Annotated in this window: 56 protein-coding genes (1 of these 56 cut by a window edge); 29 read left to right on the forward strand and 27 right to left on the reverse strand. The window is 62.3% G+C overall.

The genetic code is table 11. From position 1 onward, the window contains the following. Positions 1-175: 175 nt before the first annotated feature. The 4 genes from ACF8R3_RS18970 to dadA all read right to left on the reverse strand — a co-directional run bounded on the left by ACF8R3_RS18970 (position 176) and on the right by dadA (position 3,836). The gene (locus tag ACF8R3_RS18970) at positions 176-625 is read right to left on the reverse strand and encodes a cytochrome c5 family protein (RefSeq protein WP_228385158.1); all 450 of its coding nucleotides are present in this window, start codon (positions 623-625) and stop codon (positions 176-178) included. Positions 626-734: 109 nt separating this feature from the next. Next, entirely contained in the window at positions 735-1,283 is a 549-nt protein-coding gene (locus ACF8R3_RS18975; protein WP_023532512.1) for a cupin domain-containing protein, read from the reverse strand. Between the two features lie 94 nt (positions 1,284-1,377). Continuing rightward, positions 1,378-2,451, reverse strand: coding sequence for an alanine racemase (gene alr, locus ACF8R3_RS18980; RefSeq protein WP_392516012.1), 1,074 nt, complete (start codon positions 2,449-2,451; stop codon positions 1,378-1,380). An 80-nt stretch (positions 2,452-2,531) separates the two neighbouring features. Next, entirely contained in the window at positions 2,532-3,836 is a 1,305-nt protein-coding gene (dadA, locus tag ACF8R3_RS18985; protein ID WP_392516013.1) for a D-amino acid dehydrogenase, read from the reverse strand. 154 nt (positions 3,837-3,990) lie between these two features. Here dadA and dadR point away from each other — a divergent pair, with 154 nt between their 5' ends. Beyond that, a complete protein-coding gene (gene dadR, locus ACF8R3_RS18990; RefSeq protein WP_003258963.1) occupies positions 3,991-4,479 on the forward strand; it encodes a transcriptional regulator DadR in 489 nt (162 codons plus the stop codon). Positions 4,480-4,501: 22 nt separating this feature from the next. Here dadR and ACF8R3_RS18995 read toward each other — a convergent pair whose 3' ends face one another. Next, on the reverse strand, positions 4,502-4,855 hold the full coding sequence (locus ACF8R3_RS18995) for a YkgJ family cysteine cluster protein (protein ID WP_023532519.1): 354 nt from the start codon (positions 4,853-4,855) through the stop codon (positions 4,502-4,504). A gap of 102 nt (positions 4,856-4,957) precedes the next feature. Here ACF8R3_RS18995 and ACF8R3_RS19000 point away from each other — a divergent pair, with 102 nt between their 5' ends. Further along, positions 4,958-6,250, forward strand: a complete 1,293-nt coding sequence (locus tag ACF8R3_RS19000; protein ID WP_392516014.1) for an NAD(P)/FAD-dependent oxidoreductase — start codon at positions 4,958-4,960, stop codon at positions 6,248-6,250. Positions 6,251-6,256: 6 nt separating this feature from the next. On the opposite strand, the gene ACF8R3_RS19005 is transcribed toward ACF8R3_RS19000, so the two are convergent. Next, positions 6,257-6,487, reverse strand: a complete 231-nt coding sequence (locus ACF8R3_RS19005; protein ID WP_078479345.1) for a DUF1127 domain-containing protein — start codon at positions 6,485-6,487, stop codon at positions 6,257-6,259. Positions 6,488-6,663: 176 nt separating this feature from the next. Here ACF8R3_RS19005 and ACF8R3_RS19010 point away from each other — a divergent pair, with 176 nt between their 5' ends. Together ACF8R3_RS19010 and ACF8R3_RS19015 are read left to right on the forward strand one after the other, a co-directional pair. After that, positions 6,664-8,094, forward strand: a complete 1,431-nt coding sequence (locus ACF8R3_RS19010) for a PLP-dependent aminotransferase family protein (protein ID WP_392516015.1) — start codon at positions 6,664-6,666, stop codon at positions 8,092-8,094. A 58-nt stretch (positions 8,095-8,152) separates the two neighbouring features. Next, positions 8,153-9,706: a phospholipase D family protein gene (locus ACF8R3_RS19015; RefSeq protein ID WP_392516016.1), complete on the forward strand. Its 1,554-nt coding sequence runs from the start codon at positions 8,153-8,155 to the stop codon at positions 9,704-9,706. A 10-nt stretch (positions 9,707-9,716) separates the two neighbouring features. Here ACF8R3_RS19015 and ACF8R3_RS19020 read toward each other — a convergent pair whose 3' ends face one another. Then, entirely contained in the window at positions 9,717-10,856 is a 1,140-nt protein-coding gene (locus ACF8R3_RS19020; RefSeq protein ID WP_392516017.1) for an MFS transporter, read from the reverse strand. Positions 10,857-11,034: 178 nt separating this feature from the next. Further along, entirely contained in the window at positions 11,035-12,528 is a 1,494-nt protein-coding gene (locus ACF8R3_RS19025) for an aldehyde dehydrogenase (RefSeq protein WP_392516018.1), read from the reverse strand. A gap of 194 nt (positions 12,529-12,722) precedes the next feature. Between ACF8R3_RS19025 and ACF8R3_RS19030 the strand changes: the two genes are divergently transcribed. Further along, entirely contained in the window at positions 12,723-13,082 is a 360-nt protein-coding gene (locus ACF8R3_RS19030) for a cupin domain-containing protein (protein ID WP_058602778.1), read from the forward strand. An 83-nt stretch (positions 13,083-13,165) separates the two neighbouring features. Here the strand turns inward: ACF8R3_RS19030 and rpmG are convergent, their stop codons facing one another. Further along, a complete protein-coding gene (rpmG, locus tag ACF8R3_RS19035) occupies positions 13,166-13,321 on the reverse strand; it encodes a 50S ribosomal protein L33 (RefSeq protein WP_003253507.1) in 156 nt (51 codons plus the stop codon). A gap of 11 nt (positions 13,322-13,332) precedes the next feature. Beyond that, positions 13,333-13,569, reverse strand: a complete 237-nt coding sequence (gene rpmB, locus ACF8R3_RS19040) for a 50S ribosomal protein L28 (RefSeq protein WP_003253504.1) — start codon at positions 13,567-13,569, stop codon at positions 13,333-13,335. A gap of 361 nt (positions 13,570-13,930) precedes the next feature. Between rpmB and ACF8R3_RS19045 the strand changes: the two genes are divergently transcribed. Next, a complete protein-coding gene (locus ACF8R3_RS19045; RefSeq protein WP_058602777.1) occupies positions 13,931-15,520 on the forward strand; it encodes an ABC transporter substrate-binding protein in 1,590 nt (529 codons plus the stop codon). Between the two features lie 102 nt (positions 15,521-15,622). On the opposite strand, the gene radC is transcribed toward ACF8R3_RS19045, so the two are convergent. Further along, positions 15,623-16,303 (reverse strand): DNA repair protein RadC, encoded by a 681-nt coding sequence (gene radC / locus ACF8R3_RS19050; RefSeq protein ID WP_100852697.1) that lies wholly within the window; start codon positions 16,301-16,303, stop codon positions 15,623-15,625. Between the two features lie 123 nt (positions 16,304-16,426). On the opposite strand from radC, the gene coaBC reads away from it, so the two are divergent. From coaBC to argB, 4 genes are all read left to right on the forward strand, one after another. Beyond that, positions 16,427-17,638: a bifunctional phosphopantothenoylcysteine decarboxylase/phosphopantothenate--cysteine ligase CoaBC gene (gene coaBC, locus ACF8R3_RS19055; RefSeq protein WP_023532606.1), complete on the forward strand. Its 1,212-nt coding sequence runs from the start codon at positions 16,427-16,429 to the stop codon at positions 17,636-17,638. A gap of 5 nt (positions 17,639-17,643) precedes the next feature. Further along, positions 17,644-18,099 (forward strand): dUTP diphosphatase, encoded by a 456-nt coding sequence (dut, locus tag ACF8R3_RS19060; protein ID WP_058638836.1) that lies wholly within the window; start codon positions 17,644-17,646, stop codon positions 18,097-18,099. Between the two features lie 119 nt (positions 18,100-18,218). Beyond that, positions 18,219-19,610 carry a phosphomannomutase/phosphoglucomutase gene (locus tag ACF8R3_RS19065; RefSeq protein WP_375335508.1) on the forward strand — a complete coding sequence of 464 codons (1,392 nt, stop codon included), beginning with the start codon at positions 18,219-18,221 and terminating at the stop codon, positions 19,608-19,610. Positions 19,611-19,640: 30 nt separating this feature from the next. After that, the gene (gene argB / locus ACF8R3_RS19070; protein WP_023532327.1) at positions 19,641-20,549 is read left to right on the forward strand and encodes an acetylglutamate kinase; all 909 of its coding nucleotides are present in this window, start codon (positions 19,641-19,643) and stop codon (positions 20,547-20,549) included. Between the two features lie 102 nt (positions 20,550-20,651). Here argB and pyrE read toward each other — a convergent pair whose 3' ends face one another. Further along, on the reverse strand, positions 20,652-21,293 hold the full coding sequence (pyrE, locus tag ACF8R3_RS19075; RefSeq protein ID WP_058602773.1) for an orotate phosphoribosyltransferase: 642 nt from the start codon (positions 21,291-21,293) through the stop codon (positions 20,652-20,654). Positions 21,294-21,373: 80 nt separating this feature from the next. Between pyrE and ACF8R3_RS19080 the strand changes: the two genes are divergently transcribed. Then, positions 21,374-22,153, forward strand: a complete 780-nt coding sequence (locus ACF8R3_RS19080; protein ID WP_023532406.1) for an exodeoxyribonuclease III — start codon at positions 21,374-21,376, stop codon at positions 22,151-22,153. Positions 22,154-22,187: 34 nt separating this feature from the next. Here the strand turns inward: ACF8R3_RS19080 and ACF8R3_RS19085 are convergent, their stop codons facing one another. After that, complete coding sequence (locus tag ACF8R3_RS19085; RefSeq protein ID WP_023532399.1) at positions 22,188-22,556, reverse strand: DUF4870 domain-containing protein; 369 nt, start codon at positions 22,554-22,556, stop codon at positions 22,188-22,190. Positions 22,557-22,578: 22 nt separating this feature from the next. Continuing rightward, positions 22,579-23,301, reverse strand: coding sequence for a ribonuclease PH (gene rph, locus ACF8R3_RS19090; RefSeq protein ID WP_023532860.1), 723 nt, complete (start codon positions 23,299-23,301; stop codon positions 22,579-22,581). Between the two features lie 225 nt (positions 23,302-23,526). Between rph and ACF8R3_RS19095 the strand changes: the two genes are divergently transcribed. Together ACF8R3_RS19095 and gmk are read left to right on the forward strand one after the other, a co-directional pair. Further along, entirely contained in the window at positions 23,527-24,390 is an 864-nt protein-coding gene (locus ACF8R3_RS19095) for a YicC/YloC family endoribonuclease (protein ID WP_058638834.1), read from the forward strand. 13 nt (positions 24,391-24,403) lie between these two features. Next, positions 24,404-25,024, forward strand: coding sequence for a guanylate kinase (gmk, locus tag ACF8R3_RS19100; protein ID WP_058638833.1), 621 nt, complete (start codon positions 24,404-24,406; stop codon positions 25,022-25,024). 68 nt (positions 25,025-25,092) lie between these two features. On the opposite strand, the gene ACF8R3_RS19105 is transcribed toward gmk, so the two are convergent. Next, positions 25,093-26,634 carry an APC family permease gene (locus ACF8R3_RS19105; protein WP_392516019.1) on the reverse strand — a complete coding sequence of 514 codons (1,542 nt, stop codon included), beginning with the start codon at positions 26,632-26,634 and terminating at the stop codon, positions 25,093-25,095. A 110-nt stretch (positions 26,635-26,744) separates the two neighbouring features. Continuing rightward, positions 26,745-28,127: a glutamine synthetase family protein gene (locus ACF8R3_RS19110; RefSeq protein ID WP_392516020.1), complete on the reverse strand. Its 1,383-nt coding sequence runs from the start codon at positions 28,125-28,127 to the stop codon at positions 26,745-26,747. A gap of 206 nt (positions 28,128-28,333) precedes the next feature. Here ACF8R3_RS19110 and ACF8R3_RS19115 point away from each other — a divergent pair, with 206 nt between their 5' ends. The 5 genes from ACF8R3_RS19115 to ACF8R3_RS19135 all read left to right on the forward strand — a co-directional run bounded on the left by ACF8R3_RS19115 (position 28,334) and on the right by ACF8R3_RS19135 (position 33,069). After that, positions 28,334-29,206 carry a LysR family transcriptional regulator gene (locus ACF8R3_RS19115; RefSeq protein ID WP_058602769.1) on the forward strand — a complete coding sequence of 291 codons (873 nt, stop codon included), beginning with the start codon at positions 28,334-28,336 and terminating at the stop codon, positions 29,204-29,206. A 237-nt stretch (positions 29,207-29,443) separates the two neighbouring features. Continuing rightward, a complete protein-coding gene (gene rpoZ / locus ACF8R3_RS19120) occupies positions 29,444-29,707 on the forward strand; it encodes a DNA-directed RNA polymerase subunit omega (RefSeq protein ID WP_012312123.1) in 264 nt (87 codons plus the stop codon). 59 nt (positions 29,708-29,766) lie between these two features. After that, positions 29,767-31,875 carry a bifunctional GTP diphosphokinase/guanosine-3',5'-bis pyrophosphate 3'-pyrophosphohydrolase gene (gene spoT / locus ACF8R3_RS19125; protein WP_058638829.1) on the forward strand — a complete coding sequence of 703 codons (2,109 nt, stop codon included), beginning with the start codon at positions 29,767-29,769 and terminating at the stop codon, positions 31,873-31,875. A gap of 23 nt (positions 31,876-31,898) precedes the next feature. Continuing rightward, complete coding sequence (locus tag ACF8R3_RS19130) at positions 31,899-32,279, forward strand: RidA family protein (RefSeq protein WP_058638828.1); 381 nt, start codon at positions 31,899-31,901, stop codon at positions 32,277-32,279. A gap of 58 nt (positions 32,280-32,337) precedes the next feature. Then, positions 32,338-33,069, forward strand: coding sequence for a hypothetical protein (locus ACF8R3_RS19135; RefSeq protein ID WP_078479353.1), 732 nt, complete (start codon positions 32,338-32,340; stop codon positions 33,067-33,069). A gap of 55 nt (positions 33,070-33,124) precedes the next feature. Here ACF8R3_RS19135 and ACF8R3_RS19140 read toward each other — a convergent pair whose 3' ends face one another. After that, positions 33,125-33,976: an SDR family oxidoreductase gene (locus ACF8R3_RS19140; protein ID WP_078479354.1), complete on the reverse strand. Its 852-nt coding sequence runs from the start codon at positions 33,974-33,976 to the stop codon at positions 33,125-33,127. Positions 33,977-34,141: 165 nt separating this feature from the next. On the opposite strand from ACF8R3_RS19140, the gene exbB reads away from it, so the two are divergent. The 6 genes from exbB to ACF8R3_RS19170 all read left to right on the forward strand — a co-directional run bounded on the left by exbB (position 34,142) and on the right by ACF8R3_RS19170 (position 40,845). Beyond that, positions 34,142-35,104 (forward strand): tonB-system energizer ExbB, encoded by a 963-nt coding sequence (gene exbB, locus ACF8R3_RS19145; protein WP_058638825.1) that lies wholly within the window; start codon positions 34,142-34,144, stop codon positions 35,102-35,104. A gap of 3 nt (positions 35,105-35,107) precedes the next feature. Next, the gene (gene exbD / locus ACF8R3_RS19150) at positions 35,108-35,536 is read left to right on the forward strand and encodes a TonB system transport protein ExbD (RefSeq protein ID WP_058602766.1); all 429 of its coding nucleotides are present in this window, start codon (positions 35,108-35,110) and stop codon (positions 35,534-35,536) included. Then, the gene (locus ACF8R3_RS19155) at positions 35,533-36,264 is read left to right on the forward strand and encodes an energy transducer TonB (RefSeq protein ID WP_027913359.1); all 732 of its coding nucleotides are present in this window, start codon (positions 35,533-35,535) and stop codon (positions 36,262-36,264) included. The genes exbD and ACF8R3_RS19155 overlap by 4 nt, the downstream gene beginning before the upstream one ends. Before the next feature lie 93 nt (positions 36,265-36,357). Next, positions 36,358-37,284 (forward strand): hydrogen peroxide-inducible genes activator, encoded by a 927-nt coding sequence (locus ACF8R3_RS19160; RefSeq protein WP_023532770.1) that lies wholly within the window; start codon positions 36,358-36,360, stop codon positions 37,282-37,284. A 3-nt stretch (positions 37,285-37,287) separates the two neighbouring features. After that, complete coding sequence (recG, locus tag ACF8R3_RS19165) at positions 37,288-39,366, forward strand: ATP-dependent DNA helicase RecG (RefSeq protein ID WP_023532570.1); 2,079 nt, start codon at positions 37,288-37,290, stop codon at positions 39,364-39,366. 75 nt (positions 39,367-39,441) lie between these two features. Next, positions 39,442-40,845 (forward strand): HDOD domain-containing protein, encoded by a 1,404-nt coding sequence (locus ACF8R3_RS19170; protein ID WP_392516021.1) that lies wholly within the window; start codon positions 39,442-39,444, stop codon positions 40,843-40,845. 32 nt (positions 40,846-40,877) lie between these two features. Here ACF8R3_RS19170 and ACF8R3_RS19175 read toward each other — a convergent pair whose 3' ends face one another. The 4 genes from ACF8R3_RS19175 to ACF8R3_RS19190 all read right to left on the reverse strand — a co-directional run bounded on the left by ACF8R3_RS19175 (position 40,878) and on the right by ACF8R3_RS19190 (position 43,216). After that, positions 40,878-41,252, reverse strand: coding sequence for a helicase (locus ACF8R3_RS19175; RefSeq protein ID WP_078479356.1), 375 nt, complete (start codon positions 41,250-41,252; stop codon positions 40,878-40,880). Positions 41,253-41,397: 145 nt separating this feature from the next. Beyond that, positions 41,398-41,697, reverse strand: a complete 300-nt coding sequence (locus tag ACF8R3_RS19180) for an HU family DNA-binding protein (RefSeq protein ID WP_058602763.1) — start codon at positions 41,695-41,697, stop codon at positions 41,398-41,400. 189 nt (positions 41,698-41,886) lie between these two features. Continuing rightward, positions 41,887-43,035 (reverse strand): NAD(P)/FAD-dependent oxidoreductase, encoded by a 1,149-nt coding sequence (locus ACF8R3_RS19185; RefSeq protein ID WP_078479357.1) that lies wholly within the window; start codon positions 43,033-43,035, stop codon positions 41,887-41,889. Positions 43,036-43,048: 13 nt separating this feature from the next. Continuing rightward, positions 43,049-43,216 (reverse strand): rubredoxin, encoded by a 168-nt coding sequence (locus ACF8R3_RS19190; RefSeq protein WP_023532601.1) that lies wholly within the window; start codon positions 43,214-43,216, stop codon positions 43,049-43,051. Between the two features lie 167 nt (positions 43,217-43,383). Here ACF8R3_RS19190 and ACF8R3_RS19195 point away from each other — a divergent pair, with 167 nt between their 5' ends. The 5 genes from ACF8R3_RS19195 to ACF8R3_RS19215 all read left to right on the forward strand — a co-directional run bounded on the left by ACF8R3_RS19195 (position 43,384) and on the right by ACF8R3_RS19215 (position 48,654). After that, positions 43,384-43,941, forward strand: coding sequence for a chorismate lyase (locus ACF8R3_RS19195; protein ID WP_058638820.1), 558 nt, complete (start codon positions 43,384-43,386; stop codon positions 43,939-43,941). Next, positions 43,941-44,831, forward strand: a complete 891-nt coding sequence (gene ubiA / locus ACF8R3_RS19200; protein WP_058638819.1) for a 4-hydroxybenzoate octaprenyltransferase — start codon at positions 43,941-43,943, stop codon at positions 44,829-44,831. The genes ACF8R3_RS19195 and ubiA overlap by 1 nt, the downstream gene beginning before the upstream one ends. Before the next feature lie 231 nt (positions 44,832-45,062). After that, the gene (gene phoB, locus ACF8R3_RS19205; protein ID WP_023532543.1) at positions 45,063-45,752 is read left to right on the forward strand and encodes a phosphate regulon transcriptional regulator PhoB; all 690 of its coding nucleotides are present in this window, start codon (positions 45,063-45,065) and stop codon (positions 45,750-45,752) included. A 114-nt stretch (positions 45,753-45,866) separates the two neighbouring features. Beyond that, positions 45,867-47,174 (forward strand): phosphate regulon sensor histidine kinase PhoR, encoded by a 1,308-nt coding sequence (phoR, locus tag ACF8R3_RS19210; RefSeq protein WP_058602759.1) that lies wholly within the window; start codon positions 45,867-45,869, stop codon positions 47,172-47,174. 139 nt (positions 47,175-47,313) lie between these two features. Beyond that, positions 47,314-48,654, forward strand: a complete 1,341-nt coding sequence (locus ACF8R3_RS19215) for a hemolysin family protein (protein ID WP_058602758.1) — start codon at positions 47,314-47,316, stop codon at positions 48,652-48,654. A 33-nt stretch (positions 48,655-48,687) separates the two neighbouring features. Here the strand turns inward: ACF8R3_RS19215 and ACF8R3_RS19220 are convergent, their stop codons facing one another. The 6 genes from ACF8R3_RS19220 to ACF8R3_RS19245 all read right to left on the reverse strand — a co-directional run. After that, the gene (locus ACF8R3_RS19220) at positions 48,688-49,581 is read right to left on the reverse strand and encodes a M23 family metallopeptidase (protein WP_058638816.1); all 894 of its coding nucleotides are present in this window, start codon (positions 49,579-49,581) and stop codon (positions 48,688-48,690) included. A 110-nt stretch (positions 49,582-49,691) separates the two neighbouring features. Continuing rightward, positions 49,692-50,588, reverse strand: a complete 897-nt coding sequence (locus ACF8R3_RS19225; protein ID WP_058638815.1) for a response regulator — start codon at positions 50,586-50,588, stop codon at positions 49,692-49,694. A 163-nt stretch (positions 50,589-50,751) separates the two neighbouring features. Then, positions 50,752-51,522 (reverse strand): phosphate signaling complex protein PhoU, encoded by a 771-nt coding sequence (gene phoU / locus ACF8R3_RS19230; protein WP_058638814.1) that lies wholly within the window; start codon positions 51,520-51,522, stop codon positions 50,752-50,754. Between the two features lie 107 nt (positions 51,523-51,629). After that, positions 51,630-52,463 carry a phosphate ABC transporter ATP-binding protein PstB gene (gene pstB, locus ACF8R3_RS19235; RefSeq protein WP_196126602.1) on the reverse strand — a complete coding sequence of 278 codons (834 nt, stop codon included), beginning with the start codon at positions 52,461-52,463 and terminating at the stop codon, positions 51,630-51,632. Between the two features lie 104 nt (positions 52,464-52,567). Beyond that, positions 52,568-54,184 carry a phosphate ABC transporter permease PstA gene (gene pstA / locus ACF8R3_RS19240; RefSeq protein ID WP_178091247.1) on the reverse strand — a complete coding sequence of 539 codons (1,617 nt, stop codon included), beginning with the start codon at positions 54,182-54,184 and terminating at the stop codon, positions 52,568-52,570. 71 nt (positions 54,185-54,255) lie between these two features. Then, on the reverse strand, positions 54,256-55,822 hold the 3' portion of the coding sequence (locus ACF8R3_RS19245; protein WP_058638811.1) for an ABC transporter permease subunit. The gene runs 722 nt beyond the window's last position; the window shows 1,567 of its 2,289 coding nt (coding positions 723-2,289); its start codon lies beyond the right edge, outside the window; the stop codon is at positions 54,256-54,258.

Genomic DNA, 55,822 nt, shown 5'->3' on the forward strand with positions numbered 1-55,822 from the left:
TGATCGTGGGATGGCTGAAGTAGCGATTGCAGGAGCAACTGCCTTTCACCGCCTCTAAAGGCCAGTGCCCCTCATGTGGGAGCGGCCTCGCGCCGCGATGGGCCGCGAAGCGGCCCCGGCAAGGCAAGATGCGAAGCTAGAATACTGGGACTGCTACGCAGCACATTGCAGTAACTTACAGGCCAGACATCTTCTCAATAGCGGCCTTTAGCTCATCATCCGAACAATCCGCGCAGGTGCCCTTCGGCGGCATGGCGTTGATGCCCGTGATGGCCTTGGCCAGGATGCCATCCAACCCACCCTGGTGGTCGGCACGCTCCTTCCAGGCTGCGCTGTCGCCCACTTTCGGCGCGCCGAGCAGGCCCGTGCCGTGGCAGGCCGTGCAATGCTTGGCGATGATGTCGTCGGGCGTTCTGGCAGACCCGGCGCCAGCGCTGGCGGTCACGGCCATGCCCTTGCATTCCTGGCCCTGGATACACACCTTGCCGACTGGCTCCAGGCGCTTGGCGATATCGTCATTGGTCGCAGCGGTAGCGGTAATTGCCCACAGGGCCAGTACGGCGGCCGGGATGGCCAGCATCTTCTTGACTTGATTCACGCGAACACCCTCATGGTGGCTAATCATGCTCGCGGCCACGGATCCTCGAGCGCCGAAAAGTATAACGGCAAGCCCGAAGCCGGGAAACGACCCTACACAGGAAAGGGGTATTGACGCGTCAATGCACTGCGCTGGATCAAAAGTTCGAGGGGGTGGCGGCGCTGATCAAGCGTGCTGGCTGTTCGAACGGGTTGCGAAAACGGTGCGGGCGGGTGCTTTCGAAGTAATAGCTGTCGCCTGCTTCGAGAATGAACAGCTCGGTACCGACCACCAATTCCAGGCGGCCTTCAAGCAGAATGCCAGTCTCTTCGCCATCATGGGTCAGCATTTCGGCACCGGTGTCGGCGCCGGGCGGGTACACCTCGGTCAGAAAAGCGATGGCACGGTTGCGGTGCGATTTGCCAACCAGCTTCATGGTCACCGCACCATCGGAGATGTCGATCAGTTCGTGGGCTTTGTAGACGATCTGCGCAGGGCTCTCGGGTTCGAGCTCCACGGAAAAGAACTCGACCATGGACATGGGAATGCCGCTCAGTACCTTGCGCAGCGAACTGATCGACGGGCTCACACTGTTTTTCTCGATCATCGAGATGGTGCTGTTGGTAACCCCCGCACGCTTGGCGAGTTCACGCTGGGACAGGCCCTTGAGCGTGCGGATGGCTTGCAGTCGTTCGCCGACGTCCAAAGCTGGAGCCTCCTGAGACGGGTTATGCGGGTGGATGTGAACGATATCATGGCAACGCCGTTCAGTATTTACAACACACCACCCGCCTGACGCCCTAGTCCCCAATGTATTCCCGGGGCACCCGCTTGAGATTGCAGAAGATCTGGTAAGGAATGGTACCGGCCTGGCTCGCCACCTCAGCGGCATGCACCTGCTTGCCCCATAGTTCGACTGGGCTGCCGACGGTCGCCTGCGGCACGTCGGTCAGGTCGATGCTCAGCATGTCCATCGACACGCGACCGATGAGCAGGGCCCGGCTGCCAGCAACCATGACCGGCGTACCGTTGGGCGCCTGGCGAGGGTAACCGTCGGCGTAGCCCATGGCGACCACGCCTACACGGGTGGGCCGCGTGCTGACGAACGTGGCGCCGTAACCCACCGGCTCGCCGGCCGGCAGCTCCCGCACACTGATGACCCGCGACTGAAGTGTCATGACCGGCTGCAGGCGTTGGGCCTGAGCTTGAGGCATATCGAACGGCGTTGCGCCGTAGAGCATCAGCCCTGGGCGCACCCAATCACCGGCTGCCTGGGGCCAACCTAGCACGGCTGGAGAGTTGCGCAGGCTGCACTCTGCTGCCAAGCCCTGGCGCGCGGTTTCGAAAACGGCAATCTGCTCGGCCGTGGCCTGCGCACCCAGCTCATCGGCACGGGCGAAATGGCTCATGAGCACAATGCGCCCTACCTTGCCGCAGGCCAGCAGGCGCTCATAGGCATCGCGATAGTCCTTGGGATGCAGCCCTACACGGTGCATGCCGGTATCGAGCTTGAGCCAGACGGTGAGCGGGCTGGCCAGCGGGCTTTTCTCGATGGCCTCCAATTGCCAGGCCGAATGCACGACGCACCACAGGTCATGTTCGACGATCAACGGCAGCTCACTGGCCTCGAAGAAGCCCTCCAGCAGCAGGACCGGGCCCCTGATGCCGGCCGCACGCAGCTCCAGCGCCTCCTCGATGCAGGCCACGGCAAACCCGTCCGCTTCGGGCTCGAGCGCCAACGCGCAGCGCACAGCACCATGGCCGTAGGCGTCGGCCTTGATCACGGCAAGCGCCTTGGCACCGGTCAGTTCACGGGCGAGACGGTAATTGTGGCGCAGGGCCTGGAGGTCGATCAGGGCACGGGCGGGGCGCATGCGGCTGCCTTAAAAGTCATACGGGTTGAAATCGAAGCTGGGGCATTCGCAGGTCACCGGCGAATACCCCAATGGATGGCTTACTGCTGATGGGCAGGCGAACCATGCCCGTGACGGGCCACTTCGCGGCTACTGCCATAGCGCGAGATGTCCAGCCCCTCTGCACTGATCTGCGGTTTCTTGCGCGCGATCAGGTCAGCCAGCAGACGACCCGAGCCACAGGCCATGGTCCAGCCCAGCGTGCCGTGCCCTGTATTGAGGAACAGGTTACGGAAGGCGGTTGCACCCACGATGGGGGTACCGTCTGGCGTCGCGGGACGCAGCCCAGTCCAGAAACTGGCCTGGCGCAAATCACCGCCGCGAGGATAAAGGTCGTTGACGATCATCTCCAGTGTTTCGCGTCGGCGGGGGTTGAGCGACAGGTCGAAGCCGGCGATCTCAGCCATGCCTCCAACACGGATACGGTTGTCGAAACGGGTGATGGCGACCTTGTAGGTTTCGTCGAGGATGGTCGAGGCAGGCGCCATGTCACCGTTGGTGATGGGTACGGTCAGGGAGTAGCCCTTCAACGGATAGACCGGCGCCTTGATGCCTAGGGGCTTGAGCATCTGCGGCGAATAGCTGCCCAATGCCAGCACGTAGCGGTCGGCGGTTTCGAGCTTGCCATCGATCCAGACACCGTTGATGCGGTCACCTGCATGATCCAGGCGCTGGATGTCCTGCCCGAAGCGGAACTCCACGCCCAGGTTGCGGGCCATTTCTGCCAGCTTGGTGGTGAACAACTGGCAATCGCCGGTCTGGTCGTTGGGCAGGCGCAGGGCGCCGGCGAGAATGCCCTTCACACTGGCCAGGGCAGGCTCGACGCGGGCGATGCCATCGCGGTCGAGCAATTCATAAGGCACGCCTGACTGCTCAAGCACGGCGATATCCTTGGCAGCTGCATCGACCTGGGCCTGGGTACGGAACAGCTGGGTGGTGCCCAGGCTACGGTTCTCGTACGCGATTCCGGTTTCGGCGCGCAGTTCGTCGAGGCAGTCGCGGCTGTACTCGGACAACCGCACCATGCGCTCCTTGTTCACGGCATAGCGGTTGGCCGTGCAGTTGCGCAGCATCTGGGCCATCCACAGGTACTGGTCTACGTCACCGGTCAGCTTGATGGCAAGCGGAGCGTGGCGCTCGAGCAGCCATTTAACGGCTTTCAGAGGCACCCCCGGCGCCGCCCACGGCGAGGCATAGCCAGGCGAGATCTGGCCGGCGTTGGCAAAGCTGGTTTCCATGGCCACCGCTGGCTGGCGGTCCACCACCGTCACTTCGAACCCTTGCCGGGCCAGGTAATAGGCACTGGCGGTTCCGATCACGCCGCTACCAAGTACCAGAACTCGCATCGTTTCTTTCCCCTCGCGGCCTGCCGCGGTGTGTTGTTGGACTGCCATTGATGGGCGAAGTATAGGAATTCGAGAGCAGTGCAATTCACTATATAAAAGCCTATTATTGGCGAGAATTCTCGGCACAATGGCCTTTGACGGAGGGGCATCCCCTATGAGAACCCAGCATCAAAGTAAGCGTGAGCTGGACAAGATCGACCGGAACATCCTGCGCATCCTGCAGAACGACGGGCGTATCTCCTTCACCGAACTGGGCGAAAAGGTCGGCCTCTCCACCACGCCGTGCACCGAGCGCGTGCGCCGGCTGGAACGTGAAGGCATCATCATGGGCTATAACGCCCGCCTGAACCCACAGCACCTCAAGGGCAGCCTGCTGGTCTTCGTGGAAATCAGCCTGGACTACAAGTCTGGCGATACCTTCGAGGAGTTTCGCCGGGCAGTCCTGAAGCTGCCGCACGTGCTCGAATGCCACCTGGTTTCCGGCGACTTCGACTACCTGGTCAAGGCGCGCATTTCGGAAATGGCTTCGTATCGCAAGCTGCTTGGCGACATCCTGCTCAAGCTGCCCCACGTGCGTGAGTCCAAAAGCTACATCGTGATGGAGGAGGTGAAGGAAAGCCTCTGCCTGCCGATCCCGGACTGACGCCGGGCCCTACCGCAAACGCCTAGACCAGCACTTGCCGGGTGGTGGCAATGAACTGGTGCACCAGTTGCTCGGCCGCAGGGTCGATCATGGGTTCGGGCCCACGCCCACGCGGGCAGGCCAGTCGTGGGGTGGTACCGAACAGGCGACAGATCAGTGGCCGCTCTTCATATACCGTGCAGCCCTGGGGCCCCAGGTGCACGCAGTCCAGGCGCTCCAGGGCAGCGTCCTGTTCGGCCTGGGATTTGCGCGGCAGCCGAGCCATCTCTTGCGCCGAGGTGGTAACCGGTCCGCAGCAGTCATGGCAGCCAGGCTCGCATTCGAACGAAGGGATGAGTTCGCGCAGGAAGTGGATCTTGTGGCGGTCGCAGGACATGACGAGGCACAGGTTGAAAAGGTCCGCCCATTATAGGCCGGTTGCCCGCCCTGGGCCTGCGGCTTATTCTCCCGTTCCAGCCCACGCACCAGGACTCGTCCAATGATCCACAGCGCGCAGCACGCCGCTTCCTACTACGCCGCCAGCAGCGCGCCTCACCCTGATCATGCCTATCTGCAAGGCGAGCACACCGCCGATGTGTGCATCATCGGTGGTGGCTACTCCGGTTTGAACACGGCCCTGGAGTTGGCCGAGCGTGGCTTCTCGGTGATCCTGCTCGAAGCGCGCAAGATCGGCTGGGGCGCCAGTGGGCGCAACGGTGGGCAGTTGATCCGCGGGGTCGGCCATGGTCTGGAGCAGTTCCTGCCGGTCCTCGGCGAGCAGGGCGTTCGCGACTTGCAACTGATGGGGCTGGAGGCCGTGCAGATCGTGCGCGATCGTGTAGCGCGGCACGCCATCGCCTGCGACCTGACCTGGGGCTATTGCGACCTGGCCAACAAGCCGGCGCAAATGGCGGGCCTGGCCGAAGAGGCCGAACACTTGCGCAGCCTGGGTTACGCCCACGAACTGCGGCTGGTCGCAAAGGATGACATTCACGATGTGGTGGGCTCGCAGCGCTATGCAGGCGGGCTGGTGGACATGGGCTCTGGCCACTTGCACCCCCTTAACCTGGCGTTGGGCGAAGCCGCGGCAGCCGCGCGCCTGGGTGTGAAACTCCACGAGCAGTCCGAGGTGACCCGCATCGACTATGGCCCGCAGGTGCAGGTACACACCGCCCAGGGCCGGGTCAGGGCGCATACGCTGGTCCTGTGCTGCAACGCCTACCTCAATGGTTTGAACGGTGAGCTGGGCGGCAAGGTATTGCCCGCCGGCAGTTACCTCATCGCCACCGAGCCGCTGGGTGAAGCGCGCGCACGCTCGCTGTTGCCACAGAACATGGCCGTGTGCGACCAGCGCGTGGCGCTGGACTACTACCGCCTGAGCGCAGATCACCGGCTGCTGTTCGGCGGCGCTTGCCATTATTCCGGGCGCGATCCAAAGGATATCGCCGCCTACATGCGGCCCAAGATGCTGCGCGTGTTCCCTCAGCTGGCCGACGTACGCATCGATTACCAGTGGGGCGGCATGATCGGGATCGGCGCCAACCGCCTGCCCCAGGTGGGCCGCCTGCCTGATCAGCCGAACGTTTACTACGCCCAGGCCTACGCAGGCCACGGGCTGAACGCTACTCACCTGGCCGCCCGCCTGCTCGGGGAAGCCATCAGCGGCCAGCAAAGCGGGCGTTTCGACTTGTTTGCCAAGGTGCCACACATGACGTTCCCAGGCGGCAAGCACTTGCGCTCACCCTTACTGGCCTTGGGCATGCTGTGGCACAGGCTCAAGGAGCTGGTGTGAAAGCAGTCACGGCTTCCAGAAAGGCTTGCAGCCTTCTGAGCGCGCCTCTTGCCAGCTGAGACCCACATCGCGCAGTTCATGGTCGCTCAACTGTAACAGCGCCCTGCGGGTGTGCCAGCGGCGCAACATCAGCCGCCAGCGGCTCAAAGCCTGGGGCGCAGCGTGGGTTTTGCTTCGCTGCAGGGCCTCTTTTTCGCCTACCGACTGTTCGATGCGCACATCGCTCAAGCTTCCCATCGCTGCTGTCTCCCTTTTGATGACAATGTGGGGACAGCATGCGGGGTGCACGGCCTGACAATACAGATCCAAAAAAGCGTTATTATTTGGATACAGATCGGGCTTCCAGGTAACTGAATGCTGCCTTTTCTGCCAATCTGTATGGTGCGTTGATCGGTGCAGCCCAGGAGTATGACGTGACGCTCTATCTGAACCTTGCCGAGGTACTCGGCGCGCGTATCGAACAGGGCCTCTATCGGCCCGGCCAGCGGCTGCCATCGGTGCGGGCACTGAGCGTGGAGCATGGGGTGAGCCTGAGCACCGTGCAGCAGGCCTACCGCATGCTCGAAGACAGTGGCATGGTCTCGCCACGGCCAAAGTCCGGCTACTTCGTGAGCGACCATCGCCACCTGCCGGCCTTGCCGGCGGTCAGCCGGCCAGCCCAGCGCCCGGTGGACATTTCCCAATGGGAGCAGGTTCTGGAGCTGGTGCGCAGTACCCCGCAACCGGGGGTGATACAGCTTGGACGGGGCATGCCGGACATCGAGAGCCCTACCCTCAAGCCGCTGTTGCGCAGCCTCGCCAGGCTCAGCCGTCGGCAGGACATGCCCGGGCTGTATTACGACAATATTCACGGCAACCTGGCCTTGCGTGAACAGGTGGCACGCCTGGCCCTGGACTCTGGTTGCAGGCTCTCGCCCTCTGAGTTGGTGGTGACGACAGGCTGCCACGAAGCCCTGTCGTGCAGCATCCGCGCCGTGTGCGAGCCTGGCGATATCGTTGCGGTGGACTCGCCCAGCTTCCATGGCGCCATGCAGACGCTCAAGGGCCTGGGCATGAAGGCGCTGGAGATCCCCACAGACCCGGTGACGGGCATCAGCCTCGAGGCGCTCGAACTGGCCCTTGACCAGTGGCCGATCAAGCTCATCCAGATCACCCCAAGTTGCAACAACCCACTGGGCTACATCATGCCCGAGGCTCGCAAAAAGGCCCTGTTGAACCTTGCACAGCGCTACGACGTCGCCATTCTCGAGGACGATGTCTACGGTGACCTGGCCTATACCTACCCTCGGCCACGGACGGTCAAGTCATTCGATACGCAAGGCCGCGTACTGTTGTGCAGTTCATTTTCCAAGACGCTTGCCCCTGGCCTGCGTGTCGGTTGGGTAGCGCCTGGGCGCTACCTGGAGCGGGTCCTGCACATGAAGTACATCAGCACGGGCAGCACCGCCAGTCAGCCTCAATTGGCGGTGGCGGACTTCATCGCCAACGGGCATTACCAACCCCATTTGCGGCGCATGCGCAGCCAGTACCAACGCAGCCGTGAATTGATGAGCGACTGGGTGACCCGGTATTTTCCGCAGGGCACCCGCGTAAGCCGTCCGCAAGGCGGCTTCATGCTGTGGGTGGAATTGCCGGAACATTTCGATACCTTGCAGCTCAATCACGCCTTGTTGGAGCAAGGCGTACAAGTGGCCGTGGGCAGCATCTTTTCCGCTTCCGGCAAGTTCCGTCACTGCCTGCGCATGAACTTCGCCGCCAGGCCCACTGCGCAAATCGAGGCGGCGGTGCGCAAGGTTGGTGAGACCGCCCAACGCTTGCTGGACGAGGACATCGTCGCGACGTAACTTTGCGTTGCCCGCCACTGTCCAATCCCAAAGCCCTGCTGCACAGGACGATCCACCGTTGAAACTCCAGCGAGCCCTACCCTTGCTGCTGACGCTGCTGCTCGGCGTCTGCGGCTGCGCCAGCGTCGATACGCCGCGCCAAACCAGTCAAGCCCTGCCCGCCGATGGCTCGGCGTTCGGCCGCTCGGTGCTGCGCCAGGCAGCCCCTTATGAAGGCCGTTCCGGCTTTCGCCTACTCCCCAACAGCAACGAGGCTTTCCGGGCGCGCGCCGAGCTGATACGCAATGCGCAGGCCAGCATCGACGTGCAGTACTACATCGTCCATGACGGACTCAGCACCCGCGCCCTGGTCCATGAGCTGTTGCGGGCGGCCGACCGGGGCGTGCGCGTACGCATTCTGCTGGACGACACCACCAGTGACGGCCTGGATGCAATCATGGGCACCCTCGCCGCCCACCCGAACATCCAGATCCGTGTGTTCAACCCCCTGCACCTGGGGCGCGCCACCGGGGTCACACGCGCCATGGGCCGGTTGCTCAATCTGTCGCGTCAGCACCGACGCATGCACAACAAGCTGTTCCTGGTGGACAACAGCATGGCCATCGTCGGCGGGCGAAACCTGGGCGACGAGTACTTCGATGCCGAGCCCAACCTGAACTTCACCGACATCGATCTGCTGGGTGTGGGCCCTATAGCAGAACAGTTGGGACACAGCTTCGATCAGTACTGGAACAGCGCCCTGAGCCGCCCGATCACCGATTTCCTCTGGCACCAGCCCAATGCCGGCGACCTGCGTACCAGCCGCCATCGGCTGGAAGTCTCGCTGGCCGAAGCCAGAACCCGGCGCAAGGTCTTGTACGACCGCTTGATGGCCTACCAATCCCAGCCGCGACTGGACACCTGGCGCAACGAACTCATCTGGGCCCATGCCCAGGCGCTATGGGACGCCCCCAGCAAGGTGCTGGCCGATGACGAGCCTGATCCACAGCTACTGCTGACCCGACAACTCGGCCCTGACCTGCGCGATGTGCGTCACGAACTGATTCTGGTCTCCGCTTATTTCGTACCCGGCGAACCGGGGCTGCTTTACCTCACCCAGAGTGCCGACGCGGGTATTTCAGTAAAGCTGTTGACCAACTCACTGGAGGCTACCGATGTGCCTGCCGTACACGGCGGTTATGCACCTTACCGCAAGGCGCTGCTGGAGCACGGGGTGAAGCTGTATGAAATGCGCCGCCAGCCCGGAGACCCCAGCGCGGGCAAACTGAGTTTCCATGGCAGCTCCAACTCCAGCCTGCACAGCAAGGCGATCGTGTTCGACCGTCAGAAGACGTTCATTGGCTCGTTCAATTTCGATCCACGCTCGGTGCTGTGGAACACCGAAGTCGGCGTACTGGTCGACAGCCCCGAACTTGCCGAATACACCCGTGCACTGGCGGTGCAGGGCATGGCACCGGCCCTGAGCTATCAGCCTGAGCTCGTGGCCGGCAAGCTGGTCTGGGTGACCGAGGAAGACGGACAGCGGCGGGTGCTCACGTCAGAGCCTGGTAGCCTGTGGCGACGATTCAATGCCTGGATCAGCAAGGCGGTCGGGCTTGAAAAGATGCTCTAGCGCTGCACCGTCACGCAGCCGCTGGCTCGAACGCTCCGCGCCGCCGGGTCAGCACCACAAGCCCAGCGGCGCCTGCTGCCATCAGCAGCGGCAAGGCATGCCCACTGATCCACTGGCTGCCTGCGCCGGCCAGCAACGGCCCAAGCAGGCAACCGATGCCCCACAGCTGGGCCACGTGGGCATTGGCCCGCACTAGAGCATCGTCTCGATAGAGCTCGCCGATCAACACCAGCGACAAGGTGAACAACCCCCCAGCGCTAGCGCCGAACAATACCCACACAGGCCAGATGGCCCAGGTGTGCAACAGCAGGGGGATGGCAAGGCTCGACCCCAGCAATGCCAGCGCGCAACCGGTGAACAGCGCGCGCCGCGACATATGGTCCGCCAGTGCGCCAATGGGCAACTGCAGCACCGCATCGCCGACCACTACCGTACTGACCATGAACAACGCGATTTCCGTGCTCAGGCCCTGTTGCAGGCAGTACACCGGCAGCAGGGTCAGGATCATGGCTTCGAACGAAGCGAACAACGCAATGGCCCAGGCGATCACGGGCAGCCTTCTGCAGAAGGCCAACAGGTCGGCAAAGGTGACGTTGCAAGCCTCTGTAGAGGGCGCGCCCCCGCGGCCCAGCAACAGCAAGGGCGATACCAGCAGCAGGCCGGTCGCCGCCCAGAAGCCGAAGTCGTCATCCGACCCCAGCATGCCCAGCACCAGCGGACCCGCCAGTTGGCTCAGCGCATAGCTACTCCCGTACAGAGCCACCAGCCGTCCGCGCCACTGCTCGACCACCAGTTGGTTGATCCAGCTCTCACCCAGCACGAACACCACGGTCAACGCCATGCCGATCAACAGCCGCAGCACCAGCCAAAGCGGATAGCTTGGCAGCAGGGCCAACAGGCCAATGGACAATGCCCCGCCCCACAGGCACAGGCGCATGGCCGCAGGCACGCCCACCCACCCGGCAAGCCGGCTGGCCAGGCTGGCGCCGGCCAGCACGCCCAAGGCAGGCATGGCGGCCATGACGCCAATGGCGAAGCTGCCATAACCCCAGGCTTCCAGACGCAAGGACACCAACGGCATGCTCACACCCAATGCGAGCCCGACACTCAGCACCGATGCCAGCACGGCAAAATAGGTTCCCCAACGCATGACGGCCTCCCAGGCAGCATTCTTGTACGGCAGAAACGACGAAGCCAGGACGGTATGCGCCGCCCCGGCCAGTGTTGGAATGTCAGGCCCCGCGGGCAGTCGAGCTTGCTCAGTCCCGGCTCAGCTCGCGAAAGCGTGCCAGGGCCTTGGAAGCCGACCTGCCGAGGGGCCGCTGGACTTACAGCTTGATCCAGGTGGCCTTGAGCTCGGTGTACTTCTCCAGCGCGTGCAGCGACTTGTCACGGCCGTTACCCGACTGCTTGAAGCCACCGAATGGTGCAGTCATGTCGCCGCCATCATATTGGTTGACCCAGACACTGCCGGCGCGCACGGCACGGGCCGTCCTGTGCGCCTTGGAAATGTCCGAAGTCCAGATGCCCGCCGCCAACCCATAGGGTGTGTCGTTGGCGATGGCAACCGCCTCCTCGGCCGTGTCGAAGGCAATCACGGACAGTACCGGGCCGAAGATTTCTTCCTGGGCGATTTTCATGGCATTGGTCACGCCGTCGAAGATGGTCGGCTCGACGTAGGTGCCGCCGGTATCTTCCAGCGTCCGCTTGCCGCCGGTCAGCAGCTTGGCGCCGTCCTTGTGGCCCGCCTCGATGTACGACAACACGGTATTCATCTGCTGGGTATCGACCAGTGCACCCACGGTGGTCTGCGGGTCTAGCGGGTTGCCGGGCTTCCAGGCCTTGAGGGCCTCGACCACCATGGGCAGGAAGGTGTCCTTGATCGAGCGCTCCACCAGCAAGCGCGAACCTGCGGTGCACACTTCACCCTGGTTGAAGGCGATGGCGCTGGCAGCAGCCTGGGCGGCGGCCTCAAGGTCTGGCGCGTCGGCGAAGACGATGTTCGGGCTCTTGCCACCGGCTTCCAGCCAGACGCGCTTCATGTTCGACTCGCCTGCATACACCATCAGCTGCTTGGCGATCTTGGTCGAACCGGTGAATACCAGGGTATCGACGTCCATGTGCAGGGCCAGGGCCTTGCCCACGGTGTGGCCATAGCCAGGCAGCACGTTCAGCACACCTGCTGGGATACCGGCTTCCACTGCCAACTGAGCGATGCGAATAGCGGTCAGCGGCGACTTCTCGGAAGGTTTGAGCACGACCGAGTTGCCCGTAGCCAACGCTGGGCCCAACTTCCAACTCGCCATCAGCAGCGGGAAGTTCCAGGGAACGATGGCACCCACCACGCCCACTGGCTCGCGTGTGACCAGGCCCAGTTGATCGTGCGGCGTCGGAGCGACTTCGTCGTACACCTTGTCGATGGCTTCGGCTGTCCAGTGAATGGCATTGGCAGCGCCTGGGATATCGATGCTGGAGGAGTCACCGATCGGTTTGCCCATGTCCAGTGTTTCGAGCAGCGCCAGCTCTTCGACGTTCTTGCGCAGCAAGTCGGCGAAGCGGATCAGGATGACCTTGCGCTTGGCTGGGGCCAGCTGTGACCATACGCCCGAGTTGAAGGTCGCGCGGGCGTTTTCGACCGCGCGGTTGGCGTCGGCCAGGTCGCAGCTGGCAACCTTGGCCAGGAAGCGTCCGTCGACCGGGCTCAGGCACTCGAAGGTTTCACCGGATGCGGCATCGGTGTATTCGCCGTTGATGAAGGCGCGGCCTTCGATCTTCAGTTGCTGGGCACGTTGTTCCCAGTCTGCACGAGTCAGGGTGGTCATACGAAACTCCTCCTCTTGTTTAGGTGCAACGCTGCACTGAGGACTTGCAGGCGTTGTCGGGGGTCCGGGCGTGCGACAGGCGCACACAGGCATGCGATACCCTAAACCAGCGCTTTCAAACTATCAATATATTTGACACTATCAGCTCAAACGCCCAGTGATGTTAATTTTATTGAACATACAGGAGCCTCTTTATGAGTATCGACAGTATCATCGACTTCGCCCAGGCCATCACCGAGGCCGAGCGCTATCGCCCCGCAGCCGAAAAAGTGCTCAAAGGCGAGCCGGACCAGGCCGTGTACAACCACTATGCAAGCCCCTGCGGGCAGTTTGCCGCTGGCGTCTGGGAGGGGGAAGTGGGCCAGTGGGAGGTCAACTACACCGAGCATGAGTACTGCGAAATCGTGCAGGGCGTGTCGGTGCTGCGCGACGAACAGGGCGCCAGCAAGACGCTGCGTGCGGGTGATCGGTTCGTCATACCCGCCGGATTCAAAGGGACATGGGAAGTGCTGGAGCCTTGCCGCAAGATCTATGCATTGTTCGAGCAGAAGTGATTCCTGGCCAGCTGACCCTTTCGGCCAGACATAAAAAAACCCGCCTCTCTTCAGAGGCGGGTTTTTTTCAGGTCGCCGATCAATTACTTGATCTTGGCTTCCTTGTACACCACGTGCTTGCGAACAACGGGATCGTATTTCTTGATCTCGATTTTGTCCGGGGTGGTGCGCTTGTTCTTGTCGGTGGTGTAGAAGTGGCCGGTACCGGCACTCGAAACCAGACGGATCAATTCACGCATGATGCTCTCCCTTAAACCTTGGCGCCAGCTTTACGGATGTCAACCAGTACGGCATCGATGCCGCGCTTGTCGATGATGCGCATGCCTTTGGCGGAAACGCGCAGACGCACGAAACGCTTCTCGGATTCAACCCAGAAACGGTGGTGCTGCAGGTTTGGCAGGAAACGACGACGGGTTTTGTTGTTTGCGTGGGAAATGTTGTTCCCGGTTACTGGACCCTTACCAGTAACTTGACAGACTCTCGACATGACTCAGCCCTCTAAAACCACATGCCCAACCCGGCATGGGTTGGCCGCTTAATCTCTCAGTCTTTGGCGCCGAGGCGCCGTGATTCTGGAGGTCTTATCGACCGGATTCGCTGATGCGACAGGCCGAGCCCCTAGAAAAGAGCGCTGCTTTATACCAGAAAGACTCGATTGCAACAATACCTGATCAACATTCGAGCCGAGGCAAACCGCCGCGAGCAGCATGACCGAAGGCCCTGTCAGGCGCCGACCGTTCGTCGCCAATATTGTAAAAAAGAGTGTGGTCATTTTCTGGCAGTCACACTAGGGTAGGCCTTTTCCAGACTGCACTGGCAGATGGGCCACTGACAGCCAAGGAGCCACCATGCGTGCCGCCGCCCTTTCCTTATTGTTCACCTCCCTGCTTGCCGTAGGTGCAGCCCAGGCAGCGCCACTGAGCGTTTGCAGCGAAGCCAGCCCCGAAGGCTTCGACGTGGTGCAGTACAACTCGCTGACCACCACCAATGCCACGGCCGATGTGCTGATGAACCGCCTGGTGGAATTCGACGCAGGCAAAGGCAAGGTGGTGCCGAGCCTGGCCGCCAGCTGGACGGTGTCGGCCGATGGCCTGGTGTACGATTTCACCCTGCGCGACAACGTGAAATTCCATACCACTGCCTATTTCAAGCCCAGCCGTACGCTCAATGCCGACGACGTATTGTTCAGCTTCCAGCGTATGCTCTACCCCGCTCACGCCTGGCACAAGACAGCGCCCGGCGGCTACCCCCATGCCCAGTCGCTGCAACTGGGCAGCCTGATCAAGACGATCGACGCGCCGGCGCCCAATACCGTGCGCTTTACCCTTACCCACCCGGATGCGACCTTCCTGGCCACCCTGAGCATGGGCTTTGCCTCAATCTATTCAGCCGAATATGCCGACAAGTTGCTCAAGGCAGGTACGCCCGAGAAACTCAACAGCCAACCCATCGGCACCGGGCCATTCGTCTTCCAGCGGTTCCAGAAGGACGCGGTGGTGCGCTATCGCGCCAACCCTGACTACTTTGCCGGCAAGCCAGCCGTCGACCCACTGATCTTCGCCATCACCACCGATGCAAACGTGCGCCTGCAGAAACTCAAGCGCAACGAGTGCCAGGTAGCCCTGTCGCCCAAGCCACTGGACATTGCCGAGGCCAGCCAGGACAGCAGCCTCAAGGTGGCCAGCACGCCAGCGTTCATGACGGCATTCATCGCGCTCAACAGCCAGCACCCACCACTGGACAAGCCAGAGGTGCGCCAGGCCATCAACCTGGCCTTCGACAAACAGGCCTACGTGAAAGCTGTTTTCGAAGACTCGGCGATTGCGGCCAATGGCCCGTATCCGCCCAATACCTGGAGCTATGCCAAGGACCTGCCCGGTTACCCACTGGATGTGAAGAAAGCCAAGGCCCTGCTGGCCAAGGCCGGTCTGGCGGACGGCTTCAGCACAACGATCTGGACACGCCCTTCCGGTAGCCTGCTCAACCCCAACCCTAGCCTGGGCGCGCAGATGCTGCAGGCTGATCTCGCCAAGGTGGGCATCAAGGCTGAAATTCGGGTGATCGAATGGGGCGAACTCATCCGCCGCGCCAAGGCCGGCGAGCATGACCTGCTGTTCATGGGCTGGGCAGGCGACAACGGCGACCCGGATAATTTCCTCACCCCGCAGTTCTCCTGTGCAGCGGTCAAATCCGGGACCAACTTCGCGCGGTTCTGTGACAATCGCCTGGATCAGCTGATCAGTGCCGGTCGCACCACCAATGATCAGAGCGTGCGCAGCCGGCTGTACCAGCAGGCGCAGACCCTGATCCAGCAGCAGGCGCTGTGGGTGCCATTGGCGCATCCGACGGCGGCGGCCCTGCTGCGTCAGGGTGTCGAGGGTTATCAGGTCAACCCGTTCGGCCGGCTGGACTTCAGCAAGGTGAGCGTGACCAAGTAGGCCTCGATCACGCTTGAGCGTTGCGGTGATCGGGGAAGGCGCCACCCTTACCCCAGTCATGACAGGTCATCCTGAACTGCGCCGCGCTCGCGGTGGCGTGCCCTAAGCCACGACCCACCCGTGCTCGGCCATGGACAGCGGCTCCCCGTCGCCAATGATGATGTGATCCAGCACACGTACATCGATCAAGGCCAGCCCACGCTTGAGCGAAAGAGTCAGGTGCACATCCTCTTTGCTGGGTTCGCTGTTGCCCGAAGGGTGGTTGTGACAGAGGATCAGCGCCGCGGCGTTGTGCATCAATGCACGCCGCACCACTTCCCGCGGATAGACACTGGCTCGGTCGATGGTACCCCTGAACAGGATCTCGAACGCCAACGGTCGGTGCTTGGTGTCCAGAAACAGGCAACCGAACACCTCGCTGGGTTCATGGCGCAGCATGGCCTTGAGGTAGCGCCGTACGGCCTGGGGTTCCTCCAGCGCCGCTGCGCGGGTGATCCCTTCATCGAGGTAGCGGCGACCAATTTCCAGCAATGCCTGCAGCTGTGCGTATTTGACCTCCCCTATGCCAGGCTCGCGCAAGACCGCCCGCCGATCGGCCTCGAGAAACGGCCGCAAGCCGCCAAAGCGCACCAGCAGGCCGCGCGCCAGGTCGAGCACATTGCGCCCTGCAACGCCTGACCCCAGCAGCACAGCCAGCAGCTCGGCGTCAGACAGCACCCCCGCCCCACGCTGCAGTAGCTTTTCCCTTGGCCGATCCTGAGCCGGCCATTCCCTGATGTTCATCGCTGCCCTGCCCTTGCTGCGGCCCATTTCGGCCCTGTGTTAATCTATTTGCCCTCGTACATGCGACGTTCTGCCGCACGCAGTTCCTGTCGCCGCCCGCTTTCACTGGAAAAAGGCAACCCTATGCAGCGGCTGTATCGCAAGCGCATCGTTCTTGGCGTCGGTGGTGGCATCGCCGCCTACAAGAGCGCCGAACTGATCCGCCGACTCCTGGAGCACGGCGCCCAGGTGCGTGTCGTCATGACCCGCGGTGGCGCTGAATTCATCACGCCGCTGACCTTGCAGGCGCTGTCCGGCCACCCGGTGCACCTGGACCTCCTCGACCCGGCAGCAGAGGCGGCCATGGGCCATATCGAGCTGGCCAAATGGGCTGACCTGGTACTGATCGCTCCGGCCACCGCCGACCTCATGGCACGCCTGGCCCAGGGCATGGCCGATGACCTGTTGACGACCCTGGTACTGGCCACCGATGCCACCGTTGCCGTCGCCCCGGCCATGAACCAGGCCATGTGGCGTGACGCTGCCACCCAGGCCAACCTCCAGGTGCTCAGGAGCCGCGGCATTCAGGTGTTCGGCCCTGCCTCGGGCAGCCAGGCCTGTGGCGACGTAGGCCTGGGCCGCATGCTCGAGGCCACCGACCTGGCCTGGTGCGCCGCCGAGAGCTTCAAGCGCCAGGCATTGACCGGCAAGCACGTGCTGATCACCGCCGGCCCCACCCAGGAGAACATCGACCCGGTGCGCTACATCACCAATCATAGCTCCGGGAAGATGGGCTTTGCCCTAGCCGAGGCGGCCGCCGAAGCCGGGGCTCGGGTGACCCTCGTGACCGGCCCTGTGCACCTGCCCACCCCCGACAGGGTCAGCCGTATCGACGTGGTCAGCGCGCGGGACATGCTGGCGGCCTGTGAGGCGGCCATGCCATGCGACCTGTTCATCGCGTCGGCGGCGGTGGCGGACTACCGCCCAGAGGTGATAGCGCCACAAAAACTGAAGAAAGATCCCACGACTGGCGATGGCATGCTGCTGCAGATGGTGCGCAATCCCGATATCCTTGCCACCCTGGCCGGTCGCACCGACCGCCCTTTCAGTGTCGGCTTCGCCGCCGAGACCGAACACTTGCTCGATTACGCCACGCGCAAGCTCAAGGATAAAAACCTCGACCTGATCGTCGCCAACGATGTGGCCAACCCCAGCATCGGCTTCAACAGTGAAGAGAACGCCTTGACCGTGATTGATCGCCAGCAGCACCAGACCCTCTTCGCGCAGACCAGCAAGGGCAAGATCGCCCGCCAGCTGGTTGCCTTCATCGCCGAACGGCTCAACCAGGTTCAATAAGTTACATGCACGCATTACAAGCCAAGATCCTCGACCCACGCCTGGGTACCGAATTTCCGTTGCCGCAATACGCCACGCCGGGCTCCGCTGGCCTTGACCTGCGCGCCCTGCTCGCGCAAGACACGGTGCTCGAACCCGGCCAGACGGTGCTGATTCCGACAGGCCTGTCCATCCATATCAGCGACCCGGGTCTTGCCGCACTGGTGCTGCCGCGCTCGGGCCTGGGCCACAAGCATGGCATCGTGCTGGGCAACCTGGTTGGGCTGATCGATTCGGATTACCAGGGCGAGCTGATGGTGTCGTGCTGGAACCGCGGCACCACCACCTTCACCATCGCAGTCGGTGAGCGTATCGCCCAGCTGGTGCTCGTGCCCGTGGTACAGGCGCAGTTCGAGATCGTCGAGTCGTTCGACCAGAGCCAGCGCGGCGCCGGTGGCTTTGGTCATTCCGGCACCCGTTGAACCGGACATGAGCGAAATCGCCACGGATGGCGAACTCCGGGCCGTAACCTTCGTCCAAGCGCTCTGCGTGCGCCTGCAACCGAGCGCTTCTGACTGATGGGGTTTTCCAGATGAACGACATGGCCCCGGCGGTTCGCGCCCACTTGCCGCCAGGTATCTTTCGCGCTTACGACATCCGCGGCATCGTCGGCAAGACGCTGTACGCCGATACCGCCTACTGGATAGGCCGCGCCGTCGGCGCACAGAGCCTGGCCATGGGCGAACCCCAGGTCAGCGTGGGCCGCGACGGTCGCCTGTCCGGCCCACTGCTCGTCGAGCCTCTGATCCGCGGCCTGGTCGAGGCAGGCTGCCATGTGAACGACCTCGGTCTGGTGCCCACGCCGGCGCTGTACTACGCCACCCACGTACTAGGCAGCAAGTCGGGCGTGATGCTCACCGGCAGTCACAACCCCCCAGACTACAACGGCTTCAAGATCGTCATTGCCGGCGACACCCTGGCCAACGAGCAGATCCAGGCGCTGCTCGGCCGCTTGCAGGCCAATGACCTGACCTTGGGCACAGGGCATGTGCAACAGGTAGCAATTCTGGAGCGCTATTTCCAGCGGATCGTCAGTGACGTGAGACTGGCCAGAAAGCTCAAGGTGGTCGTGGACTGCGGCAATGGCGTCGCTGGCGTGATCGCACCGCAACTGATCGAAGCGTTGGGCTGCGAGGTGATTGCGCTGTTCAGCGAAGTGGACGGCAACTTCCCGAACCACCACCCCGATCCCAGCAAGACGCAAAACCTTCAGGTGCTGATCGACACGGTCAGGCGCACGGGTGCGGACCTGGGCCTGGCATTCGACGGCGACGCGGATCGCGTCGGTGTGGTAACCGAGGCCGGCAGCATCATCTACGCCGACCGCTTGCTGATGCTGTTTGCCCAGGATGTCTTGGCTCGCAACCCAGGCGCCGAAATCATCTTCGACGTCAAATGCACCCGACGCCTCATCCCCCTGATCGAACGATTGGGCGGTCGTACCCTGATGTGGAAGACCGGTCATTCGTTGATGAAGAAGAAGATGCAGCAGACCGGCGCCTTGCTGGCAGGCGAGATGAGCGGTCATATCTTCATCAAGGAACGCTGGTACGGTTTCGACGACGGCATCTACAGCGCTGCGCGCCTGCTGGAAATCCTCAGCAAGACCGAGCAGAGTGCCGAAACCGTATTCGCCGCGTTCCCCAACGATATTTCCACGCCGGAACTCAATATTGATGTGACCGACGAAGGTAAATTCAGCATCATTGATGCACTGCAACGCGACGCCGATTGGGGTGACGCGCGCCTGACCACCATCGACGGTGTGCGAGTGGACTATGCACAGGGCTGGGGCCTGGTGCGTGCCTCCAACACCACGCCGGTTCTGGTACTGCGTTTCGAGGCCGACAGCGAGGCCGAGTTGCAGCGTATCAAGGATGTTTTTCGCACGCAGTTGCTGCGGGTAGAGCCTGACCTGCAACTGCCGTTCTGACCGACTATCTGGCCCTCACAGGAGCCCTGCATGACCCTCGATCGCGATGCCGCCACCCACGTAGCCGAAGTGCTGTCCGAAGCCTTGCCCTACATTCGCCGCTTCGTCGGCAAGACGCTGGTGATCAAGTACGGCGGCAACGCGATGGAAAGCGAGGAGCTCAAGACGGGCTTCGCCCGCGACATCGTGCTGATGAAGGCCGTGGGCATCAACCCGGTGGTGGTGCACGGTGGCGGCCCGCAGATCGGTGATCTGCTCAAGCGTCTCTCCATCGAAAGCCATTTCATCGACGGCATGCGCGTGACCGATTCGGCGACCATGGACGTTGTGGAAATGGTACTGGGCGGCCAGGTCAACAAGGACATCGTCAACCTCATCAACCGGCACGGCGGCAGCGCCATCGGCCTGACCGGCAAGGACGCGGAGCTGATCCGTGCACGCAAGCTCACCGTCAGCCGCCAGACGCCGGAAATGACCACCGCCGAGATCATCGACATCGGCCATGTGGGTGAAGTGGTGAGCGTGAACACCGACCTGCTGAACATGCTGGTCAAGGGTGATTTCATTCCCGTGATCGCCCCCATCGGCGTCGGCATCAATGGCGAGTCCTACAACATCAATGCTGACCTGGTAGCAGGCAAGGTCGCCGAAGCGCTGCAGGCCGAGAAGCTGATGCTGCTGACCAACATCGCCGGACTGATGGACAAGCAGGGCCAGGTCCTGACCGGGCTGACCACAGAGCAGGTCAACGAGCTGATCGCCGACGGCACCATCTACGGTGGCATGCTTCCGAAGATCAAATGCGCCCTGGATGCGGTGCAAGGCGGCGTGAACAGCTCACACATCATCGATGGCCGCGTGCCGAACGCGGTGCTGCTGGAAATCTTCACCGACAGCGGCGTGGGTACCTTGATCACCAACCACAAGTCGCTTTCCTGACCTGCATGGCCCTGTCGCCGGCAACCGGTGACAGGGCCAAACTGGCGACACAAAAAAGGCGACCTCAAACCGAGGTCGCCTTTTTCGCTTCCAGGCCCTGGGTCAGATCCCGTACTGCGCCCGATAGGCCTCAACCGCCGGCAGGTGCTGCTTGAGTTGCGGATCGTCAGCCAGGAACTCCAGTACCTGAGTCAGCGAGACGATACTGACCACCGGTATGCCGAAGTCGCGCTCCACCTCCTGGATGGCCGAGAGCTCACCATTGCCACGCTCTTCACGGTTCAATGCGATCAGCACGCCAGCGGCGTTGGCCTGCTGTGCCTTGATGATCTGCATGACTTCGCGAATGGCGGTACCGGCAGTGATCACGTCGTCGATGATCAGCACATCGCCTGCCAGGGGCGCACCGACCAGGCTGCCGCCTTCGCCGTGGTCCTTGGCTTCCTTGCGGTTGAAGCACCAGGGCACGTCTTGCCGATGCTGGTCAGCCAGCGCGACGGCAGTGGTCGCGGCCAGGGGAATACCCTTGTAGGCCGGGCCGAACAGCACGTCGAACGAGATCTTGCTGTCAACGATGGCGGCGGCGTAGCAACGCCCCAGCTCGGCCAGCGCCGAACCTGTGTTGAACAGGCCGGCGTTGAAGAAGTACGGGCTGGTACGCCCAGACTTGAGAGTGAATTCACCGAAACGCAGGACCCCGCGATCGATGGCAAAACGGATGAAGTCGCGCTGATACGGCTGCATGGAAAGTCCCGGACACCACGGATTTAGCTAAATGGGTTGAGCTCGGGTATCATACACGCACGAGATTTATGGGGCCATTTATGCGGATCATCAGTGTGAACGTTAATGGCATTCAGGCTGCGGCCGAGCGTGGTTTGCTCAGCTGGCTACAGGCCCAGAATGCCGACGTCATCTGCCTTCAGGATACCCGCGCCTCGGCCTTTGAACTCGATGACCCAGCTTTCCAGCTCGATGGCTATTTCCTTTATGCCTGCGACGCGGAGGTGCCTGCCCAAGGTGGTGTGGCCCTTTATTCGCGCATGCAGCCCAAGGCAGTCATCACCGGCCTGGGCTTCGAGACAGCCGACCGTTACGGGCGTTACCTGCAAGCAGATTTCGACAAAGTCAGTATTGCCAGCCTGCTCTTGCCTTCGGGCATGAACGGGGATGAAGACTTGAACCAGAAATTCAAGTTGATGGACGACTTCGCCAAGTACCTGGACAAGCAGCGTCGCAAGCGCCGCGAGTACATCTATTGCGGCTCGTTCTATGTGGCCCAGCAGAAGCTCGACATCAAGAACTGGCGTGACAGCCAGCAGTCGCCGGGCTTCCTGCCGCCAGAGCGTGCCTGGATGGATGCCATTACCGGCGAGATGGGTTACGTGGATGCCCTGCGAGAAGTCAGCCGTGAGGGTGACCAGTACAGCTGGTGGCCGGACAACGAGCAGGCCGAAATGCTGAACCTGGGCTACCGGTTCGACTACCAGATCCTTACCCCCGGCCTGCGCCGCTTCGTGCGCAACGCGCGCTTGCCACGCCAGCCGCGCTTCTCCCAGCATGCGCCGCTGATCGTCGACTACGACTGGACGCTGACCATCTGAGCAACCAGTGGGGCTGCCTTGCAGCCCCACCTGGCTATTTGATCGGTCGCCAGATCATGGGGTAGCGGTAAGGCTTGCCTTCGTTGGCCCGTACCGCAGCAATGACGATCAGAATCATCACCGCCACTGACAGCACGGCAAACAGCACCAGCCCGATCACCACGAATATCAGCAGGAGGCAGATGAACCCTGCCACGGTCACGCTGATCTGGAAATTCAGCGCTTCCTTGCCTTGCGCATCGATGAATGGGTCCTGCTCGCGCTTCAGATGCCACAGCACCAACGGCCCCAGCAGGTGCCCGAGCGGGATCACCAGGCCAAGGAGCGCGGAAAGGTGGCAGAGCATCGCCCACTGCCTGACCTCGGCACTGGGCGGGATGATCGAAAGATTCGGATCGGTCATGCCTGCACCCTCCTGATCAGGTTCAGTCTGCCAGCGCGGCTTGCTGCAGCTGGAAGATCTCGTCCATGCCCTTCTGCGCCAGGGCAAGCATGGCGTTGAAGTCTTCTGGCTGGAACGGCGCACCTTCTGCCGTACCTTGCACCTCGATGAACCCGCCAGCGCTGGTCATGACCACGTTCAGGTCGGTTTCGGCTGCCGAGTCCTCCAGGTAGTCCAGGTCGAGCACCGCTTCACCCTGATACATACCCACCGACACGGCGGCGATCATGTGCTTGAGCGGATTGCCCGCCTTCAGGCCACCACGCTTCTTGATCACGGCCAGGGCATCGCAGACGGCAACCATGGCACCGGTAATGGAGGCTGTGCGGGTGCCGCCATCGGCCTGGATGACATCGCAATCGATGTAAAGCGTAATGTCACCGAGCTTGCTCATGTCCAGTGCCGCACGCAATGAACGGCCGATCAGGCGCTGGATCTCCAGCGTGCGACCACCTTGCTTGCCACGGCTGGCTTCGCGCTGGTTACGTTCACCCGTCGAGCGTGGCAGCATGCCATATTCGGCGGTCAACCAACCTTGGCCCTGGCCTTTGAGAAAGCGCGGCACGCCGTTTTCCACGCTGACCGTGCAGATGACTTTCGTGTCACCGAACTCGACCAGTACCGACCCTTCGGCGTGCTTGGTGTAGTTGCGGGTGATGCGGATCGAGCGGAGCTGATCGGCGGCGCGACCACTTGGACGTTTCATCTGGGATACCTGTACTGGGACATTGAATCTGGCAGGCATTATAGAGCCCGTAGCCTAGTGAGGACACGCCTATCGTCGCTGACGGTCCAGCGCGCCTGCATTTGCGGCGGTCCTGTCCGTCGCTCAGGCGCAGCGGCGCATTGGGCCGCAAGGCCCCAGTGCGCTACAATCCTGCGCCTCGCAGCCAGCAGGCTGCAATGTCCAACCTATACGCGAGGTACCCCCATGGTGCACAGCATGACCGCGTTCGCACGGGTCGAGCGCGCCGGCAGCCAAGGCACCCTGGTCTGGGAGCTGCGCTCGGTCAACCACCGTTACCTGGAGCCGCACCTGCGCCTGCCCGACGCCCTGCGCGACCTTGAAGGTGGCGTGCGTGAAGGCCTGCGCCAAGGCCTTTCCCGAGGAAAGGTGGAGTGCACCCTGCGCCTGAACGAGGACAGCAGCGGCAAGCCGTTGCAGGTCGACCGCGAGCGCGCTGCGCAGCTAGTGGCCGCCGCCGAGCAAGTGGCGGCGTTGATCCAGCAGCCGGCGCCGCTCAACCCCTTGGAAGTGCTGTCTTGGCCGGGCGTATTGGTCGCTGATGCCAGCGACCCACAGGCACTCAATGCCCAGGCCATGGCACTGTTCAACGACGCGCTTGCCGAACTCAAGGCCGGGCGTCAGCGCGAAGGCCAGGAACTGGCCCGTCTGATCAACGAGCGCCTGGACAGCATGGCCGAAGAGGTCACGACGCTGCGAGCGCTGGTGCCGCAGATGCTGGCCGCGCAACGTCAGAAGATCCTGGACCGCTTCAACGACCTTCAGGTTGAAATCGACCCGCAGCGCCTGGAACAGGAAATGGTCCTGCTGGCCCAGAAGAGCGACGTGGCCGAGGAGCTTGATCGCCTAGACACCCATGTAGCCGAAGTACGACGCGTACTCAAGGGTGCAGGTGCCGCCGGGCGTCGTCTGGATTTCCTGATGCAAGAACTCAATCGCGAAGCCAACACGCTCGGTTCCAAAGCCTTCGATCCCCGCAGCACGCAGGCGGCGGTCAATTTGAAGGTACTGATCGAACAGATGCGTGAACAAGTACAGAATATCGAGTAAGGCCACACCGACCATGAACCACACCAGCGGCACCCTCTATATCGTTTCCGCTCCGTCCGGCGCCGGCAAGACCAGCCTGGTCAACGCCCTGACCCAGGACGACAAGCAGATCCGTGTTTCCGTCTCGCACACTACCCGCGCCATGCGTCCTGGCGAGCAGCATGGTGTGAACTACCATTTCGTCGAGCATGATGCGTTCAGGGCACTGATCGAACAGGGCGATTTTCTGGAGCATGCCGAGGTGTTCGGCAACTTCTATGGCACCTCGCGCAGCGCCCTGCAGCAGACGCTGGACCAAGGCTTCGACCTGATCCTGGAAATCGACTGGCAAGGCGCGCAGCAGGTGCGCAAGCTGATGCCACAGGCGCTGTCGGTCTTCATCCTGCCGCCAAGCCAGGCCGCATTGCGCGAGCGCCTTGATGGTCGAGGCCAGGACAGTGACGCGATCATCGCCGGGCGCATGAAAGAGGCCGTCAGCGAGATGGTGCATTACAACGAGTACGACTACGTGATCATCAACGATGTTTTCGATACGGCACTGGCGGACTTGAAGGCCGTGTTCCGTGCCAATCGGCTGCTCCTGAAGAAGCAGCAACACCGTCATGGGGCACTGCTCGAGCAGTTGATCGGCTGATGTGCACGGGCCTCCTGGGAGGCCCTTGCATAACCTTCAGCACGTCTTAGGCAAGGCCCTGGCCCTGGTCAGTCCTGCAACGGCAAAGTGGCGTGCTGACGCAGCGTAGCCCCCAGGAAGTAGGCCGGGGCTCGCAGCCGGGACATCAGCATCAACACGATCCCCAGGACAGAGATGATCGCCGCGATCACGAACACCAGCCCGACCCCGCCCACGTGCGAGCCACTGCCGAAGTCCGGCGAGGCGCTGTCTATGGCCGTGCGCACGAAGATCACCGACAGAATCACCCCGCCCACCAAAGGGCACAGCCCGCGCATGAGTAAATGCCGAAGGCTGCCGAACAGGCTGCTGCGGAAATACCAGACGCAGGCGAAGGCCGTGAGTGAGTAATAGAAGCAGATCATCATGCCCAGGGCGGTGATGGTGTCGGCCAGTACGTTCTCGCTGAGCGTGCGCATGGTGAAGTAGAAAAGTCCGGCGGCCACCCCGGCGCAGATCGTGGCGTAACGCGGCGTCTGTGAGCGCGGGCAGACCTTGGCAAACTTCTGCGGTACCGCCCCGTAGTAGCCCATGGCAAGCAGGGTGCGCGCAGGCGAGACGAAGGTCGATTGCAAGGAAGCGGCAGTGCTGGCCAGTACCGCGATGGACATCAGGATTGCCAGCGGCCCCATGACCGGGCCGGCCAGGTGAGCGAACACGTTTTCCTGGATGCGCGGGTTATTCAGGCCCAGCCCCGACTCGCTGATGCCGGCGAACTGCAAGGTGGCAATGGCCGTCAGCAGGTACAGGCCCAGAATCAACAGCACGGTCCAGGTGGCTGCCTTGCCCGGAACCTCTTCGCTGCCTACCGACTCTTCACTGACGGTCAGGCATACGTCCCAGCCCCAGAAAATGAAGATCGACAACGATAGGCCGGCGGCGAACGCCGAGAAGGATTCAACCCCGAACGGGTTGAACCAGGCGAAATCGAACGCCAGGGGCGGTGGCGCCGTTGTTTCGCCGAACGCTGCGAAGGCAAAGCCCACCAGTACCAGCAGTTGCAACGCCACCAGACCGTACTGCACGGTCATGGTCGTGGTCATGCCTCGGCAACAGATCCATACGGCCAAGGCAATGAACACGCAACAGGTCACGATGTTGATCAGCAAGTTGTCGGCAAGCGCCGCCAGTTCAGGGTTGCCCGTGATCTGGCCGAGGAACAGGTAGAAGAAATCCACCGCCACACCGGCCAGGTTCGACAGCACGATAGTAGTCGCCACCACCAGCCCCCAACCGCCGATCCACCCGATCATCGGGCCGAAGGCTCGCGCCGACCAGGTGAACGACGTACCGCTGTCCGGCTCGGCCGAATTCAGCTCGCGATAGCCCAGGGCGACCAGCAGCATAGGCAGGAACCCGACGATGAACACCGCCGGCAGGTGAGCCCCGACCTCGCGCACGGTCGGGCCCAAGGCGCCGGTAAGGGTGTAGACCGGCGCAATGGTGGAGATGCCCAGCACCACGCTGGCCAACAGCCCCAATCGGCCCTTGGCCAGGCCCTTGCTACCCTGTTGGATGCTTTCGCCAGCCGCCACATCGGGTGGGCGGCCGGCTTCTGTGTAATCGCTCATGAGTATCAGCCGTAGATGTTGGAATTGTTTTTAACAAGCCTCTCGCCAAGGCCTGCCCACTCAGAGCCCGCTGCGAAACCTTCCCCTGGCCTCATGCAGGCGCCTTGGCGCTACACCGTGTGCAGGTACCAGTTGTATTCGAGGTCGGAAATCGACGCCTCGAATTCGGCCAGCTCGCTGTCCTTGCAGGCCACGAAGACATCGATGTAGTGCGCACTGATGTATTGCCTGAGTACGTCACTGTCTTCCAGCGCACGCAACGCGTCGCGCAGGTTGTTCGCAAGGCTCTGCTCCAGTTGCTCGAAAGCATTGCCTTCAATGGGCGCCTGCGGCTCGATCTGGTGGGTCAGGCCATGGTGAACGCCAGCAAGAATCACAGCAAGCATTAGGTAGGGATTGGCGTCTGCACCTGCCACGCGATGTTCCAGACGCGTGCTTCGGCTGTTATCTGTCGGTACACGCAGGGCGACGGTACGGTTATCCAAGCCCCAGCCTGGGGCATTTGGCACATTGAACTGGGCGCCGAACCTGCGATACGAATTGATGTTCGGGCACAGGAAGGCCATGGACGCAGGGAGCGTCTGCAGCATGCCGCCGATAGCATGGCGCAGCGCGTCGCACCTCAGTGGGTCTTCGCTTGCAAAGAGGTTCCTGCCGCTGTGTTTTTCCACCAGCGACAGGTGAACATGTAGACCACTGCCCGCCTGGCCGGGATAGGGCTTGGCCATGAATGTCGTGTCCATTTCGTGGTCGTAGGCAACGTTCTTGATCAGGCGCTTGAGCAGGATCGCTTGATCACAAGCTTTCAGAGGGTCAGCCACGTGATGCAGATTGACCTTGAACTGCGCAGGTGCGCTTTCCTTGACGATGGCATCCACCGGCAAGCCCTGGGCCTTTGCCGCTTCGAGAATGTCCTGCAAACAGTCGGCGTACTCGTCCAGGTCGTCGATGAAGTAGGCCTGGGTCGAATGGGCACGCTTGCCGGATAACGGCGAGCGCGGCGGCTGCGGTCGCCCATTGAGGTTGTCCTGGTCGATCAGGTAGAACTCGAGCGCCAACGCAACGCACAGGGACAGGCCCAGCGCGTCGAACCGGCTCACGACCTGACGCAAGACCTCGCGCGGATCAGCGAAGAACGGCTGACCGTCCAGTTCGTGCATGGTCATGAGCAACTGGGCGGTGGGACGCTTCTGCCAGGGCTCGTGCGCAAGCGTATCGGCAATGGGGTAGCAGATGCGATCGGCATCGCCCATATCCAGGCCCAGCCCGGTGCTTTCTACGGTGGCGCCGTTGATGTCGAGCGCAAACAGCGATGCCGGCAGGTTGATGCCTCGCCCATACACCTTGTGCAAGCTGGCCCGCTCGATGCGCTTGCCGCGCACGACTCCATTCATATCGGCAATCAGCAAGTCGACGTACTGGGTGTCGGGGTGTGCCTGCAGGAAGTCATTCATCTCGCGTGAGGAACGGGCGCACGGGGCTACCGACGTCATGGCTGTACATCCTTTGCTGGGCTGCGGCGATGTGGAGAGACGGCTGGCGCCTGGTAGGCGACGATGGTTGCAGCTGTTGTTCTTTTCACTTTCCCATCGTGGGGATTGGTAACCGCAGCGGGCGCATTGATTCCCGGGGGTCGTTTCACTATAAAATGGCTCTCACGCAACAGACATTGGCAATTCGGCAACGAGAGCGTGCACCAATGCAATATCAAATTACCCATGCCGATCTTTCCCTGGTTCTGGCGTTGGAACGCGGGCGCTCTCTGGCCAAGGCGGCCGAGTTGCTCAAAGTGGACGTATCGACCGTTTTCCGGTCGATACGCCGCCTGGAGTCGGCGCTGGGCACGGCTCTGTTCGTCAAGAGCCGCAAAGGCTACTTGCCTACCGATACTGCACAGGCCCTCGCCGAGCAGGCCGAGCGCGCCGAGCAAGCACTCGAGGCGGCGCGCATTGCCATGACCAGCGGTGAACAGGTCGTCAGCGGCACCGTGCGCCTGACCTGCACTGAGGCCGTCATGCACAGCCTGCTGCTGCCTGCACTGGCCGACTTCATGCAGAATTACCCCGCGCTGTCGCTGGAGATGGGCACCTCAAACGTGTTCGCCAACCTCAGCCGGCGAGATGCAGACATCGCCCTGCGTTTGACCAACACGCCTCCCGAACACCTGGTGGGGCGCAACCTGGGGTCAACGTCCTACGTGATATGTGGCCAACCTCAGTGGCGCGACCGCCTCGGTGAAAGCGCCAGCGCGGTGCCATGGATCGCGCCGGATGACGCCATGCAGGACCATCCGACGGTGGTCTGGCGCAACCAGCAACACCCTGGCCTGAGCCCGCGCTACCAGTGCAGCGGCATGTCCACCATTGCCCAACTGGTCACCGCTGGCCTGGGCGTGGCAGCGCTGCCGGACTACATGGTGCATAGCCTGCCAGGGGTCGATGCACTCAGCGGGCCGCTGCCAGGTTGCGACACCCAGTTGTGGCTCTTGACCCGACCGGACTGCCGCGCGCTGCGCTCGGTCCAAACCCTTTTCGAGGAGCTCACCCCGCGGTTGCGCGACGCAATGCTCTGAGGTTATTGTCGGGGCCATTGCAAGGCGTCTATGGCGGTCCTTGCACTGCGCCCCAGAGGTATCGTCAGGCCTGGCAAACGCGGGCATGCACCGCAGTACCTGAATGACTCGCAGCGCACCGCACGGCGGCGCTCGACAAAACAGCGCTTCCCTATTGGCTGGTGAATTTTTATACTATCGAGTCCGCCTGCCCACTAATGGGCTGCACGCCTACCGCATTTGCTACTGAGGAAGACCATGGCCCGCGTAACTGTTGAAGACTGTCTGGAACACGTGGATAACCGTTTTGAGCTGGTCATGCTCTCGACCAAGCGCGCTCGCCAGCTGGCGACCGGCGGTAAAGAGCCACGCGTTGCGTGGGAAAACGACAAGCCCACCGTCGTTGCCCTGCGCGAAATCGCCGAAGGCATCGTGACCAACGAATTCATCGCCGCTGAAGAAATTGTCACCGAGGATCCGGTCTTTGCCGCGTTCGAGGACGAGTCGAACGAGGCTGTCTGATTGATGCCCGGTCGACGTCGCAAGGCGCAAGGCCCCCTATCTCGGCAGGAGGCTAAGCCATGCCGGGTATAGAGGCCTTGGCCGAACGGCTGTCGACTTACCTGGGCCCCGAACAGGTCAACCTGGTACGGCGTGCCTACTTCTACGCAGAACAAGCGCACGATGGGCAACGTCGCCGCAGTGGCGAGCCCTACGTAACGCACCCGTTGGCCGTGGCCAGCATCCTTGCCGACATGCACATGGACCATCAAAGCCTGATGGCAGCCATGCTCCATGACGTGATCGAAGACACCGGCATTGCCAAGGAAGCCCTCAGCCAGCAGTTTGGCGAGACGGTTGCCGAGCTGGTGGACGGCGTCAGCAAGCTGACCCAGATGAACTTCGAAACCAAGGCCGAGGCGCAAGCCGAGAACTTCCAGAAAATGGCCATGGCCATGGCACGCGACATTCGCGTGATCCTGGTCAAGCTGGCCGACCGCCTGCATAACATGCGCACCCTGGAAGTGCTGTCCGGCGAGAAGCGACGCCGGATTGCCAAGGAAACCCTCGAGATCTACGCCCCCATCGCCAACCGCCTGGGGATGCACACGGTACGCGTCGAGTTCGAAGACCTTGGCTTCAAGGCCATGCACCCGATGCGCTCGTCGCTGATTCATCGCGCCGTCAAAAGTGCACGGGGCAACCGCAAGGAAATCGTCGCCAAGATCGAGCAGTCGCTGGCCAACTGCCTGGCTGCCGACGGTATCGAAGGCGAGATCAGTGGCCGGCAAAAACACCTCTATGGCATCTACAAGAAGATGCGCGGCAAGCGTCGCGCCTTCAACGAGATCATGGACGTGTATGCCTTCCGCATCATCGTCGACAAGGTCGATACCTGCTACCGCGTCCTCGGTGCCGTGCACAACCTGTACAAACCGCTGCCAGGGCGGTTCAAGGACTATATCGCCATTCCCAAGGCCAACGGCTATCAGTCGTTGCACACCACCTTGTTCGGCATGCACGGCGTGCCCATCGAAATCCAGATCCGTACGCGCGAAATGGAAGAGATGGCCAATAACGGTATCGCTGCGCATTGGCTGTACAAGGCCAATGGGGATGAGCAGCCCAAGGGCAACCATGCCCGTGCCAGGCAGTGGGTCAAAGGCATCCTTGAATTGCAGCAACGTGCAGGCAACTCGCTGGAGTTCATCGAGAGCGTCAAGATCGACCTGTTCCCGGACGAGGTGTACGTCTTCACGCCCAAAGGCCGCATCATGGAGCTGCCCAAGGGTTCCACTGCCGTGGACTTCGCCTACGCAGTGCACACCGACGTTGGCAACAGCTGCATCGCATGCCGTATCAACCGGCGCCTGGCACCGCTCTCCGAGCCGTTGCAGAGTGGCTCGACGGTAGAGATCGTCAGCGCACCGGGGGCTCGACCCAATCCGGCGTGGCTCAATTTCGTGGTCACCGGCAAGGCGCGCACACATATTCGCCATGCGCTCAAGCAGCAGCGCCGCTCCGAATCCATCAGCCTGGGCGAGCGGCTGCTCAACAAGGTACTGACTGGTTTCGACAGCGCGCTGGATCAGATTCCCCGCGAGCGCGTGCAGGCCATCCTCAGCGAATACCGCCTGGAATTGATCGAAGACCTGCTTGAAGACATCGGGCTGGGCAACCGCATGGCCTACGTGGTCGCGCGCCGTCTGCTGTCTGCAGAAGGCGAGCAACTGCCGGCCCCCGAAGGTCCGCTGGCGATTCGCGGTACCGAAGGCCTGGTGCTCAGCTATGCCAAGTGCTGCACGCCGATTCCGGGCGACCCGATCGTGGGTCACCTTTCGGCGGGCAAGGGCATGGTCGTGCACCTTGAGAACTGCCGAAACATCAGTGAAATTCGCCACAACCCCGAGAAATGCGTCCAGCTTTCCTGGGCCAAGGACATCACTGGCGAATTCAACGTCGAGTTGCGCGTAGAGCTGGAGCACCAGCGCGGCCTGATTGCCTTGCTGGCCAGCAGCGTCAACGCGGCCGATGGCAACATCGAGAAGATCAGCATGGACGAACGCGACGGCCGTATCAGCGTGGTCCAACTGGTGGTCAGCGTGCACGACCGCGTGCACCTGGCGCGTGTGATCAAGAAGCTGCGTACCCTGACCGGTGTGGTTCGCATCACCCGCATGCGTACGTAGTCCGCCAACCGCAAGGAGTCATCATGAGCAAGACCGTCATCAACAGCGACAAGGCCCCTGCCGCCATCGGCACCTATTCGCAGGCGATCAAGGCCGGTAACACCGTGTACATGTCTGGCCAGATCCCACTGGACCCCAAGACCATGGAACTGGTCGAAGGCTTCGAGGCCCAGACCGTCCAGGTGTTCGAGAACCTCAAGGCTGTGGCGGAAGAAGCAGGCGGTTCGTTCAAGGACATCGTCAAGCTGAACATCTTCCTGACCGACCTGAGCCATTTCGCCAAGGTCAACGAGGTGATGGGTCGCTACTTCGAGCAGCCCTACCCCGCTCGCGCCGCCATCGGCGTGGCCGCGCTGCCAAAAGGCGCGCAGGTCGAGATGGACGCCATCCTCGTCATCGAGTGATGCCCCAGGCGGCGGGCATTGCACTCGCCGCCTTTCCCTCTCCTGGAAGGTTCCCGACATGCGCATAGCATTGCCTCTTACGCTGGCAGCCCTGGTCCTGGGCGGCTGCGCCAGCCACAAACCTGAAGACTTCAACGGCACCTGGATCAACCAGGACGCCATCACTGCGGCCGTCAAGCAAGGCAACCTTCGCCAGGCCCTGAATGAGCATGGCCCGGTCTTCGAGTGGAAGCTCGATGTTGCTACCCAGCGCGCCAGCTATAGCAACGGGTTCGAGGCCTCGGATGGTCAGCTCAGCGCCAATGACAAGCAGTGGCTGGCCACCTTCGAAGGCGGTGCCACCGAGCAACTGTCGCTGGACGGCGACGAACTGCAAACAGTCGACCAGCGAGGCGCGAAACAGCGCTTCGAGCGTGCCAAGACGCCCAGTGGCAACAATGCGCCACTGGGCAGCAGCTTCGAGCAGGCGCTGTACCAGGCTTATCTCGGCGGCGCCTGGACAATCATGGAGGGCCCAGGCAAGGGCGCCAACGTAACGTTCAGCGACAGCGGCAACGTCACCGGCCTGCCCGGTCCGGATCGTTTCGCCCTGTGCCTGGCCGGTGATTGCGCAACGATGGGCGGCAGCAATGACAGCCTGTGGCTGGAGCGCAACCAGCGCGGGGCCCCGTTCATCATCAAGCGCAATGGCAATCAGCTGGAAATCTTCCAGGCGGTGAACCGCGCCCAGCCGGATGAAATGCCGATGCTCGCAGCCGGCAAGCGCCAGTGGCTGCTGCAACACAACTGACGATACCCCAGCCGGCGCGCAGGTAACGCAAGCTACCTGCGCGCCGGCCAGGGGATCATTGCCCGAGGATCGCTGCGTAGCCTTCCTTGTAACTGGGGTACTGCGGGGACCAGCCTAGCCCCCGTGCGCGGGCGTTGCTGCAGCGCTTGCTGCCCGTGCGACGCACACGCTCCTCATCGGACCACTGCGTAACCCCCAACTGTTCACGCAGCCAGGCCACGACTTCGGCCAGCGGTGCCGGGCTGTCGTCCACGCCGATGTAGCAATCGTCCAGCGCCTTGCCTTGGCTGTCGCATTGCAGCAGAAATGCCAGCAGGCTGGCAGCATCGTCCACGTGAATACGGTTGCCATACAACGGCGGTTGCTCGGCGACGCGATAACCCTGACGCACCTGACGCAACAGCCACTCTCGACCTGGCCCGTAGATGCCGGTCAGGCGAACCACGCTGGCTGGCGCAGCACCGGACAGCGCCAGCCTTTCAGCCTCGAGCATGATGCGCCCCGAGTACCCCTCAGGTTCGGTGGCCGATTGCTCATCAACCCACTCCCCACCCTTGTGCCCAAACACGCTGCTGCTGGACACGAACAAAAGGCGTCGGGGTTGTTGCCCACGCTCGGCCAGCCAGCGCTGCACGTGACGCAACCCCTGGACATACGCCGCCTGATACCCTGCCTCGTCATGCTGGCTGGCAGCCACGCAATACACCACGTAGTCAGGTGCCCGCTCAGGCCAGGCAGCTGGGATGTTCGGGTTCGACAGATCAGCCGCAATCGGCGCTACGCCATCAGGCAACTGCGCCACCGAACGGCGCAGGCCGCTGACCTGCCAACCACGCGTCAGCATCTGCCGAGCCAGGCGACTGCCGACGTCCCCACATCCTACGATCAACACACTCAAGTCAGACATCTGAAGCCCTCTAGGGCCGATTGCTCAGCCCGTCTGCAGGAGAAAAAGCAACAATATTACTTTTGTTAACAAGAATTACTTGCAATAATGGCGGCCAAATTGTTCTCGGCCTGCCTCGAGGCCTTGAAGAACGCTCACCCATCATCTTCATCAGGTCCGGCCAGCATGACACGTACCCAACCTTCCGCTTCGCCAACCCCATCGCGCGCCTGGCGTGCCACCGCTGCGCTGATTCTCAGCCTGGCGCTGGCCCCGGTCGCCATGGCCGATGAGCCCAATGCCGCTGCCCCAGTGACGGCCCCGGCGGCCAGCGCTGCTGCACCAGCTAGCGCTCCGGCCGGCGAAGCGGCACCGGGTACCGTTGCACAGGCTCCGGTTGCTGCAGACCCGGACGCCCAAGCCCTGGTGGAAGATACCTCGCTCGGCATGGCCCATGACCTGTCGCCTTGGGGCATGTACAAGAACGCCGATGTCGTGGTCAAGGCCGTCATGATCGGCCTGGCCATCGCCTCGATCATCACTTGGACCATCTGGATCGCCAAAGGCTTCGAGTTGATGGGGGCCAAGCGCCGCCTGCGCGGGGAAATCGCCCGCCTGAAGAAATCGACCAGCCTCAAGGAAGCCAGCGAAGTCTCCGACAAGCAAGGCACCCTGGCCCATACCCTGGTTCACGATGCGCTCGAGGAAATGCGCCTGTCGGCCAATGCCCGTGAAAAGGAAGGCATCAAGGAGCGCGTGAGCTTCCGCCTGGAACGACTGGTACACGCCAGCGGGCGAAATATGAGCAGCGGCACGGGCGTGCTGGCCACCATTGGTTCCACTGCGCCATTCGTGGGCCTGTTCGGCACCGTGTGGGGCATCATGAACAGCTTCATCGGCATCGCCAAGACTCAGACCACCAACCTCGCCGTGGTCGCCCCGGGTATTGCCGAAGCGCTGCTGGCCACCGCACTGGGCCTGGTTGCCGCCATCCCGGCCGTGGTCATCTACAACGTCTTCGCCCGCTCCATCGCCGGCTACAAGGCACAGGTGTCCGACGCTTCGGCCCAGGTGCTGCTGCTGGTCAGCCGTGACCTGGACCATCAGGGCAGCGATCGCGCCGCCCCGCACATGGTGAAAGTGGGGTAAGCCATGGGCCTGCATCTGAACGAAGGTGGCGACGACCTCGCCGAAAACCACGAAATCAACGTGACGCCGTTTATCGACGTGATGTTGGTGCTGCTGATCATCTTCATGGTCGCAGCGCCCCTTGCCACGGTCGACATCAAGGTCGACTTGCCTGCTTCGACGGCCAAGCCGGCGCCCAGGCCCGAGAAGCCTGTCTTCGTCAGCGTCAAGGCCGACCAGAAGCTCTATGTCGGCGATGACCCGGTCCCAACGCCCGAGCGCCTTGGCCCGATGCTGGACGCCAAGACCAAGGGTGACAAGGACACCACCATCTTCTTCCAGGCCGACAAAGGTGTGGACTACGGTGACCTGATGGAAGTGATGAACAACATGCGCGCGGCCGGCTACCTCAAAGTCGGTCTGGTAGGTCTTGAGACGGCAGCCAAGAAATGACGAAGACGCGGCACAATCTGGCGCGTTACAGCGGCAGCCTGGCGCTTGTGCTGGGTGTCCATGCCGTCGCTGTGCTGCTCATGCTTAACTGGTCGGTGCCCCAGGCCATCGAGCTGCCCCCGGCAGCCATGATGGTCGAGCTGGCACCGCTGCCGGAGCCTGCGCCACCACCCCCTCCCAAAGCAGTTCCCCAACCACCGGCGCCGGTCGAAGAACCCCCGCTGCCGAAGGTCGTGGAAGCCCCTAAACCCAAGATTGCCATTCCCAAGCCGCCCAAGCCGAAGGCCAAGCCACAGCCGCCCAAGCCTGAGAAAAAGCCTGAGCCGCCGAAGGAAGCGCCGCCGACCAAGGAAACGGTAGACGCACCACCGAGCAATACGCCGCCGCAGAAGTCCGCAGCGCCCGCACCGAGCGTCGCCTCCAACAGCACCGCACTGCCGACCTGGCAGAGTGACCTGTTGCGCCACCTGGCGAAGTACAAGCGGTACCCGGAAGACGCGCGGCGCAGAGGCTTGCAGGGCATCAATCGCCTGCGTTTCGTGGTCGATGCCGAGGGTAAGGTCGTGTCGTATTCACTGGCCGGTGGGTCGGGTAGTGCGTCCCTGGACCGGGCAACCATGGAAATGATTCGGCGAGCGGGCAAGGTACCCAAACCGCCAGCTGAGCTGCTGAACAACGGGACGATCGAAGTCGTCGCGCCGTTCGTGTACTCACTGGACCGCCGCTGACGTTTTGTTTCTGTCACAAGTCGGCAAGTCTGATAACGTGCGTCTATCGATTGCAGCCGCTATGCTGGGCTCGCAACTTCATGGACGCACGTTATGACCCTCACAGAACTCCGTTACATCGTCACACTCGCCCAGGAACAGCACTTCGGCCATGCAGCCGAGCGTTGCCATGTGAGCCAGCCTACCCTTTCGGTGGGTGTGAAGAAGCTCGAGGATGAGCTCGGCGTACTGATCTTCGAGCGCAGCAAGAGCGCGGTGCGCCTCACGCCGGTTGGCGAAGGCATCGTGGCCCAGGCCCAGAAAGTGCTCGAACAGGCTCAGGGCATCCGCGAACTGGCCCAGGCCGGCAAGAACCAATTGACCGCCCCGCTCAAGGTAGGCGCGATCTACACCGTCGGCCCCTACCTCTTTCCTCACCTGATCCCACAGCTGCACCGTGTGGCCCCGCAGATGCCGTTGTACATCGAGGAAAATTTCACCCATGTGCTGCGTGAGAAGCTGCGTAACGGTGAACTGGATGCGGTGATCGTCGCCTTGCCCTTCAACGAAGCCGACGTGCTGACCCTGCCGCTCTACGACGAGCCTTTCTGCGCACTGATGCCAGCCGACCACCCGTGGACGGCGAAGAAAACCATCGATGCGGCATCGCTCAACGACAAGAGCCTGTTGCTGCTGGGCGAAGGTCACTGCTTCCGTGACCAGGTGCTGGAGGCTTGCCCTACCCTGAACAAGGGCGGTGAAGGCGCACGCCACACCACGGTCGAATCCAGCTCGCTGGAAACCATCCGCCACATGGTGGCCTCTGGGCTGGGTGTCTCCATCCTGCCGCTGTCTGCCGTGCACAGTCATCACTACGCACCGGGCGTGATCGAAGTGCGTCCGCTGACAGCACCAGCGCCATTTCGTACCGTGGCGATCGCGTGGCGCGCCAGTTTCCCGCGGCCCAAGGCCATCGAGATTCTTGCCGACTCGATCCGCCTGTGCTCGGTCGCCAAAACGCCCACCGAGCAAACTGCCTGAGCCATGAGTGAGTTGTCGAAGGTACCGGTCACTGTGCTCAAGGGTGTCGGTGACGCCATGGCGCAGAAGCTTGCCAAGGTGGGCCTGGAAAACCTGCAGGACGTGTTGTTTCACCTGCCCTTGCGTTACCAGGACCGCACCCGCGTGGTGCCGATCGGGCAACTGCGGCCAGGGCAGGACGCGGTGATCGAGGGCGTGGTCAGCGGCGCGGACGTGACCATGGGCAAGCGACGTAGCCTCGTCGTTCGTCTGGGCGACGGGAGCGGCGTGCTGAGCCTGCGCTTCTACCATTTCAGCAACGCACAGAAGGAAGGGCTCAAGCGCGGCACTCACCTGCGTTGCTATGGCGAAGCCCGGCCGGGCGCATCGGGCCTGGAGATCTATCATCCGGAATACCGTGCACTGAACGGCGACGAACCCCCGCCGCCGGTCGAACAGACGCTTACCCCGATTTACCCGTCTACCGAGGGGCTCACCCAGCAACGGCTACGCCTGCTCTGCCAACAGAGCCTGGCCTTGCTCGGGCCGCGCAGCCTGCCGGACTGGCTGCCCGAGGAGCTTGCGCGCGATTATCAGCTGGCCCCGTTGGACGATGCCATACGGTACTTGCACAACCCGCCGGCTGACGCCGACCTCGATGAGCTTGCCGAAGGCCACCACTGGGCCCAGCACCGCCTGGCATTCGAAGAGCTGCTGACCCACCAGCTGTCGCAGCAGCGATTGCGCGAAAGCCTGCGCAGCCTGCGCGCACCGGTGCTGCCCAAGCCTTCACGCCTGCAGGACGAGTACCTGGCCAATCTCGGCTTCAAGCCTACGGGGGCGCAGCAGCGGGTCGCCAATGAAATTGCCTACGACCTCAGCCAGCACGAACCCATGCTGCGCCTGGTGCAAGGTGATGTGGGCGCCGGCAAGACCGTGGTCGCGGCACTGGCAGCCCTGCAGGCGTTGGAGGCGGGTTACCAGGTGGCGCTGATGGCACCTACCGAGATTCTTGCCGAGCAGCACTACATCACCTTCAAGCGCTGGCTGGAGCCACTGGGCATCGAAGTCGCCTGGCTGGCCGGCAAGCTCAAGGGCAAGGCCCGGGTCAGTGCACTGGAGCAGATCGCCGCCGGTGCGCCAATGGTGGTGGGTACCCACGCCCTGTTCCAGGAAGAGGTCAAGTTCAAGCACCTCGCCCTGGCCATCATCGACGAGCAGCACCGTTTTGGCGTCCAGCAGCGTCTGGCGTTGCGCAAAAAGGGTGTGAATGGCGAGTTGTGTCCTCATCAGCTGATCATGACGGCGACGCCCATTCCGCGTACCTTGGCCATGAGCGCCTATGCTGACCTGGATACTTCCGTGCTGGACGAATTGCCTCCCGGGCGTACACCGGTCAACACGGTGCTGGTGGCCGACAGCCGTCGCTTCGAAGTGGTCGAGCGGGTACGCGCCGCCTGTGCTGAAGGGCGTCAGGCCTACTGGGTCTGTACCCTTATCGAGGAGTCTGAAGAGCTGACCTGCCAGGCCGCCGAGAGCACCTACGAGGAACTTGGCAGCGCCCTGGGCGAATTGCGGGTCGGGCTGATTCACGGGCGTATGAAACCGGCAGAAAAAGCCGAGATCATGGCGCAATTCAAAGCCGGTGATCTGCAGCTGCTGGTTGCCACGACCGTGATCGAAGTTGGCGTCGATGTGCCCAACGCCAGCCTGATGATCATCGAAAACCCGGAGCGCCTGGGGTTGGCCCAGCTGCACCAGTTGCGTGGGCGGGTGGGCCGTGGCAGCGCTGCCAGCCACTGCGTTCTGCTGTATCACCCGCCCTTGTCACAGGTGGGCCGCGAGCGCCTGGGCATCATGCGCGAAACCAACGATGGCTTCATCATCGCGGAAAAGGACCTGGAGCTGCGCGGCCCGGGCGAGATGCTCGGCACGCGCCAGACGGGTCTGCTGCAGTTCAAGGTCGCTGACCTGATGCGCGATGCCGATCTGCTTCCGGCCGTTCGTGATGCAGCCCAGGCATTAGTGGCCCGCTGGCCGGAACATGTCAGCCCCTTGCTTGAACGCTGGCTGCGTCACGGGCAACAGTACGGCCAAGTCTGACCCAAGCGGTCAATGGATCCAGCCTCCCGGCGAGGCTGGTTATACTTCGCTTTTAGGAACCAGTGGACACGGACCATGACTCAAGCTGCCTTGGACACCGCAACCCCACAAACACCGTCGGTTATCCGGTTGCTGCTCGACAAGCTCGGCGTTGCCTACCGTGAAGTGTTGGCGCATCCCCCCCCGCCGGCTCAAGCCTGTGTACAGGCGGTGCTGCTGGACGACGAGGTGGGCGCACTGATGGTGCTGCTGCCGCAAAGCCAACTGCTGGACCTGAGCCGGCTCACCGAGCTGACTGGCCGGACACTTACCGCTGTGCCGGTGCCCCGCTTGCGCCAAATGCTGGAGAAACACCATCTCAAGGTTCTTCCAGGCATACCGGCGCTGACCAGCTCACCTTGCCAGTACGAAAAAAGCCTGCTCGAACCCGCGACCGTGTTCATTCAGTCAGGCCAGGAAGGCCTGCTGCTGGCCATCGACCGTGACCCGTTCAAACGCCTGCTGAGCAAAGCCAGCGCCAGCGCATTCGGGCAGGAGGTGCAGGCCATTGCCCTGAACCTGGACCGTCCGGACGATGACACCCGCGAGATCAGCCAGGCAGTTCAGGCCTTCACTGCACGACGCATTCAAAAGCGGCTCGAAGAAACCATCGAAATCCCGCCCCTGGCCGATACCGCGCAGAAGATCATGAAGCTGCGTGTCGACCCGAATGCCAGCATCGACGATATCACCGGGGTGGTGGAAACCGACCCGGCGCTGGCTGCGCAGGTCGTGAGCTGGGCGGCATCGCCCTATTACGCCTCGCCCGGCAAGGTACGCTCGGTCGAGGATGCGATTGTCAGGGTGCTGGGTTTCGATCTGGTGATCAACCTGGCTTTGGGCCTGGCCATGGGCAAGACGCTCAGCCTACCCAAGGACCAGCCTCAGCAAGCGACGCCTTACTGGCAGCACTCCATCTACACAGCGGCTGTCATCGAGGGCCTTACCCGTGCAATGCCCCGTGCCGAACGACCTGAGGCAGGCCTCACCTACCTTGCCGGTCTTCTGTACAATTTCGGGTACTTGCTGCTGGCACATGTGTTTCCACCGCATTTTTCGCTGATCTGTCGGCATCTGGAGGTCAACCCCCATCTGTGCCACACCTATGTGGAGCGCCACCTTCTAGGGATCAGCCGCGAGCAGATTGGTGCCTGGCTGATGAAGCTGTGGGACATGCCCGAGGAGTTGTCCACGGCGCTGCGCTTCCAGCATGACCCCAACTACGAGGGCGACTATGCAGCCTTTCCCAACCTGGTCTTCCTCGCGACTCGATTGCTTCGCTCACGGGGTATCGGCTCGGGCCCGAAAGAGGAGATTCCCGATGCATTGCTTGAGCGTCTTGGGCTTTCCCGCGACAAGGCCAATGATGTCGTGAACAAGGTACTCGAGGCTGAGACCTTGCTGCGCGAGCTTGCGTCCCAGTTCGCTGCGCCACACTGATTGACTGGGGCCGTCGCTCGGCCCCTGCGCGGTCAATGCTTCTTTTTAGGTTTCAGGTACTTCATCAGGCCCTGGAACCACATCACCAAGGCCGGGTTGCCCTTGATCTGGATCGCCTTGTCCTGGATGCCCTGCATGAATGCCAGCTGCTTGTTGCGCGCCTGCAGGGTAGTGAAGCCATAGGCAGCATCCTTGAAGGCGATGGCGAAGGCAGGCTGCGCGAACGCGCCCCCTTTGCTACGGATGCGTTCGTTGGCGACGATGAAGTGCCGAGCGATCTTGCCGTCGAGGGTTTGCATCTGGAACACCAGATCCTTGCCCTTGAGCTGCTGCTGGAAAGCCGGATTGTTTCGGCTTGCCCTGGCCATCAGCAGGCCCAGGACCCAGAGAAGTAAGCGGAACTTCATTTGAGCGTCTCGTCTAAGAAGTGACTGTGAGCGCCAGTTTATCCGCTTTATGTGCTTTTCAGGGAATCGAAGAATCTTTTTCGTATGCGAAGACAACGGGCGCTGTGGGCGCCCGATTGATCGTCATGCCGCTGACAGGCCTAGGTCATTTAGTCTTTTTAGCAGGCTTGGCGGGCACGTTGATACTGTCGCGCAAGTTCTTGCCTGGCTTGAAGGCTACCGTGTTGCTTGCCTTGATCTTGACGGGCTCACCCGTCTGCGGGTTTTTACCGGTTCGCGCCCCACGATGACGCTTCTCGAACGTGCCGAACCCCACCAGCGTCACTGTATCGTTGTTCACAGCCTGGGTAATGCTTTCGAGAATCGCGTTCAGCACCTCGTTGGCCTGGTCTTTGGTCAGGTCGGTCTTCTCGGCGATGACAGCGGCGAGTTCTGGTTTGCGCATGATGATGAAGCCTCTTTGACGGAATTCTTGTTGTTATGCCGTGCCGCCTCAAGGGCAGCGTTCAAGGCGCCACGGGCTCTAAGCCGCGGCAGACGAGTGTGAGAATGGCACGCGCTTGAGTACCGCGCCAGTATCGGTACGGCCAGAATGCACAAGCAAAAAAGGCATACCCGACAGTTCGTGCGCTATTTACGCCATGACGGGTGGAAGCTGGCGGTTGAGCATCAGTCTTTCCATCACGGTACTGCCGGTAAGGGCGTACCCGATCAGCTGGCCATCGGCGGCGTGGCAGAGCGCTTTGACGTCATTGCCCTCACCCTCTGCCTGCCACGTACCAATCTGCCCATTCGGCGGTGGCGACACCACCACAGGACAGGCAGGCGTCTTGACGGTGATGGGCATTGGTCCATAGCTGACGGCAGTGGGGGTGCCTGTCAGTGTCTGCGCCAGCGCTCGAACGCCACTCATCAACGGCATCACGTAGAGCAGGTTGATGCCGTCAACCTCGGCACAATCGCCCAAGGCGTGGATATTGGCATGGGAGGTACGCAGGAATCGGTCCACACAGATACCCCGCCCAGTCTGCAGGCCCGCTGCGGCAGCCAGGTCCGTTCGTGGGCGCAGGCCTACGGCCGACACGACCAGGTCGCACGCGATGACCTGGCCGTCGGACAGCTGTGCACGCACGCCATGCCCCTGGCGCTGCAAGCGCGTCAGCACGGGCCCGAGATGAAAGCGAATGCCGATACCCTGTAGCCCGCTCTGTACCGCCTGGGCCGCTGCCGGGTGCAACAGGGTGGGCATGATCTGCTCGCAGGGCGCGACCACATCAACCTCGAAACCACCAAGACGCATGTCGTTCGCAAACTCACAGCCGATAAGACCGGCGCCCAGGATCAATACCCGCTGCTTGCCGTCAGCCGCGGCGCGCAGGCGCGCGTAGTCTTCAAGGTCGTTGATCGGGAAGATCAGGTCGCTGGCGTCACCTTCCACAGGCACGCTGATGGTCTGTGCACCCAGCGCCAGGACGAGATCGCGATAGGGCACTGCCTCCTCGCCAATCCATAGGCGCTTGTGGCCTGGGTCGATACCCGTTATGCGCGTATGGGTGCGCACCTCGACGTTCAATTGCTCGGCCATGGCGCCGGGCTCGGCCATGCACAGCCCCTCGGCGTCCTTCTGCTTGGCGAAGCCGGTCGAGAGCATGGGCTTGGAGTAGGACCGCCCATCATCGGCAGTGATCATCAGCACGGGGGTGAGTGCATCGAACTTGCGTAATTCCCGGGCGAGGTTGTAGCCCGCAAGCCCGGTGCCAATGATGACTACAGGAGGCGTCATGGGGTTTCCTCGATCAACCGATGGCGATCATTTCAAAGTCGCTCTTACCAACCCCGCAGTCTGGGCAGAGCCAGTCTTCGGGTACGTCTTCCCAACGCGTGCCGGGCGCGATTCCATCATCCGGCCAGCCATCGGCTTCGTCATAGATCAGACCGCAGACAATACATTGCCACTTTTTCATCGGAACGGGTTTCCTCGGTTCAGGCTCGGCTTGGGTTTGGACGTGCGGCCTCTTCACGGGCCAAGGTGCAATCGAAAGGCTTTGTAGCGGCCCTGCCGGCAGTATGCAAGCAGTCGGGGCATTCATGCTAAGCTCGCGGCCTCTTTGGTTGTAACAAGCAGACCGACGTGTCGTACCCAACCCCGCACGCAGCCGCTGTCGCGTGGCTAGCGTATCCACAGGTGCAGGCCAGCCTCGCCCCCTCCATGCTGGACTGGTTGTTCGATGAGGGCTCGCTCACACGTCGGCTGACCCGACTGTCCGGCGACGATTTCTGCGTAACGCCCCTGTTCGAAGGCTGGCAGTCGCTGCGCGAGGATGAATGCCAAGCCCTTGGCATCGCGCTCGGCGCCCAGGGTTGGGTCAGGGAAGTGTTCCTGCGCGGGCATGGCCAGCCGTGGGTATTCGCCCGCAGCGTAGCCAGCCGTGCGACGCTCGAACGTGGCGGCCTGGACCTTGAATCGCTCGGTAGTCGCTCGCTGGGCGAGCTGCTGTTCTGCGATCAAGCGTTCACCCGCCATCCCCTGCAGGTATGCCACTACCCCGAAGCCTGGCTCCCTGCTGAAGTTGCAAGCCCAGGCTTGTGGGGACGTCGTTCACGCTTCTCCCGAGATGAACTCGACCTGCTTGTCGCCGAAGTGTTCCTGCCGGCGTTGTGGCAGGTGGCACGCGAGGATACCCGCTGATGTACCTGCAACTGCTCAAATCGCTGAACCGTCTTCATCCGCGCGCCTGGGACTTTGTCCAGCTAAGTCGCATGGACAGGCCCATCGGCATTTATCTGCTGCTCTGGCCAACCCTGTCGGCGGTGTGGATTGCAGGTCAGGGTTCACCCTCGTTGGCCAATGTGCTGATCTTCGGGTTGGGCGTGGTGCTCATGCGCGCGGCCGGGTGCTGCATCAATGATTTTGCCGATCGCAAGGTGGATGGATACGTCAAGCGCACCGCCGATCGACCCTTGGCCAGCGGGCGTGTACGCCCCCGCGAAGCGCTGACGCTGTTTGCCGTTTTGGTAAGCGTGAGCTTCCTGCTGGTGCTGTGCACCAACAGTCAAACCGTCTGGCTTTCGTTCGCGGCCGTCGCGCTCGCATTTTGCTACCCCTTCATGAAGCGCTACACCTACTACCCACAGGTGGTGCTGGGCGCCGCCTATTCGTGGGGTATCCCCATGGCCTTCACCGCTGCTGGCGGCGAGCTGCCGGCCGCTGCCTGGCTGCTGTACATCGCCAACCTGCTGTGGACGGTGGCTTACGACACCTACTACGCCATGGTCGATCGCGACGATGACCTGAAGATCGGCGTGAAGTCCACGGCCATTCTGTTCGGCGAGGCTGACCGGGTGATAATCCTGAGCTTGCAGGGCCTTTCGCTGGGCTGCCTGATGCTGGCCGGCAGCAGCTTCGCCCTCGGCGGCTGGTTCTACCTGGGCCTGCTGGGCGCCGCGTGCTGTTTCGCCTGGGAATTCTGGTCCACCCGCCGCCTGGATCGAGACGCATGCTTCAAGGCGTTCCTGCACAACCACTGGGCCGGGCTGATGGTGTTCATGGGCGTGGTACTGGATTACGCGCTACGTTGAGCGGTGGGTTGAGGCGCGGCACCACCTAAGCAAGGTCCACCTGGTGCACACCGCATGAGGATTCACCGTATCGAGGGGGTAAAGCGTTGGTTACAGGTGCAACCGCCGCCCCGGTCAAGCCTGGCCCAGTCATTGAATGTCGCGAGAACCGCCAACACCCTGTCACACAGCTGCAATAATTCCGTTATCTAATGCGGGGCCAAGACAGCGAATCCAGGAGAGGTTTTGAGCATGGCTGGCAGGAATATTCTGATCGTCGACGACGAGGCGCCCATCCGCGAGATGATTGCCGTGGCCCTGGAGATGGCAGGTTATGAGTGCCTGGAAGCAGAAAGCTCCCAACAGGCCCATGCCATCATCGTCGACCGTAAGCCGGACCTGATTCTGCTGGACTGGATGCTCCCCGGCACCTCGGGCATCGAACTGGCCCGGCGGCTCAAGCGCGACGAGCTGACCGGGGACATTCCGATCATCATGCTCACCGCCAAGGGCGAGGAAGACAACAAGATCCAAGGCCTGGAAGTGGGTGCGGACGACTACATCACCAAGCCGTTCTCGCCGCGTGAGCTGGTAGCCCGCCTCAAGGCCGTGCTGCGACGTACCGGCCCCAGTGATGGCGAGACGCCGATCGAAGTGGGCGGGCTGCTGCTGGACCCTATCAGTCATCGCGTCACCATCGATGGCAAGCCGGCCGAGATGGGGCCCACCGAGTACCGCCTGCTGCAATTCTTCATGACCCATCAGGAACGCGCCTATACCCGCGGCCAGTTGCTGGACCAGGTATGGGGGGGCAATGTCTATGTCGAGGAACGCACGGTCGATGTCCACATTCGCCGCTTGCGCAAGGCGCTGGGTGAGGCGTATGAAAACCTGGTACAAACGGTTCGCGGCACAGGCTACCGCTTTTCGACCAAGGTCTGACCTGAAACGCAGCACTCGGCTCAAAGCCGTCGAATGGACGTGAACGCGCTACCGATCCGCTTCTGCATGCAGGTTCGTGCTTGCTGTTGATCGCTGGATTCGAAGGATCCCCAATTGAACCAGAACTGGCATGCGACCTTGATTCGCCACCTGCTGCTGTTGATCACCCTTTGCCTGATCGGTGGCCTGGTCAGTGGCTACTATGGCTGGAGCCTGGCCATTGGCCTGGCTCTCTACCTGGGCTGGACGCTCAAGCAACTGCTGCGCCTGCATGCCTGGCTGCGCAATCACCAACCGGACGAAGCACCGCCTGACGGCTACGGCCTATGGGGCGAGGTGTTCGACAGCATCTACCATCTGCAACGACGCGACCAGCGTGTGCGTGGCAGGCTTCAAGCGGTGATCGACAGGGTGCAGGAATCCACCGCAGCGCTGCGCGACGCCGTGATCATGCTCGACAGCCACGGCAACCTGGAGTGGTGGAACCGCGCAGCCGAGACGCTCCTGGGCTTCAAGACACCCCAGGACGGCGGCCAGCAGGTGACCAACCTGGTGCGGCACCCGCGCTTCAAGGAATACTTCGAAACCGAAAACTATGTCGAGCCACTGGAGATTCCATCCCCCATCAACGATCGCATGCGGGTGCAACTGCACATCACACGCTACGGTAACAACGAACACCTGATGCTGGTTCGGGACGTCACCCGCATCCACCAGCTCGAACAGATGCGCAAGGACTTCGTGGCCAACGTGTCCCACGAACTGCGAACGCCGCTGACCGTGATTGCCGGCTACCTGGAAACCCTGCTGGATAACGTCGAGGACGTGAACCCCCGCTGGCGCCGAGCGTTGCAGCAGATGAGCCAACAGGGCTCGCGCATGCAAACGCTGCTCAACGACCTGCTGCTGCTGGCCAAGCTGGAGGCCACCGACTACCCGTCCGACAACCAGCCAGTGGCCGTGGACACCCTGCTCAGTGCGATCAAGCAAGACGCGCAAGCGTTGTCCGGGCCGCGCAACCAGCGCATTACCCTGGAGGCCGAGCCAGGCATCTGGCTCAAGGGCAGCGAGTCGGAATTGCGCAGCGCGTTCTCCAACCTGGTGTTCAATGCCGTCAAGTACACCCAGGACGAGGGCAGCATTCGCATTCGCTGGTGGGCCGATGCCCAAGGCGCCCATCTGTCGGTGCAGGACTCAGGGCCCGGCATCGATGCCAAGCACCTGCCACGGCTGACGGAGCGGTTCTATCGGGTGGATTCGAGCCGTGCATCTCATACCGGTGGCACGGGCCTTGGGCTGGCAATCGTCAAGCATGTGCTGATGCGCCACCGCGGGCGCCTGGAGATCAGCAGCGTGCCAGGCCATGGCAGCACCTTCACCTGCCATTTTGCAGTGGCGCAACAGGTCACAGGTAAGGTTTGAGGCCGTTCGGGCCACTTTGCAGCATCGATCAAGTGGTCGCCCTTTGCTTTTGCGGCCCTAGCCGCTACATTTGATCCCTTGCGCCGGCTGGAGCCGGCACTTTTCTCATCTTCAAGACGGATCCCGTAAAAACTCCATCATGGACCCTTCCCCTGGTATCAGCCTCACCTCCCTGTTCGCCGATTTCGGCATGATCATTTTTGCTTTGGTTCTGGTGCTGCTCAACGGCTTCTTCGTTGCCGCCGAGTTCGCCATGGTCAAGCTGCGCGCAACCCGCGTGGACGCCATCGCCGAGCAGCACGGCTGGCGCGGCAGCATCCTGCGCAAGGTTCACAACCAGCTCGATGCCTACCTCTCTGCCTGCCAGCTCGGCATCACCTTGGCCTCGCTGGGGCTGGGCTGGGTGGGCGAGCCGGCCTTCGCGCACTTGCTCGAACCGCTGCTGGCCTACTTTGGCGTCGATACCCCTGAGCTGATCAAGGCCGTCTCGTTCTTCGTCGCCTTCTTCGTGATCTCCTACCTGCACATCGTGGTGGGTGAGCTGGCGCCCAAATCGTGGGCCATTCGCAAGCCGGAACTGTTGTCGCTGTGGACCGCAGTACCGCTGTACCTGTTCTACTGGCTGATGTACCCGGCCATCTACCTGCTCAATGCCAGCGCCAACACAATCCTGCGCATTGCCGGCCAAGGCGAACCCGGCCCGCACCACGAGCACCACTACAGCCGGGAGGAGCTCAAGCTGATCCTGCACTCCAGCCGCGGCCAGGACCCAAGCGATCAAGGCATGCGCGTGCTGGCGTCCGCGGTGGAAATGGGTGAGCTGGAAGTGGTGGACTGGGCCAACTCTCGCGAAGACATGGTCATCATCGACGCCCATGCCCCGCTCAAGCAGATACTGGCCCTGATCCGCCGTCACAAGTTCAGCCGCTACCCGGTGTACGACACCGAGCGCGAGGAGTTCACGGGCCTGCTGCACATCAAGGACCTGCTACTCGAACTCGCCGAACTCGAACACCTGCCTGAAACCATTGACCTGGAAGACCTGGCTCGCCCACTGGAGCGCGTTTCCAGGCACATGCCGCTGTCCCAATTGCTCGAGCAGTTCCGCAAGGGCGGTGCGCACTTCGTGCTGGTCGAGGAGGCCGATGGCAAGGTCATCGGTTACCTGACCATGGAAGATGTGCTGGAAGTGCTGGTGGGCGACATCCAGGACGAACACCGCAAGACCGAGCGCGGCATCCTGGCCTATCAGCCAGGAAAGCTGCTGGTGCGCGGCGATACTCCGCTGTTCAAGGTCGAGCGCTTGCTGGGCGTGGACCTAGACCATATCGAGGCAGAGACACTGGCCGGCCTGGTCTACGAAACGCTCAAGCGCGTACCCGAAGAAGAAGAGGTGCTCGAGGTCGAAGGGCTGCGCATCATCGTCAAGAAAATGAAAGGCCCCAAGATCGTGCTGGCCAAAGTGCTCAAGCTGGACTGAGCACATCGACGCCCTGCCCCGATCAAGCCCTGATCAGGGGTTGCCTGCGGTGTAGTCGGGCAACCCACTGATCGGCCGGTCGAACCGATAGGGAATCGACTCAAGCGCCAGCCCCACATTGCGCTGAACCACGAAGTGCAGATGGGGCCCGGTGCTGTTGCCGGTGTTGCCCGACTTGGCCAACACCTGCCCTTGGCGCACACGCTGCCCGGACGCGACCACGATCGACCCGCGCATCAAGTGCAGGTACACCCCCATGGTGCCGTCAGGGTGCAGAATGCGGACAAAGTTGCCCGAGGGATTGTCCCCTCGCCCGCTCTGCTCGCTGCGCGTGCTCACCACTACCCCTTCGCGTGCCGCCACGATAGTGGTGCCCTCGGGCATGGCGATATCCATTGCATAGCGCCCCTTGGGCCCGAAGTGGCTGAACCTGCCATTGGGCCCTTGGCTCACACGAAACGGCCCACCTACCCATGGAAACGCATAGCGATAACCTTGTGGGCGCTTGCCGGGGTCGCCCATGGCCTGCAGCAGTGTGGAGCGGTAGTTGAGCAGCTTGCCTGGCTGGCCCCGGACGATGCTGAGCACTTGGGTCGAACGCGGCGGCAACAGACGCCGCACGGTCCGCGGCGCGTCGCCACCCTGCGCGTTAACCAGGTTATCCAGGCGCAGTTCCACCTGCACGGCGACCGGCAGTTCGTTGCGGGCCGAGAAGCTCACGCCGCCCTGGAACACGATCGCGTTGAGACGCACATCGTGTTCGTTGATCTCCACGGTGGACTCATCCACGACCGTGGGCTTGATGCCCGGGCCGGGTCGCTGCGCATAGGACACCCTTCCCGTTTCATCGGTGACTGGGTGCAGCGTCACGCCCAGGCTAGAGGCGCTGACCAGGGTTAACGCACATAGCAGCAGGCGTGAATGCATGATGGTGGCTTTTTGACAGTGAAGGACCTGTCCAAGCCTAGCAGCAGACACCCTGGTCACCATGACAGTTGGTCGGATGCTGCTGGCCAGCTCGCTGTTGCGGCGGCCCGTCAGGCCCCTGGCGTGAAATGCTTCTGGGCAGTGCCGCGGGCGATCAGGCGGGACAGGTAGTCCAGCTTCTGGGCGTCTTGATCGACGAACTTGAACGTCAATTGCAGCCAGTCGCTGTCAGGCTTGGGCTCGAAGGCCGCCACCGCGTGCAAGTAACCATTCAAACGCGCGATTTCCGCGTTCTCGCCCTGCTCCAGGTTCAGCACGGCGCCTTCGAGCACTTGCGGCAGTGTCTCACTGCGCCGTACGACCAGCAGGGCTTCCTTCAAGCTCAAGGCCTTGATCACGCAGGCTTGCATGCCGCTCGCCAAACGCAGCTGGCCCTGGCCGCGACCGCTGGGTGCGGGTGTCGCTGCGCTGGACTTGGCAGGGGTGGCGGCCGCCTTGGCAGGCACAGGTGCTGGCGCAGCTACCTTGACGGCTTCTGGCCGTCCAGCGGTCAGGGCGTTGAGCGAGTCGTTGGCGAACGCGGCATTAGCCCGCGCAGGCCCTGGGCTCATCAAGCTGTCGAGCTTGCCGATCTTGGCCAGGGCCTTCTTGACCTTGGTCAGCAACTGCTCGTTGGTGAACGGCTTGCCGACGAAGTCCGACACGCCGGCCTGAATCGCCTGGATGACATTTTCCTTGTCGCCACGGCTGGTCACCATGATGAACTGAAGGCCCTTGAGCTCAGGTTGCTGACGGCACCAGGTGAGCAGCTCCAAGCCCGACATTTCTGGCATTTCCCAGTCGCACAGCACCAGGTCGAACGCCTCTTTGCCCAACAGGGTCATGGCCTTGCGACCGTTTACGGCGTCATCCACGGTCATGCCCGGGAACGCGTTGCGCAGGCACTTACGGATCAGGTCACGGATAAATGGCGCGTCATCCACCACCAGCACATTCACTTTACTCATCGATACTCCTTCTGAACCCGACTAGCCTACTGCCATTTGCTGGCCACTTGCCACCACCTGTGTCACGCCGGGTCGTCTACAGCCGGTCGATGGTCTCTGGCACCTCCAGGCGTACTAACGAAAACGCCCGGCACAAGCCGGGCGTCGATGCTCGGAGAGAACTTTATTTATCGCCCGCTTCGGCTGGAACATTAGGTATTTCACCCTCGGCATTGGCGCGACCCTGCACCTCCGCTGTCATGCGCTTGAGGCCCATGTGGCGTACATCGGTGCCGCGCACCAGGTAGATCACCAGTTCGGAGATGTTGCGTGCATGGTCGCCGATCCGCTCCAGCGAACGCAGGACCCAAATCACACTTAGCACACGGGAGATCGAACGGGGATCTTCCATCATGTAGGTCACCAGTTCACGCAAGGCTGTCTTGTACTCACGGTCGATGGTCTTGTCGTATTGAGCCACTGACAAGGCCAGGTCGGCATCGAAGCGGGCGAAGGCGTCGAGTGCATCGCGCACCATGTTGCGCACCTGATCGCCGATGTGCCGCACCTCCACATAGCCCCGCGGCGATTCACCCTCCTCGCAGAGCTGGATGGCCCGCCGGGCGATCTTGGTCGACTCGTCGCCGATACGCTCGAGGTCAATCACCGACTTGGAAATACTGATGATCAGCCGCAGGTCCGATGCTGCCGGCTGGCGACGCGCCAGAATACGCAGGCATTCCTCGTCGATGTTGCGCTCCATCTGGTTGATCTGCTCGTCGACCTCGCGCACCTGCTGAGCCAGGCCGGAATCGGCCTCGATCAGCGCAGTGACCGCATCGTTGACCTGTTTCTCGACCAGCCCGCCCATGGCCAGCAGGTGGCTGCGTACCTCTTCGAGCTCGGCGTTGAACTGCTGGGAAATATGATGCGTCAGGCTTTCTTTGTTGATCATGCTGTGGCTCCGCGAAGCTGCTGGCTGCGAGCTTCAAGTCGTTCGAGGCGTGCCCCTGCGCTGCGCCGAGTGCCTTCACGCGGCGAGCAGCAGTGCGCGGTGTTTCTTCAGCCGTACCGGCCAGTGATGTAGTCTTCTGTCTGCTTCTTGGTGGGGTTGGTGAACAGGGTATCGGTGTCACCGAATTCCACCAGTTTGCCCATGTACATGAAGGCGGTGTAGTCCGATACGCGGGCCGCCTGCTGCATGTTGTGGGTCACGATGACGATGGTGAACTTGGTTTTCAATTCGTAGATGAGCTCTTCGACCTTGAGCGTGGAAATCGGGTCCAGCGCCGAGCAAGGCTCGTCCAGCAACAGTACCTCGGGCTCGACCGCAATGGTGCGGGCGATGACCAGGCGCTGCTGCTGCCCACCGGACAGGCCCAGCGCCGACTCGTGCAGACGGTCCTTGACCTCGTCCCACAGCGCCGCGCCCTTGAGGGCCCACTCGACGGCCTCGTCCAGGACACGTTTTTTGTTGATGCCCTGAATCCGCAGGCCATAGACCACGTTCTCGTAGATGGTCTTGGGGAAAGGGTTGGGTTTCTGGAACACCATGCCCACGCGGCGGCGCAGCTCGGCCACGTCCTCGCCCTTGCGGTAGATGTCATGCCCGTACAGGTTGACGGCGCCTTGCACACGACAGCCGTCGACCAGGTCGTTCATGCGGTTGAAGGTCCGCAGCAAGGTGGACTTGCCGCACCCGGAGGGGCCAATGAACGCCGTCACGCGCTGCTTGGGAATATTCATGCTGACATCGAACAGGGCCTGCTTGTCGCCGTAGAACAGGCTAAGCCCAGGCACTTCGATGGCGACCGTTTCCTCGGCCAGGCGCAGGCCCTGTTTGCTGCGGCCCAGCGCGGACATGTCGATGCCGTGGGTAGGCGGTTGTTGCTGCATGGTCTCACTCCATTGGGTGCTGCCGGCGTATGGCCGCCAGTGGCACGTTGGGACGAAGCGGCCGCTTCGCGTCGGCGACGCCGCTTGAACGTTCGACGCCTGGCTCAGCTGTCGAGCGCCTTGTATTTCTCACGAAGGTGGTTACGGATCCACACGGCCGACAGGTTCAGTGTCGCGATGACCATCACCAGCAGCAATGCAGTGGCGTACACCAGTGGCCGTGCCGCCTCCACGTTCGGGCTCTGGAAGCCTACGTCGTAGATGTGAAAGCCCAGGTGCATGATCTTCTGATCCAGGTGCAGGTAGGGGTAATTGCCATCCACCGGCAGCGATGGCGCGAGCTTGACCACCCCCACCAGCATCAGCGGTGCGACTTCACCCGCAGCCCGGGCCACGGCCAGGATCATGCCGGTCATCATGGCCGGGCTGGCCATGGGCAGAACAATCTTCCACAGCGTTTCGGCCTTGGTGGCACCCAATGCCAGCGAGCCTTCGCGCAGGGTGCGCGGAATGCGCGCCAACCCCTCCTCGGTGGCCACGATCACTACCGGCACCGCCAACAATGCAAGGGTCAGTGACGCCCACAACAGGCCCGGCGTGCCCAGGGTGGGCGCCGGCAAGGCTTCGGCAAAGAACAGGCGGTCGATCGAGCCGCCCAGCACGTACACGAAGAAGCCCAAGCCGAAAACGCCGTAGACGATGGCCGGTACACCGGCAAGGTTGTTGACCGCGATGCGAATCAGGCGCGTCACCGGCCCCTGCCGGGCATACTCGCGCAAATAGACCGCTGCCAGCACGCCAAAGGGCGTGACGATCACGGCCATGATCAGGGTCATCATCACAGTACCGAAGATAGCCGGGAATATACCGCCCTCTGTGTTGGCCTCACGCGGGTCGTCGCTGAGAAACTCCCACACCTTGGCAAAGTAAGCCCCCAGCTTGGCCAGGGTCGACATGCCGTTGGGCTGGAAGGCATGGACCACCTTGCTGAGGTTGATCTCGACTTCACGGCCATTGCCATCGCGCGCGACCAGCGTGTCGCGGGCAAAATCCCGGTGAAGCGTGGACAGGCGATCTTCGATGGCCGTGTAGCGGCTGTTGAGCTCGGCACGGTCAGCCTCGATATCAGCCTGGGCCGCAGCGTCCAGCTTGCCTTCGAGCTCGAGCTTGCGCGCCTGCAGGCGCAACCGCTCCAGGCCATGGTTGATGGCACCGATGTCTTTCTTCTCCAGCGCCTGCAGCGTCTTGTTGAGCTCGCTGGCCCGGGCCAGCCGCGCTTGCAGCTCACCCCAGGCCGCTGCTCCTTCTGCCACCACCCGGCCTTGTTCCTTGACGCTCACCAGGTAGCCATAGAAGTTGCCCCACTCGCGCCGTTCCAGGGCCATCAGCTGCTCGGGGCGCTGCTGATCGACGAGCCAGTCGCCCACGACCCAGGTGAAGTCGCTGCCATTGAGGTCCCGGTTTCCGACCTTGATCAATTCGCGTGTCATGAACTCCGGGCCCTGGTCGGGCACTGGCAAACCGGCGCCCTTGAGGCGCGCACGCGGCACTTCTTCCTGCTGTACCACTTCGCCGATGACCGTCTGCTGGGCCTGGCCCGGCACGGCGTAGCTGGCCTGAATCAAATCGGCCGGCCAGAAATGCCCCAGGCCGCGTACTGCGATCACAGCCAGTAGACCAACGGTCATGATCACCGCCATGGCCACGGCGCCGCCGCTCATCCAGACACCGGGGGCACCGCTCTTGAACCAGCCTTTGAGGGAATCCTTTTTCACGGATCGCTACCTTTCTATCAAAGCGACGAGTATTTCTTGCGCAGACGCTGGCGAATCAGCTCGGCCAAGGTGTTCATGACGAAGGTGAACATCAGCAGCACCAACGCGGCGAGGAACAGCACCCGGTAGTGGCTGCCCCCAACTTCGGATTCCGGCATTTCCACCGCCACGTTGGCAGCCAGCGTGCGCATGCCTTCGAACAGGTTCATCTCCATCACCGGTGTGTTGCCGGTGGCCATCAGCACGATCATGGTTTCACCGACGGCCCGGCCCATGCCGATCATCAGCGCCGAGAAGATGCCGGGGCTGGCGGTCAGGATCACCACCCGGGTGAGGGTCTGCCAAGGCGTTGCCCCCAGCGCCAGGGAACCCAGCGTCAGGCTGCGCGGCACGCTGAAGACGGCGTCCTCGGCTATCGAGTAGATGTTGGGAATGACGGCAAAGCCCATCGCGATCCCGACCACCAGTGCATTACGCTGGTCATAGGTGATACCCAGGTCATTGGTGATCCACAGGCGCATGTCGCCGCCAAAGAACCAGCTTTCAAGGTGTGGGCTCATGCCAAGGGCAAGCCAGCCGGTGAGCAGAATGACCGGGATCAGGATCGCCGCCTCCCAGCCATCCGGTACCCGCAGACGAATGGATTCAGGCAGCCGGCTCCAGGTGAACCCTGCCAGCAGGATGCCGACCGGCATGAGCAGGAAAAGGCTGAAGACCCCTGGCAGATGGCCTTCCAGGTACGGCGCCAGGAACAGCCCCGCGAAGAACCCCAGAATGACCGTGGGCATCGCCTCCATCAGTTCGATTACTGGCTTGACCTTGCGGCGCATGCCAGGGGCCATGAAGTAGGCCGTATAGATCGCGGCGGCAATGGCCAGCGGCGCGGCCAGGATCATGGCGTAGAAGGCCGCCTTGAGGGTACCGAACGTGAGGGGCGAAAGGCTCAGCTTGGGCTCGAAATCGGTATTGGACGCGGTCGACTGCCACACGTACTTGGGCGCGTCATAATTCTCGTACCACACCTTGCCCCACAGCGCGCTGAAGGACACTTCCGGATGGGGGTTGTGCAGCTTCAATGGCAACAACCTGCCGGGCTCTTCGATCATGATGCGGTTGGCGCGCGGTGACAGGGCAAGGATACCCGGGCCCTGGGCCACGGACTCGACCAGGAGGGTACGGTGCGCCGTGCTGTGGAAAACACCCAGCTTGCCTTCTGCGTCCAGGGCGATGAAGCCCTTGCGACGCTCCTCGGCGTCGATCTGCACGATGGGCGACGTGCCCAACTGGAAGGTACGAATCTGCTTGAAACGAGACTCCCCGTCCGGGTCACGGGCCATGAACCACTGGGCCAGCCCACCGTGCGAGTCACCGATGATCAGTGAAATGCCGCCTACCAGCTGGGCAGTGGCCGTCACTTCGGTATCGGCGCTCTGCGCCAGGGAATAGCGCCCGTTGAGGCTCTTGTCGCGCAGGCTGAACACGTCGGCAGTGGCGCGACCGTTGATCACGTACAGCCACTGCTGGCGCGGATCGATGAAGATGTTCTTCACCGTTTCGGTCATTTGCGGCAACTCGATACGGGTC

It is taken from the genome of Pseudomonas sp. FYR_7 (assembly GCF_043106155.1).
Classification (GTDB): domain Bacteria; phylum Pseudomonadota; class Gammaproteobacteria; order Pseudomonadales; family Pseudomonadaceae; genus Aquipseudomonas; species Aquipseudomonas parafulva_B.

Bases quoted from the DNA above. Each gene is read 5' to 3' on its own strand.
- ACF8R3_RS19155 (WP_027913359.1), top strand. From the start codon at position 35,533: ATGACGAAGACGCGGCACAATCTGGCGCGTTACAGCGGCAGCCTGGCG.
- pstB (WP_196126602.1), bottom strand. From the start codon at position 52,463: ATGCAGCAACAACCGCCTACCCACGGCATCGACATGTCCGCGCTGGGC.
- rpmG (WP_003253507.1), bottom strand. From the start codon at position 13,321: ATGCGTGAATTGATCCGTCTGGTTTCGAGTGCCGGTACCGGCCACTTC.
- ACF8R3_RS19180 (WP_058602763.1), bottom strand. From the start codon at position 41,697: ATGCGCAAACCAGAACTCGCCGCTGTCATCGCCGAGAAGACCGACCTG.
- exbD (WP_058602766.1), top strand. From the start codon at position 35,108: ATGGGCCTGCATCTGAACGAAGGTGGCGACGACCTCGCCGAAAACCAC.
- ACF8R3_RS19175 (WP_078479356.1), bottom strand. From the start codon at position 41,252: ATGAAGTTCCGCTTACTTCTCTGGGTCCTGGGCCTGCTGATGGCCAGG.
- ACF8R3_RS19110 (WP_392516020.1), bottom strand. From the start codon at position 28,127: ATGACGTCGGTAGCCCCGTGCGCCCGTTCCTCACGCGAGATGAATGAC.
- ACF8R3_RS19045 (WP_058602777.1), top strand. From the start codon at position 13,931: ATGCGTGCCGCCGCCCTTTCCTTATTGTTCACCTCCCTGCTTGCCGTA.
- ACF8R3_RS19140 (WP_078479354.1), bottom strand. From the start codon at position 33,976: ATGTCTGACTTGAGTGTGTTGATCGTAGGATGTGGGGACGTCGGCAGT.
- pyrE (WP_058602773.1), bottom strand. From the start codon at position 21,293: ATGCAGCCGTATCAGCGCGACTTCATCCGTTTTGCCATCGATCGCGGG.
- coaBC (WP_023532606.1), top strand. From the start codon at position 16,427: ATGCAGCGGCTGTATCGCAAGCGCATCGTTCTTGGCGTCGGTGGTGGC.
- ACF8R3_RS19225 (WP_058638815.1), bottom strand. From the start codon at position 50,588: ATGAGTAAAGTGAATGTGCTGGTGGTGGATGACGCGCCATTTATCCGT.
- dut (WP_058638836.1), top strand. From the start codon at position 17,644: ATGCACGCATTACAAGCCAAGATCCTCGACCCACGCCTGGGTACCGAA.
- exbB (WP_058638825.1), top strand. From the start codon at position 34,142: ATGACACGTACCCAACCTTCCGCTTCGCCAACCCCATCGCGCGCCTGG.
- alr (WP_392516012.1), bottom strand. From the start codon at position 2,451: ATGCGCCCCGCCCGTGCCCTGATCGACCTCCAGGCCCTGCGCCACAAT.
- ACF8R3_RS19220 (WP_058638816.1), bottom strand. From the start codon at position 49,581: ATGCATTCACGCCTGCTGCTATGTGCGTTAACCCTGGTCAGCGCCTCT.
- ACF8R3_RS19005 (WP_078479345.1), bottom strand. From the start codon at position 6,487: ATGGGAAGCTTGAGCGATGTGCGCATCGAACAGTCGGTAGGCGAAAAA.
- dadR (WP_003258963.1), top strand. From the start codon at position 3,991: ATGAGAACCCAGCATCAAAGTAAGCGTGAGCTGGACAAGATCGACCGG.
- ACF8R3_RS19130 (WP_058638828.1), top strand. From the start codon at position 31,899: ATGAGCAAGACCGTCATCAACAGCGACAAGGCCCCTGCCGCCATCGGC.
- ACF8R3_RS19105 (WP_392516019.1), bottom strand. From the start codon at position 26,634: ATGAGCGATTACACAGAAGCCGGCCGCCCACCCGATGTGGCGGCTGGC.
- gmk (WP_058638833.1), top strand. From the start codon at position 24,404: ATGAACCACACCAGCGGCACCCTCTATATCGTTTCCGCTCCGTCCGGC.
- ACF8R3_RS19135 (WP_078479353.1), top strand. From the start codon at position 32,338: ATGCGCATAGCATTGCCTCTTACGCTGGCAGCCCTGGTCCTGGGCGGC.
- ACF8R3_RS19025 (WP_392516018.1), bottom strand. From the start codon at position 12,528: ATGACCACCCTGACTCGTGCAGACTGGGAACAACGTGCCCAGCAACTG.
- phoB (WP_023532543.1), top strand. From the start codon at position 45,063: ATGGCTGGCAGGAATATTCTGATCGTCGACGACGAGGCGCCCATCCGC.
- ACF8R3_RS19030 (WP_058602778.1), top strand. From the start codon at position 12,723: ATGAGTATCGACAGTATCATCGACTTCGCCCAGGCCATCACCGAGGCC.
- rph (WP_023532860.1), bottom strand. From the start codon at position 23,301: ATGAAACGTCCAAGTGGTCGCGCCGCCGATCAGCTCCGCTCGATCCGC.
- rpoZ (WP_012312123.1), top strand. From the start codon at position 29,444: ATGGCCCGCGTAACTGTTGAAGACTGTCTGGAACACGTGGATAACCGT.
- ACF8R3_RS19065 (WP_375335508.1), top strand. From the start codon at position 18,219: ATGGCCCCGGCGGTTCGCGCCCACTTGCCGCCAGGTATCTTTCGCGCT.
- ACF8R3_RS19095 (WP_058638834.1), top strand. From the start codon at position 23,527: ATGGTGCACAGCATGACCGCGTTCGCACGGGTCGAGCGCGCCGGCAGC.
- recG (WP_023532570.1), top strand. From the start codon at position 37,288: ATGAGTGAGTTGTCGAAGGTACCGGTCACTGTGCTCAAGGGTGTCGGT.
- ACF8R3_RS19085 (WP_023532399.1), bottom strand. From the start codon at position 22,556: ATGACCGATCCGAATCTTTCGATCATCCCGCCCAGTGCCGAGGTCAGG.
- phoU (WP_058638814.1), bottom strand. From the start codon at position 51,522: ATGATCAACAAAGAAAGCCTGACGCATCATATTTCCCAGCAGTTCAAC.
- argB (WP_023532327.1), top strand. From the start codon at position 19,641: ATGACCCTCGATCGCGATGCCGCCACCCACGTAGCCGAAGTGCTGTCC.
- ACF8R3_RS19000 (WP_392516014.1), top strand. From the start codon at position 4,958: ATGATCCACAGCGCGCAGCACGCCGCTTCCTACTACGCCGCCAGCAGC.
- dadA (WP_392516013.1), bottom strand. From the start codon at position 3,836: ATGCGAGTTCTGGTACTTGGTAGCGGCGTGATCGGAACCGCCAGTGCC.
- ACF8R3_RS19215 (WP_058602758.1), top strand. From the start codon at position 47,314: ATGGACCCTTCCCCTGGTATCAGCCTCACCTCCCTGTTCGCCGATTTC.
- ACF8R3_RS19160 (WP_023532770.1), top strand. From the start codon at position 36,358: ATGACCCTCACAGAACTCCGTTACATCGTCACACTCGCCCAGGAACAG.
- spoT (WP_058638829.1), top strand. From the start codon at position 29,767: ATGCCGGGTATAGAGGCCTTGGCCGAACGGCTGTCGACTTACCTGGGC.
- ACF8R3_RS19170 (WP_392516021.1), top strand. From the start codon at position 39,442: ATGACTCAAGCTGCCTTGGACACCGCAACCCCACAAACACCGTCGGTT.
- ACF8R3_RS19080 (WP_023532406.1), top strand. From the start codon at position 21,374: ATGCGGATCATCAGTGTGAACGTTAATGGCATTCAGGCTGCGGCCGAG.
- rpmB (WP_003253504.1), bottom strand. From the start codon at position 13,569: ATGTCGAGAGTCTGTCAAGTTACTGGTAAGGGTCCAGTAACCGGGAAC.
- ACF8R3_RS19115 (WP_058602769.1), top strand. From the start codon at position 28,334: ATGCAATATCAAATTACCCATGCCGATCTTTCCCTGGTTCTGGCGTTG.
- ACF8R3_RS19185 (WP_078479357.1), bottom strand. From the start codon at position 43,035: ATGACGCCTCCTGTAGTCATCATTGGCACCGGGCTTGCGGGCTACAAC.
- ubiA (WP_058638819.1), top strand. From the start codon at position 43,941: ATGTACCTGCAACTGCTCAAATCGCTGAACCGTCTTCATCCGCGCGCC.
- pstA (WP_178091247.1), bottom strand. From the start codon at position 54,184: ATGAGCGGCGGCGCCGTGGCCATGGCGGTGATCATGACCGTTGGTCTA.
- ACF8R3_RS18970 (WP_228385158.1), bottom strand. From the start codon at position 625: ATGATTAGCCACCATGAGGGTGTTCGCGTGAATCAAGTCAAGAAGATG.
- ACF8R3_RS19020 (WP_392516017.1), bottom strand. From the start codon at position 10,856: ATGCGTTGGGGAACCTATTTTGCCGTGCTGGCATCGGTGCTGAGTGTC.
- radC (WP_100852697.1), bottom strand. From the start codon at position 16,303: ATGAACATCAGGGAATGGCCGGCTCAGGATCGGCCAAGGGAAAAGCTA.
- ACF8R3_RS18995 (WP_023532519.1), bottom strand. From the start codon at position 4,855: ATGTCCTGCGACCGCCACAAGATCCACTTCCTGCGCGAACTCATCCCT.
- ACF8R3_RS19190 (WP_023532601.1), bottom strand. From the start codon at position 43,216: ATGAAAAAGTGGCAATGTATTGTCTGCGGTCTGATCTATGACGAAGCC.